Annotated in this window: 34 protein-coding genes, 1 tRNA gene, 1 pseudogene and 1 riboswitch; of the genes and pseudogenes, 14 read left to right on the top strand and 22 right to left on the bottom strand. The window is 71.5% G+C overall.

Features of this window, described 5'->3' with window-relative positions; genetic code table 11:
* Nucleotides 1-315 precede the first annotated feature (315 nt).
* The 3 genes from orn to QL987_RS10685 all read left to right on the top strand — a co-directional run bounded on the left by orn (nucleotide 316) and on the right by QL987_RS10685 (nucleotide 1,694).
* On the top strand, nucleotides 316-1,020 hold the full coding sequence (gene orn, locus QL987_RS10695) for an oligoribonuclease (RefSeq protein ID WP_290157637.1): 705 nt from the start codon (nucleotides 316-318) through the stop codon (nucleotides 1,018-1,020).
* A 73-nt stretch (nucleotides 1,021-1,093) separates the two neighbouring features.
* Nucleotides 1,094-1,169 (top strand) — tRNA-His (locus tag QL987_RS10690).
* Between the two features lie 180 nt (nucleotides 1,170-1,349).
* Nucleotides 1,350-1,694, top strand: coding sequence for a metallopeptidase family protein (locus QL987_RS10685; RefSeq protein WP_111075930.1), 345 nt, complete (start codon nucleotides 1,350-1,352; stop codon nucleotides 1,692-1,694).
* A 5-nt stretch (nucleotides 1,695-1,699) separates the two neighbouring features.
* Here QL987_RS10685 and QL987_RS10680 read toward each other — a convergent pair whose 3' ends face one another.
* The 5 genes from QL987_RS10680 to QL987_RS10660 form a co-directional block, all read right to left on the bottom strand.
* Nucleotides 1,700-2,284 (bottom strand): ATP-binding protein, encoded by a 585-nt coding sequence (locus QL987_RS10680; protein ID WP_290157635.1) that lies wholly within the window; start codon nucleotides 2,282-2,284, stop codon nucleotides 1,700-1,702.
* The gene (locus tag QL987_RS10675; RefSeq protein ID WP_290157633.1) at nucleotides 2,277-3,083 is read right to left on the bottom strand and encodes an energy-coupling factor transporter transmembrane component T; all 807 of its coding nucleotides are present in this window, start codon (nucleotides 3,081-3,083) and stop codon (nucleotides 2,277-2,279) included. Before QL987_RS10675 ends, QL987_RS10680 begins: the two co-directional genes overlap by 8 nt.
* The gene (locus QL987_RS10670; RefSeq protein ID WP_290157631.1) at nucleotides 3,080-4,912 is read right to left on the bottom strand and encodes an ABC transporter ATP-binding protein; all 1,833 of its coding nucleotides are present in this window, start codon (nucleotides 4,910-4,912) and stop codon (nucleotides 3,080-3,082) included. Before QL987_RS10670 ends, QL987_RS10675 begins: the two co-directional genes overlap by 4 nt.
* On the bottom strand, nucleotides 4,909-5,556 hold the full coding sequence (locus QL987_RS10665) for an ECF transporter S component (protein WP_290157629.1): 648 nt from the start codon (nucleotides 5,554-5,556) through the stop codon (nucleotides 4,909-4,911). The genes QL987_RS10670 and QL987_RS10665 overlap by 4 nt, the downstream gene beginning before the upstream one ends.
* Nucleotides 5,551-5,661: riboswitch (TPP riboswitch) on the bottom strand. It overlaps the preceding gene by 6 nt.
* 65 nt (nucleotides 5,662-5,726) lie before the next feature.
* Entirely contained in the window at nucleotides 5,727-6,056 is a 330-nt protein-coding gene (locus QL987_RS10660) for a hypothetical protein (RefSeq protein ID WP_111075928.1), read from the bottom strand.
* A gap of 212 nt (nucleotides 6,057-6,268) precedes the next feature.
* On the opposite strand from QL987_RS10660, the gene glgX reads away from it, so the two are divergent.
* The 3 genes from glgX to treZ are packed head-to-tail and all read left to right on the top strand — an operon-like array spanning nucleotide 6,269 to nucleotide 12,944.
* Entirely contained in the window at nucleotides 6,269-8,683 is a 2,415-nt protein-coding gene (glgX, locus tag QL987_RS10655) for a glycogen debranching protein GlgX (protein ID WP_290157627.1), read from the top strand.
* Nucleotides 8,680-11,193, top strand: a complete 2,514-nt coding sequence (treY, locus tag QL987_RS10650) for a malto-oligosyltrehalose synthase (protein ID WP_290157626.1) — start codon at nucleotides 8,680-8,682, stop codon at nucleotides 11,191-11,193. Before glgX ends, treY begins: the two co-directional genes overlap by 4 nt.
* On the top strand, nucleotides 11,190-12,944 hold the full coding sequence (treZ, locus tag QL987_RS10645; RefSeq protein ID WP_290157625.1) for a malto-oligosyltrehalose trehalohydrolase: 1,755 nt from the start codon (nucleotides 11,190-11,192) through the stop codon (nucleotides 12,942-12,944). The genes treY and treZ overlap by 4 nt, the downstream gene beginning before the upstream one ends.
* 79 nt (nucleotides 12,945-13,023) lie before the next feature.
* Here treZ and QL987_RS10640 read toward each other — a convergent pair whose 3' ends face one another.
* Complete coding sequence (locus QL987_RS10640) at nucleotides 13,024-14,028, bottom strand: aldo/keto reductase family protein (protein ID WP_253461898.1); 1,005 nt, start codon at nucleotides 14,026-14,028, stop codon at nucleotides 13,024-13,026.
* 695 nt (nucleotides 14,029-14,723) lie between these two features.
* On the opposite strand from QL987_RS10640, the gene QL987_RS10635 reads away from it, so the two are divergent.
* The 4 genes and pseudogenes from QL987_RS10635 to QL987_RS10620 form a co-directional block, all read left to right on the top strand.
* Nucleotides 14,724-15,413 (top strand): hypothetical protein, encoded by a 690-nt coding sequence (locus QL987_RS10635; RefSeq protein WP_290157623.1) that lies wholly within the window; start codon nucleotides 14,724-14,726, stop codon nucleotides 15,411-15,413.
* A 129-nt stretch (nucleotides 15,414-15,542) separates the two neighbouring features.
* A complete protein-coding gene (locus tag QL987_RS10630) occupies nucleotides 15,543-16,103 on the top strand; it encodes a YceI family protein (RefSeq protein ID WP_111076481.1) in 561 nt (186 codons plus the stop codon).
* A 436-nt stretch (nucleotides 16,104-16,539) separates the two neighbouring features.
* On the top strand, nucleotides 16,540-17,106 hold the full coding sequence (locus tag QL987_RS10625) for a TIGR03086 family metal-binding protein (protein ID WP_290157622.1): 567 nt from the start codon (nucleotides 16,540-16,542) through the stop codon (nucleotides 17,104-17,106).
* A 233-nt stretch (nucleotides 17,107-17,339) separates the two neighbouring features.
* Nucleotides 17,340-18,257: pseudogene (locus tag QL987_RS10620) on the top strand (aldo/keto reductase); the annotation flags it as partial.
* Nucleotides 18,258-18,867: 610 nt separating this feature from the next.
* Here the strand turns inward: QL987_RS10620 and QL987_RS10615 are convergent.
* Complete coding sequence (locus QL987_RS10615; RefSeq protein WP_290157621.1) at nucleotides 18,868-19,863, bottom strand: oxygenase MpaB family protein; 996 nt, start codon at nucleotides 19,861-19,863, stop codon at nucleotides 18,868-18,870.
* A gap of 177 nt (nucleotides 19,864-20,040) precedes the next feature.
* Here QL987_RS10615 and QL987_RS10610 point away from each other — a divergent pair, with 177 nt between their 5' ends.
* Nucleotides 20,041-21,726 carry a long-chain-fatty-acid--CoA ligase gene (locus tag QL987_RS10610; protein ID WP_253461887.1) on the top strand — a complete coding sequence of 562 codons (1,686 nt, stop codon included), beginning with the start codon at nucleotides 20,041-20,043 and terminating at the stop codon, nucleotides 21,724-21,726.
* Between the two features lie 68 nt (nucleotides 21,727-21,794).
* Here QL987_RS10610 and QL987_RS10605 read toward each other — a convergent pair whose 3' ends face one another.
* The 8 genes from QL987_RS10605 to QL987_RS10570 form a co-directional block, all read right to left on the bottom strand.
* Nucleotides 21,795-22,661, bottom strand: coding sequence for an ABC transporter permease (locus QL987_RS10605; protein WP_260497572.1), 867 nt, complete (start codon nucleotides 22,659-22,661; stop codon nucleotides 21,795-21,797).
* Nucleotides 22,658-23,710 (bottom strand): ATP-binding cassette domain-containing protein, encoded by a 1,053-nt coding sequence (locus QL987_RS10600; protein WP_290157617.1) that lies wholly within the window; start codon nucleotides 23,708-23,710, stop codon nucleotides 22,658-22,660. The genes QL987_RS10605 and QL987_RS10600 overlap by 4 nt, the downstream gene beginning before the upstream one ends.
* Nucleotides 23,711-23,802: 92 nt before the next feature.
* Entirely contained in the window at nucleotides 23,803-24,558 is a 756-nt protein-coding gene (locus tag QL987_RS10595; RefSeq protein WP_290157615.1) for a hypothetical protein, read from the bottom strand.
* A 124-nt stretch (nucleotides 24,559-24,682) separates the two neighbouring features.
* Nucleotides 24,683-26,299, bottom strand: a complete 1,617-nt coding sequence (locus QL987_RS10590) for an inositol monophosphatase family protein (RefSeq protein WP_290157613.1) — start codon at nucleotides 26,297-26,299, stop codon at nucleotides 24,683-24,685.
* Nucleotides 26,296-27,372 carry an ABC transporter ATP-binding protein gene (locus QL987_RS10585; RefSeq protein WP_290157611.1) on the bottom strand — a complete coding sequence of 359 codons (1,077 nt, stop codon included), beginning with the start codon at nucleotides 27,370-27,372 and terminating at the stop codon, nucleotides 26,296-26,298. Before QL987_RS10585 ends, QL987_RS10590 begins: the two co-directional genes overlap by 4 nt.
* A gap of 26 nt (nucleotides 27,373-27,398) precedes the next feature.
* Nucleotides 27,399-28,211 carry an ABC transporter permease subunit gene (locus tag QL987_RS10580; RefSeq protein WP_111076245.1) on the bottom strand — a complete coding sequence of 271 codons (813 nt, stop codon included), beginning with the start codon at nucleotides 28,209-28,211 and terminating at the stop codon, nucleotides 27,399-27,401.
* A complete protein-coding gene (locus tag QL987_RS10575; protein ID WP_111076246.1) occupies nucleotides 28,208-29,233 on the bottom strand; it encodes an ABC transporter permease subunit in 1,026 nt (341 codons plus the stop codon). The genes QL987_RS10580 and QL987_RS10575 overlap by 4 nt, the downstream gene beginning before the upstream one ends.
* Nucleotides 29,230-30,387: an extracellular solute-binding protein gene (locus QL987_RS10570; protein WP_111076247.1), complete on the bottom strand. Its 1,158-nt coding sequence runs from the start codon at nucleotides 30,385-30,387 to the stop codon at nucleotides 29,230-29,232. Before QL987_RS10570 ends, QL987_RS10575 begins: the two co-directional genes overlap by 4 nt.
* Before the next feature lie 243 nt (nucleotides 30,388-30,630).
* Between QL987_RS10570 and QL987_RS10565 the strand changes: the two genes are divergently transcribed.
* A complete protein-coding gene (locus QL987_RS10565; protein ID WP_290157608.1) occupies nucleotides 30,631-31,644 on the top strand; it encodes a LacI family DNA-binding transcriptional regulator in 1,014 nt (337 codons plus the stop codon).
* Between the two features lie 38 nt (nucleotides 31,645-31,682).
* Entirely contained in the window at nucleotides 31,683-32,120 is a 438-nt protein-coding gene (locus tag QL987_RS10560; protein WP_290157607.1) for a DUF3054 domain-containing protein, read from the top strand.
* A gap of 13 nt (nucleotides 32,121-32,133) precedes the next feature.
* Here QL987_RS10560 and QL987_RS10555 read toward each other — a convergent pair whose 3' ends face one another.
* Both QL987_RS10555 and QL987_RS10550 read right to left on the bottom strand, forming a co-directional pair.
* Complete coding sequence (locus QL987_RS10555) at nucleotides 32,134-32,787, bottom strand: spermidine/putrescine ABC transporter substrate-binding protein (protein WP_111076251.1); 654 nt, start codon at nucleotides 32,785-32,787, stop codon at nucleotides 32,134-32,136.
* A 173-nt stretch (nucleotides 32,788-32,960) separates the two neighbouring features.
* Complete coding sequence (locus tag QL987_RS10550; protein ID WP_290157605.1) at nucleotides 32,961-33,890, bottom strand: DUF3097 domain-containing protein; 930 nt, start codon at nucleotides 33,888-33,890, stop codon at nucleotides 32,961-32,963.
* Nucleotides 33,891-33,970: 80 nt separating this feature from the next.
* Between QL987_RS10550 and QL987_RS10545 the strand changes: the two genes are divergently transcribed.
* Nucleotides 33,971-35,023: an alcohol dehydrogenase catalytic domain-containing protein gene (locus QL987_RS10545; RefSeq protein ID WP_290157603.1), complete on the top strand. Its 1,053-nt coding sequence runs from the start codon at nucleotides 33,971-33,973 to the stop codon at nucleotides 35,021-35,023.
* 129 nt (nucleotides 35,024-35,152) lie between these two features.
* On the opposite strand, the gene QL987_RS10540 is transcribed toward QL987_RS10545, so the two are convergent.
* From QL987_RS10540 to gatC, 5 genes are all read right to left on the bottom strand, one after another.
* Nucleotides 35,153-35,845: a methyltransferase domain-containing protein gene (locus QL987_RS10540; RefSeq protein ID WP_290157602.1), complete on the bottom strand. Its 693-nt coding sequence runs from the start codon at nucleotides 35,843-35,845 to the stop codon at nucleotides 35,153-35,155.
* Nucleotides 35,842-37,011: a 3-oxoacyl-[acyl-carrier-protein] synthase III C-terminal domain-containing protein gene (locus QL987_RS10535; RefSeq protein WP_290157600.1), complete on the bottom strand. Its 1,170-nt coding sequence runs from the start codon at nucleotides 37,009-37,011 to the stop codon at nucleotides 35,842-35,844. Before QL987_RS10535 ends, QL987_RS10540 begins: the two co-directional genes overlap by 4 nt.
* 122 nt (nucleotides 37,012-37,133) lie before the next feature.
* The gene (gene gatB / locus QL987_RS10530) at nucleotides 37,134-38,636 is read right to left on the bottom strand and encodes an Asp-tRNA(Asn)/Glu-tRNA(Gln) amidotransferase subunit GatB (RefSeq protein WP_290157598.1); all 1,503 of its coding nucleotides are present in this window, start codon (nucleotides 38,634-38,636) and stop codon (nucleotides 37,134-37,136) included.
* On the bottom strand, nucleotides 38,636-40,183 hold the full coding sequence (gene gatA / locus QL987_RS10525) for an Asp-tRNA(Asn)/Glu-tRNA(Gln) amidotransferase subunit GatA (protein WP_290157597.1): 1,548 nt from the start codon (nucleotides 40,181-40,183) through the stop codon (nucleotides 38,636-38,638). The genes gatB and gatA overlap by 1 nt, the downstream gene beginning before the upstream one ends.
* A gap of 11 nt (nucleotides 40,184-40,194) precedes the next feature.
* The gene (gene gatC / locus QL987_RS10520) at nucleotides 40,195-40,494 is read right to left on the bottom strand and encodes an Asp-tRNA(Asn)/Glu-tRNA(Gln) amidotransferase subunit GatC (protein ID WP_111076257.1); all 300 of its coding nucleotides are present in this window, start codon (nucleotides 40,492-40,494) and stop codon (nucleotides 40,195-40,197) included.
* Nucleotides 40,495-40,649 lie beyond the last annotated feature (155 nt).

Here is a 40,649-nt window from a genome sequence, read left to right as displayed (position 1 = left end):
GTGTTCCGCCCGCTCGCGCGCCGGGACGGACTGGAGGCCCGACGACCGCCCGCAGGACCGGCTGCGGGCCTCCCGTGCGGGCGCTCGAACCTGCACCCACCGCGAGCGGGCGGAAGAGCAGCGGCACACGTGGGTGTCCCCTGGTGTTCCGCCCTCTCGCGCGCCGACGGCGCCCGGACCCGACGCCGACCCGGGTCCGGACCCGGACCCGGACCCGGACCCGGGGCAGCGGGCACCGCGCGCCGGCCCCGGAGCACCAGCGCTGCTGATCCACGGGAGCCGCGGGCTGTCGGTGCGCGGAAGTAGGATCGCCGTATGTCTGCCGCGAACGACCGCCTCGTCTGGATCGACTGTGAGATGACGGGGCTCGACGTCGACGTCGATGAACTCGTCGAGGTCGCGGTGGTCATCACCGACTTCGACCTCAACCCGGTCCACCCCGGGTTCGACATCGTGATCAAGCCGGACCAGTCGGCGCTCGACAACATGAACGACTTCGTCACGAAGATGCACACGACGTCGGGCCTCATCGACGAGATCCCGAACGGCGTCAGCCTGGCCGACGCGGAGTACCAGGTCCTCGAGTACATCCTCGCCCACGTCCCCGCCGAGGGCACCGCTCCCCTGGCCGGCAACACGATCGGCACCGACCGCGCGTTCCTGGCGAAGTACATGCCGCGCATCGACAACCACCTGCACTACCGCAGCGTCGACGTCTCGAGCATCAAGGAACTCTGCCGCCGCTGGTTCCCGCGCGTGTACTTCCACTCCCCCGAGAAGCACGGCGGCCACCGCGCGCTCGCCGACATCCTCGAGTCGATCCGCGAGCTCGAGTACTACCGCCGCGCCGGGTTCACCCCGGAGCCCGGGCCCGCCAGCGACGACGTCAAGGCGGTCGCCGCCGAGGTCGTGGCGAAGTGGGAGTCCCGCCTGGCGCCGCAGTCAGGCCTGGCGCCGCAGTCCGGCCCGGAGCCGGTGTCCGCTGCGACCCCTCAAACCACCGCCCAGGTCACCGAGTAGCGATGGTGGTCCGGGCCGGCGTCCGGATGTACTACAATCGAGTGGTTGCTCCGGCTCGCCGGACTGACACATGGTGGGTATAGCTCAGCTGGTAGAGCGCCTGGTTGTGGTCCAGGAGGTCGCGGGTTCAAGCCCCGTTACTCACCCCATCCACGAAGGCCCCCGTCCGATGGGCGGGGGCCTTCGTCATGTGCGGAACATCGGCCCAGCGCATCCGCGCGGGGCGACCGCGGGGCGTCTGCGGAGAGCAGCTGCCAGCCGAGGCGACATCTGCGGTGCCATCTGCCCACCAGGACACGTCCGGTCAGCTGTGCCACGATCCTCCCGTGATGGAGATGTCGACCGAGGACTTCGAGCAGCTCGTGACCGACGAACTCGACCTCCTGCCGGACGACATGGTCGACGGGCTCGACAACGTCGTGTTCGTGGTCGAGGACGAGCCCGAGGACGGCTCGGACCTGTTCGGCATCTACGACGGCGTCGCCCAGACCGAGCGTGGCCAGTACGGCTTCGGGGAACTACCGGACCGGATCGTCGTCTTCCGGAAACAGCATCTGCTCGAATGCGACACGCTGGAGGAGCTCAAGGACGAGGTGCACACGACCCTCGTGCACGAGATCGGGCACTTCTACGGCATCGACGACGAACGGCTGCACGAGCTCGGCTGGGCGTAGTCCTCCTACGACCGCAGCACCTCGTCGGCGAGGGTCTGCGGCGCTTCGGCGGCGATGAACGCCTCCTCCTGCCGTGCCCACCGCTCCCACTGCCTCGCGAAAGCCTCTCCGTCGCGGTCGAGTGCGCGACGACGCCGTTCCCCCTCGTCCGCGGTGAGCCACACCCGGAAGGTCGCCAGCGGTGCCGACGCGCGGGACAACGCGCCGCAGCCCTCGATAACGAGCGGAGCAGAGGCGTCCACCGGCACCCACTCAGCAGGCTCGGACCTCGTCCAGTCCCAGCGCCGGTAGCCGGCGGGGACCCCGAGCACGTCCCGCACCACGGCGTCGGCGGCTTCCTGGAGGCCGTCCCATCCCGGGTAGATGTCGTCCAGGTGCACCAGGGTCGCGTCGAGTTCCCCCGCGAGCGCGTTCCCGAGCGTCGTCTTGCCGGTCCCGGAGCGACCATCGACGAGGACGATGAGACGGCTGTTCCGAGCGGTTCGGAACGCGGACCGCGCGCGGGAGGCGAGCGTGCGGGCGGAGGCGATGCGCGCCTCCAGTCCGTCACAGGTGGTCTCGGACCTGGCCGATGCGTCCGTCTCAGGCACGCCAGGTCCCTGCGGCGACTGCGGCGAGGACCGCCGCCGCGCCGATGCCGAGCAGGACGCCACACATCGCCCACTCCGGTCCGGCGAATCGGACGCGACGCGCCCACGTGCGCCGGCCGGGCGCGCCGAAGCCGCGGGACTCCATCGCGACAGCGAGGGTGGTCGCTCGACGCAGCGCGACGACGAGCAGGCCGAAGGCCATCGACAGGCCGCGACGGAGGCGCCCGCTGTCCGCCACGCCCCGGGCGCGCCGTGCCATCGCGAGCTGACGCCAGTCGTCGCCGAGCAGGGTCATCATGCGGATCGCGGCGAGGGCGCCGAGGACGAAACGCGCCGGCAGTCGCAGGATCTGCGCGAGCCCGTCCGCCAGGTCCGTGACGTCCGACCGGACGAACAGGACGATGCCCGGGATGCCGACGGCGAGCACGCGCAGCATCGTCGCGAGTGCCAGCTGCAACGATCCGTCAGTCACGTGCGCGAAGGCGAAGTCGAACCAGACACGCCCGGACGGCTGCCCGTACAGGGCAATGCTCACCCCGGTCAGCGGGACGACGACGAGGACCGGCGACGTCCGGAGGAGCAGCGTCCGGACAGGGATCCGGAGCACCGGCAACAGCGCCAGTTCCAGCAGCAGCGCCGTCGCGGCCGACACCAGGTCGAGACTGAGGACCAGGACGACGCCGAGGGCGATCACTCCGAGCAACGACGCCACCGGCTGCACACTCCCCGCGCCACGCCCGAGCTGGACGGGAGGCTCGGTGCCGTTCCGTCCGCTCGCTGCGGTGACCGGGGCGGTCACCGTGACTCCCCGCTGGACCGGGCGACGGGCACGGCCGGTGTCAGGCCGTCCGCGTGGAGGACGACCTCGTCGGCGTCGAGCGCTCGGACCAGATCGCGGTCGTGCGTCACCACGACGACGGCTGTCCCGGCGTCGGCCAGTGCCCCGAGCTGCTCGACGACGGCACTCCAGGTGGCCCGGTCCTGCCCCGATGTCGGTTCGTCGAGGACGAGGACGGGCGGGCGTGTCGCGATGACCGCTGCGATCGCGAGCCGGCGCTGCTCGCCACCGGAGAGCGTGAACGGGTTGGCGTCCACGAGGTGGTCGAGCCGGAAGGTGTCGAGCAGTTCCGTGACCCGTTCGTCGATCGCGGCGGCGGGCATCCCGAGCGCGGCGGGCCCGGCGGCCAGTTCCTCGCGGACCGAGGCGGCGATGAACTGGTGTTCGGGGTCTTGGAAGACGGTGCCGATGCGGGCGGCGAGCTCCCGACTGGACCAGGAGTGCGGAGCGGGATCGGTCGGAGCGCCCTTCGTTCCGTGGAGGTCCGAGCTGGCTTCGAGCGTTCCACCAGCGGGACGGAGGAGTCCCGCCAGGGTGAGGCCGAGCGTGCTCTTGCCCACGCCGTTCGGCCCGGTGACGGCGAGCACCTCGCCGCTCCGGACCTCGAGGTCGATGTCGTGTCCGATGTGTTGCATCCGGTCGCTGCCGCGCCGTTTCCCGGTTCGGCCGGCGCTCCGGCTCGTCTCGAGGCCCATCGCCCGGAGCAGCAGCGTTCCCCCGGGGGCGGGCGGGGCCTGCCGTTCGCCCTCACCCGCGCCGAGCGGGCGAGATGCCGGGGTCGCGCGGGCGGTCGGTCCTGGTGTTCCGCCCGCTCGCGACGGGCGAGCATCGTCGGGGTCGACGCCGGCGCCGACTGGGCGGAACTCCCCCGCGCCCGTTGTCTGCAGCCATGGTGTTCCGCCCGCTCGCGCAGCGCCGGGCAGGGCCCGACCACGGGGGTCAGCGCCGCGCAGGGCAGCGCCACGGAGTGCAGCAGCGCGGAGGGCGTCGCGGCCCGCGCTCCGAGCCGAACCGCGGGTGGGCTCAGATCCCGGGACCCACACGCCGCCACGCTCGAGCGCGTCGGAGTGCTCGGCGAGCACGACGTCGGGTGCCCCGTCGGCGACGACTCCGCCACCTTGCTCGAGGAGCACCAGTCGGTCGACCAGGTCGAGCCAGGTGCCGACGCGGTGCTCGACGACCAGGAGCGTGGCCCCCGTGTCGTCGAGGAGGGCTCGGACGGCGTCGTGGACCTGCACGACACCGTTCGGGTCGAGGTTCGCGCACGGCTCGTCGAGCACCAGCGCACCCGGCCGCATCGCGAGGACACCCGCGAGCGCCAACCGCTGTCGCTGACCGCCGGACAGCCTCGTGGTGGAGCGGTCGAGCGGCAGGTCGAGTCCGACGACGTCGAGCGCATGGCGCACCCGGAGCCAGATGTCGCTGCGCTCGACACCCAGGTTCTCGCACCCGAAGGCCACGTCGTCGCCGATCCGGGACATCACGGTGTGGGCCTCGGGATCTTGCATGACGAGGCCGACCCGCCCGCGGACGGACACAGGTGCGACTCCGTCGACGAGGACCGTCCCCTCGACTGCTGCTGCCGTGTCGTCCGCGTCGTCCGGATCATCGGCGAGCACACCTGCCGCGGCGCGGAGGAGCGTCGACTTCCCCGCACCGGACGGCCCGACGACGGCGACGCGCTCACCGGGTTCGATGACCAGGTCGACGCAGCGGACTGCCCAGGTGCGCCGCTCGGGATAGCGCCAGCCCCAGCCGGAGAAGGTGATCCGAGCGGGGACGGTCGTCACGCTGCGGAGGCTCGAGGTCGCCGCCCGTGCTCCCGTCCGGCCGCGAAGGACGACAGCACGCCGGTGCGGGCGAGGGCGCGGACGAGCAGCCAGGACCCGAGACCGGAGATGACGACGCCCGAGATGATCGCGCAGATGACGTACGTCACCTGGAACGCGGCCGTCGCACCGGCGTAGTAACGGAATGCGTCGTTCAGCCCGAGTGCGAGCCCGGTCGCAGCTCCGGCGAGCATGACCACCGGCAGCTTCCACACGCGGTAGAGGAACAGCGCGAGGACGATCTCGGCGCCGATGCCCTGCACCAGACCGGAGACCAGGGTCCCCCATCCCCACTGCGTGCCGAGCATCGCTTCGACGGAGGCCGCGACGATCTCACCGAAGAGTGCGGCGCCGGGCTTCCGCACGACGATGGCGACGAGGGGCCCTGCGAGGAGCCAGACGCCGCCGACCAGGGCCTGCGATCCCGGGAGCACCAGGCCGAGCCCGGCTCCGATCGGCTCGTAGGCGACGTCCCAGAGCTTGAAGACGACGCCGACGGCCACCGCGAGGACCGCGGCGACGACGATGTCGACGACCCGCCAGCGCAGCGAGCGCTTCGCGACCGGACGTTCGGTGGACGTTGTGGTGGGTGCACCAGTGGACATCGCGATGGCTCCTCCCTGCGCCGGCATGATCCGGATCAGGTTCGACGGTCGGAGCGCGGTTCGCTCCCTCTCAGCCCGCTCTGGCGGACTCCCGTGTGTGTCCCAGCAGTGTACCCACCGGACAGGAGGCCCGTGGTCACGTGACCACGGGCCTCCTGTCCGTCAGGCGGTCACTTCTTGAGCGCGCGGATGAGCTTGACGAGCACCTTGCCGGCGACCCAGATGACCGGGATGCTGACCGTGAGGAGCGAGATGACGTTCGGCTCGAACGCGAGGTCCTGGCCTGGACGGCGGACGTAGGCACCGACCGGGAGCGAGACGGCCCCACCGCCACCACCGCCCGCACCGTCTTCGTCGGAGTCGGAGCCCCCACCGAAGCCGTACCAGTTGACGGAGACGGGGATCAGCGTGCTGTCGCCGACCTCCACCGGGTCGCCGTAGTTCGAGGCGACGCCGACGGGCCGCACCTTGTCTGCGATCTGCGTGACGATGTTGGTCATGGCGGCGACGCTACTCCGCCAGCACTGCCTGACGGACGGGCGGGGATGAACTGTGGAGGGACCCGCTCGTCGTCCAGCCTGTGGAGGGATGAGCCGACCTGTCCGACGAGGGGCTGTGGAGAGTGGGAACGCTCCACAGTGCGCCCCTGAACGGCGGACATCACAGGGGTGCGCCGATACGTTGGCCCAGTTCATCTCTCCTGGAGGCACGTTTGCACACCTGGCCCGGCAACCCCTACCCGCTCGGCGCGACCTACGACGGCAGCGGCACGAACTTCGCCGTGTTCAGCGAGGTCGCCGAAGGGGTCGAGCTCTGCCTGTTCGATGCCGACGGGACCGAAGAGCGCGTCCGCCTCGTCGAGGTCGACGCGCACGTCTGGCACGCCTACCTCCCGACGGTCGGCCCGGGGCAGGAGTACGGCTTCCGCGTCCACGCGCCGTACGACCCGGCGAACGGCGTCCGGTCGAACCCGGCGAAGCTCCTGCTCGACCCGTACGCCAAGGCGACGAGCGGCGACATCGACTGGGACCAGTCGCTCTTCTCGTACACGTTCGGCGACCCGGACTCCACGAACGACGAGGACTCCGCGTCCCACATGGTGAAGGGCGTGGTGATCAACCCGTTCTTCGACTGGCAGGGTGACCGGGCTCCCCGGATCCCCTACGGCGAGACCGTCATCTACGAGGCACACGTCAAGGGCCTCACCGAGACACACCCGGACGTGCCGGAGGACCAGCGCGGCACCTACGCCGGCGTCTCGCACCCGGCGGTCATCGAGCACCTCCAGCGTCTGGGCGTGACGACGCTCGAGCTGATGCCGGTGCACCAGTTCGTGAACGACTCGACGCTGCAGGACAAGGGGCTGTCGAACTACTGGGGCTACAACACCATCGGGTTCTTCGCGCCGCACTCGCACTACTCGTCCTCGGGCGACGGCGGGCAGCAGGTGCAGGAGTTCAAGACGATGGTGCGGGAGCTGCACCGCGCCGGCATCGAGGTCGTCATCGACGTCGTCTACAACCACACCGCCGAGGGCAACCACCTCGGTCCCACGCTGTCCTTCCGCGGCCTCGACAACGCCGCCTACTACCGGCTGATGGACGACGACAAGCGGTACTACATGGACGTGACGGGGACCGGCAACTCGCTCAACGTCGGGCACCCGCACTCGCTGCAGCTCATCATGGACTCGCTCCGCTACTGGGTGACCGAGATGCACGTCGACGGCTTCCGCTTCGACCTGGCCGCCGCCCTCGCCCGGGAGTTCTACGAGGTCGACCGACTCTCCGCCTTCTTCGAACTGGTCCAGCAGGACCCGATCGTCTCGCAGGTGAAGCTCATCGCCGAGCCGTGGGACGTCGGCCCCGGCGGCTACCAGGTCGGCAACTTCCCGCCGCAGTGGTCCGAGTGGAACGGCAAGTACCGCGACACCGTCCGCGACTTCTGGCGGGGCGAGCCCTCGACCCTCGGTGAGTTCGCGTCACGCATCTCCGGGTCCGCCGACCTGTACGAGCACGACGGCCGCACGCCCAAGGCGAGCATCAACTTCATCACCGCCCACGACGGCTTCACGCTGTACGACCTGGTCGCCTACAACGAGAAGCACAACGACGCCAACGGTGAGGACAACAACGACGGCGAGAGCCACAACCGCTCGTGGAACTCGGGTGCCGAAGGCCCCACCGACGACCCCGAGGTCAACGCGCTCCGCCTGCAGCGCCGCCGGAACTTCATCGCCACCCTGCTGCTGAGCCAGGGCGTCCCGATGATCGCCCACGGTGACGAACTCGGCCGCACCCAGCAGGGCAACAACAACGTCTACGCGCAGGACTCCGAACTGAGCTGGATCGACTGGGCGACCGCCGACGACGACCTCATCCAGTTCACCGCCGACGTCGTCAAGCTCCGCCACGACCACCCCACGTTCCGACGGACCCGCTACTTCAACGGTCGCCCGGTCCGCCGCGGCGAGGGCGAGCCGCTGCCCGACGTGGTGTGGCTGACCCCGGCCGGAGACGCGATGCAGCCCGAAGAGTGGGACTCCGGGTTCGGCAAGAGCGTCGGCATGTACCTGAACGGCGAGGGCATCCGCGGACGCGACGCCCGCGGCGAGCGCGTCACCGACGTGGCCTTCCTGACGTACTTCAACGCCCACGACGGCGTCGTGACGTTCACGCTGCCTCCCGAGGAGTACTCCCCCGGGTGGACGGTCCGCATCGACACGGCCGAGCCCGGAGCGCGTGACGAGGTCCTCGAAGCCGGGGACGCACTCGACGTCCCGGCCCGCTCGATGATCGTCCTCCGAGCGGAGCCCGAGCACGAGATCCAGCGGACGCCCGTCGACACGACGACACACACCGCCGCCGACCCGTCCTCCGACGCGGCCGAGCAGTCCGATCCGGACCACCCGGCCGCGACTCCGGCGAACCCCGCCGCCTCGGCGACCCCGAGCGCAGCCGGGACGCCCGGAGCCTCCGGTGTCCCGAGCACGACGGGCATCCCGAACACGACGAGCCCCGCCAGCACCACCGGTCCCGACAGCGCCACCGCGACGACCGGAACCACCGCACCCGAGACGTCCGACCCCGGGACGCCCGACTCTGACACCCCTGGGAGTGCCGCATGACCCGCCGGAACCCGACCTCGACGTACCGTCTCCAGGTCACCGCCGACTTCGACCTGAGCGCCGCGCAGGACGTCGTCGACTACGTCCGTGACCTCGGAGCCGACTGGCTGTACCTGTCGCCCGTCCTGCAGGCGGAGCCCGGCTCCGGTCACGGGTACGACGTCGTCGACCACACACACGTGGACACCGACCGTGGCGGTGACGACGCGCTCCGAGCCCTCGCCGAAGCAGCGCACGCGGCCGGGCTCGGTGTCCTCGTCGACGTCGTCCCGAACCACGTGGGCGTCGCGACCCCGGCGGTGAACCCGTGGTGGTGGTCGCTCCTCGAGCACGGCCAGGAGTCTCCCGTGGCCTGGGCGTTCGACATCGACTGGGCCGCAGGCGACGGCCGCGTGCGCATCCCGGTGCTCGACGACCGGCTGCTCGACGCCGTCACCCTCGACGCGGGCACTCCGGACGGCAAGCCCCCGCGTCTGCTCGTCGGTGAGACGGAGTACCCGACCGCGCCCGGCACCGTGCGCGACGGCGACGACGTCGAGACCGTGCACGCCCGACAGCACTACGAGTTCGTGCACTGGAAGCGTGCCGACTCGGAGCTGAACTACCGCCGCTTCTTCGCGGTGAACACCCTCGCCGCGATCCGCGTCGAGGAGCCCGAGGTGTTCGCCGCCTCGCACAGCGTCATCGGTTCCTGGTTCCGCGACGGTCTCGTCGACGGCCTGCGCATCGACCACCCGGACGGGCTCTACGACCCGGCCGGCTACCTCGACGACCTCGCCGACCTGACCGGCGGCGCCTACACCCTGGTCGAGAAGATCCTCGAGCCCGGTGAACTGCTGCCGTCGTCCTGGCCGGTGGACGGCACCACCGGCTACGACGCGCTCGGGTTCATCGACCGGGTGTTCGTCGACCCCGTCGGCGAAGGACCCCTCACCGCCCTGGAGGACCGGCTCCGCGGCGGACACGTCGCCTGGCAGGACCTCACCCACGGGACCCGTCGTGGCATCGCCGACGGCATCCTGAACAGTGAAGTCCGACGGCTGGCGCGCCTCCTGGTCGTCGATCCGACCGTCCAGGCCGACGGCGCCCCGGTGTCCGAGGACCGGATCGTCGACGCCGTGGCGGAGATCGTGGCGAGCTTCGAGGTGTACCGGACCTACCTGCCGGAGGGCATCCACCACCTCGTCGACGCACTCGAGGTCGCGGCGGAGTCCCGCCCCGACCTGGCCGACGTCATCGACCGGATCGCGCCGGCGCTCTCCGACGCGGACAACGCGGCCGCCATCCGCCTGCAGCAGACCAGCGGCATGGTGATGGCGAAGGGTGTCGAGGACACCGCGTTCTACCGGACCTCCCGTCTGTCGTCGCTCAGCGAGGTCGGCGGCGACCCGAGCGTGTTCTCGGTCACCCTCGACGAGTTCCACGCCGCCCAGCGCGAGCGACTCGCCAGCTGGCCGCACGCCATGACGACGCTGACGACGCACGACACGAAGCGCAGCGAGGACACCCGTGCCCGCATCGCCGTCCTCGCCGAACTCGGCGAGGAGTGGACGGCGGCCTTCGACCGGCTGAACGCACTGGCCCCGCTGGCAGACGGCGTCTTCGCGAACCTGCTCTGGCAGGCGATCGTCGGAGCGCGTCCCGCCTCCCGCGAGCGTCTGCACGCCTACGCCGAGAAGGCGTCACGTGAAGCCGGTGACAGCACGACGTGGACCGAGCCGAACGAGTCCTTCGAGCAGCAGATGCACGCCCTCGTCGACGCCGCGTTCGACGACCCCGCCGTGGTCGCCGAACTCGATGCGTTGGACGAGCGGATCGACGCTGCCGGTTGGTCGAACGGCCTCGGCGCGAAGATCCTGCAGCTCACCGCTCCCGGAGTCCCGGACGTCTACCAGGGCACCGAGGCGTGGGACCGTTCACTCGTCGACCCGGACAACCGTCGACCCGTGGACTACACCGAACGCCGACACGTCCTCGCCTCGCTCGACGGCGCCGACGACGACGGCCCGGACACCCTGCCCGGCATCGACCTCGGTGCCGCCGCGAAGACACTCGTCACGAGCCGCGCGCTCCGCCTCCGTCGGGACCACGCGGAGCTGTTCACGCGGTACGTCCCGCTCGACGCGACCGGTCCGGCCGCGGACCACGTGGTCGCCTTCGACCGCGGCGGATCCGTGACGGTCGCCACGCGGCTGCCCGTCGGCCTCGACGCGGTCGGCGGCTGGGCGGACACGCTCCTGCACGTCGTTCCGGTGGAGCGCGTGGACCTGCTGACCGGGAGGCGCTTCCCGGCTGACCGGGACCTCCTGCTCGACGAGGTCCTCACCGACTTCCCCGTTGCACTGCTCGTTCCGGCCGACGTCGTCGACGGAGCCGGACACGACGCGGCGGAGGGCACGGCATCGGGCACCAGCACCACGAGCAGCACCAGCACCAGCACCAGCACCAGCACTGAAGACACCGAGACCGACGCCCAGGCCGAGGTCGAGATCCTGGAGGGTCACGCATGACCAGTCCCGACCGCTACGGCGTCTGGGCCCCCGAACCCGAGAACGTCCGACTCGTCGTCGACGGCACCGAGCACCCGCTCACCCGCGGGGACGACGGCTGGTGGACGACGGACGACGTCCTGCCCGTCGTCGGAGCGCGCTACGGCTTCCGCGTCGACGGGGACGACGCCGTCCGACCCGACCCGCGCAGCCGCTTCCAGCCCGAGGGCGTGCACGGCCCGTCCGAGGTCGTGGACCCGGAGCGCTTCCGCTGGACCGACGATGCCTGGACCGGTCGTCCGGCCCGCGGCGGCGTCATCTACGAGATGCACATCGGCACGTACACCCCCGAGGGCACCTTGGACGCCGCGGCCGCCAAACTCGAGCACCTGGTCGAGCTCGGTGTCGAGTTCGTCGAGCTCCTGCCCGTCAACGGCGTCAACGGCGAGTGGAACTGGGGCTACGACGGTGTCGCGTGGTACGCGGTGCACGCGCCCTACGGCGGCCCCGACGCCTACGACCGCTTCGTCGACCGCGCCCACGCGCTCGGCCTCGGTGTCATCCAGGACGTCGTCTACAACCACCTCGGTCCGAGCGGCAACTACCTGCCGCTCTACGGGCCGTACCTGGTGCAGGGTCTGGCCAACACGTGGGGCGACTCGGTCAACGTCGAAGAGCCCGAGGTCCGCCGCTACGTCCTGGACAACGTCCGGATGTGGTTCCGCGACCACCACGTCGACGGACTGCGACTCGACGCCGTGCACGCCATCCGAGACACGACGCGGCCGCACATCCTCGCCGAGATGGCCAGCGAGACCGACGCGTTCTCGTCCTTCACCGGCAAGCCGCTGTCGCTGATCGCCGAGTCCGACCTCAACGACCCGGTCATGTTCCGGCCGCGTGAAGCCGCCGGCTACGGGCTGGCCGGTCAGTGGTCGGACGACTTCCACCACGCCGTGCACGTCGCGGTCACCGGCGAGACGAACGGCTACTACGCCGACTTCGCTCCGCTGACCGCGCTGGCCAAGGTCCTCGACCAGGGCTTCTTCCACGACGGCACCTGGTCGTCGTTCCGTGGCAAGCGTCACGGCCGACCGATCGATCGCGGCACCTCGCCGACGACCGCTCTCGTCGTGGCGAACCAGAACCACGACCAGATCGGCAACCGCGCCGCCGGGGACCGCCTGGCGGCGACCGTGTCCGACGAGGGCCTGGTCATCGCCGCAGCGCTCACCCTGCTCGGCCCATTCACCCCGATGCTCTTCATGGGCGAGGAGTTCGCCGCCACCACCCCGTGGCAGTTCTTCACCTCGCACCCGGAGCCGGAGCTCGGCAAGGTCACCGCCGAGGGTCGGATCAAGGAGTTCGCCGAACACGGCTGGGACGAGTCGACCGTGCCGGACCCGCAGGACCCGACGACGTTCACCAATTCGAAGCTCGACTGGTCCGACGTCGACTCCGAGCGTGGCGCCCGGATCCTCAACGCGTACCGGGTTCTCGTTGCCCTCCGGCGGACCGACGAGGCCTTCGTGGACCACCGGTACGAGGCGAACGCGGTCCGTTTCAGCGAGGACGAGCGGTGGCTCGTGCTGACCCGCGGTCTGCTCGGCCCGACGGCAGCACCGGTGCACGTCGTCGTGAACCTGTCCGACGACCCGGCGGAGGTCCCGCTCGTCGGCGCCACCGGCGAGGTGCTGTTCAGCTTCGGCGATGCCGACTTCGACACCGACGGCGTCCGCTTCGCCGGCCGCGGGCTCGTGGTGGTGCGCTGACCTGCGCAACCCCGTGACGGACGGGAGGCCCGGTACCAGCTGGTACCGGGCCTCCCGTCCGTCAGGCGGTGGGTTCCGCTCAGGCGGGACGCTTGGCCGGCGACACGTTCTTCGACGCGTCGCGCTCCGGGATGTCCCCGAGCGCCTCGTCGATGCGCGCCATCGTGTCGGCGTCGAGCGTGACGCCCGCTGCCTTCACGTTGTCGGTGACCTGCGACGGACGCGAAGCACCGACGATGGCCGACGCGACGTTCTCGTTCTGCAGGGTCCAGGCGATGGCGAGCTGCGCGAGCGTGAGCCCGGACTCGTCGGCGACCGGCTGGAGACGCTGGACGGCCTCGAGGACCTCGTCGCGCATGAACCGCTTGATCATGTCCGCGCCGCCCTTCTCGTCCGTGGCGCGCGACCCCTCGGGGAGCGGCTGTCCCGGCTTGTACTTGCCGGTGAGGACGCCCTGGGCGATCGGCGACCAGACGATCTGCGACAGGCCGAGCTGCTTCGAGGCGGGGACGACCTCTCCCTCGATGACGCGCCACAGCATCGAGTACTGCGGCTGGTTCGAGATGAGCTGGAAGCCGAGCTCCTTCGCGAGGGCGGCGCCGGCACGGATCTGCTCGGCGGACCACTCGCTGACGCCGATGTAGAGCGCCTTGCCCTGGCGGACGACGTCCGCGAAGGCCTGCATGGTCTCTTCGAGCGGGGTCTCGTAGTCGAAGCGGTGTGCCTGGTAGAGGTCGACGTAGTCGGTCTGCAGACGCTCGAGCGAGCCGTTGATCGACTCCATGATGTGCTTGCGGCTGAGGCCGACGTCGTTGTGCCCCATCGGGCCGGTCGGCCAGTAGACCTTCGTGAAGACCTCGAGGGACTGACGGCGCTCGCCCTTGAGTGCTTCGCCGAGGACCGTCTCGGCTGCCGTGTTCGCGTAGGTGTCCGCGGTGTCGAACGTCGTGATTCCGGCGTCGAGCGCAGCCCGCACGCACTGGGTGGCGACGTCGTTCTCGACCTGCGAGCCGTGCGTCAGCCAGTTGCCGTAGGTGATCTCCGAGATCTTGAGACCGGAGTTGCCGAGGTACCTGAATTCCATGGTGTCGACGCTACTGGAGTGAGCGCGCACGCGGGAGGCCGTCGCAGTACCTGTGGACAGCCGACCGCGGAGCCGGCGTTGTGTGGTCCGGGGCAGGGCCGCTCGGGTCGGGACGCTCGGGCCGAGCGGGCGAGCCCAACCCGGCGAGCGGGCGAGATGCCAGGGCGAACCAGCCGCAACGACGACTTTCTCGCCCGCTCGCCCCGTCGCCCGCATACGCCCCGTTGCCGACCGCCGACAGACCGCCGCGGGCCACCGGCCCGACCAGACAGCGATCGGGCGAACCGCACTCCTCTTGACCACACCTCCGCCGAGCGGGTGGAAAGCGGACTGGATCAGGCATGCTCGCCCACGATTGCGCCCGCTCGTGTTCCGCGGCCTTTCCTGCACATCTCGCCGCCCTCCACATGAATCCACACTGGAGGCCCGCCCCGCCCCCGCCGTGCTGGTGCGGTTCCAGCATGGACGGCATGTCTCCGAAGACCCCGCTTCCCCCGGCTCTGCGCCGGACGCCGTTCCGTGTGCGCCGCGCGCTCCACATGGGTGTGCCGCGCGGCCGACTCGATGCCCGAGACCTCCGCCGGCCTTTCCACGGCATCCGATGCGCGACCCAGCCCCGGACACCGGACGAACTCGCCCGGGCACTCGCTCCGAGGCTGCGCGGCGATCAGGTCTTCAGCCACACCACTGCCGCCATGCTGCTCGGCGTCCCCCTGCCCCGTCGACTCGAGCGCGACCCACGCCTCCACGTGACGACGATCGGGACGGACCAGGCGCTCCGGGTCCGCGGGTCGGTCGGCCATCGTGCACGCGCCGGATCCGTCCGCGTCGTCCACAGCCGGGGTGTGCGGCTGACGCACCCTGCCGACACCTTCACCGCTCTTGCTTCGTCGCTCTCGCTGGACGAACTCATCGTCGCCGGAGACGCCCTCGTGGGGTGGCTCGGATGGGTGACGGTCCCTGAGCTCGTGGCAGCGGTCCGCCGACGTCGAGGGTGCCGCGGCGTCGTGAAGCTCCGCGCAGCGATCGCTGAGATCCGGACCGGCTCCCGCTCCCCCGGCGAGACACGGACGCGCCTCGTGCTGACCCGGGCGGGGCTTCCACAACCTGCGTTGAACCACGACGTCGTGGTGGACGGGCGGTGGGTGGCATGCGTCGACCTCGCGTACCCGGACGCTCGCGTCGCGATCGAGTACGAGAGCGATCTGCACCGGTCCGACCCAGCGACGTTCCGCAAGGACCTGACTCGGGGTGAACTGCTCAAGGACGGCGACTGGTGGTTGGTGCGAGCGACGGCGGACGACGTCGGGCCTGCTGTCGACCGTTTCGTCGCCAGGATCCACCGCCTGCTCGCCGTCGGAAGAGCGGGTCCACACCGTCCATGAGCGACGCTTCAGTGAACAATGGTTGACGCTTCAACCAAAGCGATGCAGAATGGGCTACGATCAGGTTCGATGCAGGCGCATGCAATGCCGCGCCCGCCCCATGACTCATCGCTCGAAGAAGGACACACCATGGCTCTCAACGCCTCCGCCATCCCCGGCTACGTCACCGGCACCTGGAAGCTCGACCCGACCCACTCCGAGGTCAGCTTCTCGGTCCGCCACCTCGCGATCAGCAAGGTCAAGGGCAAGTTCGAGCAGTTCGACGCGACCCTCGTGACCGCCGAGAACCCCCTCGACACCAAGCTCGAGGCATCCATCGACGTCTCCAGCATCAACACCAACCAGGCCCAGCGCGACCAGCACCTCGCCACCGGCGACTTCTTCCTCACCGAAGAGCACCCGCACATGGTCTTCCGTTCGACCGGCATCCGCGAAGATGGCGACGACATGCTGATCGACGGCGAGCTCTCGCTCCGCGGCGTCACCAAGCCCGTCACCCTGAAGACCGAGTTCGGTGGCGTCACCACCGACGGCTACGGCCAGACCAAGCTCGGCGCCGAGGCCACCACCAAGATCGACCGCACCGAGTTCGGCGTGAACTGGAACGCGGCCCTCGAGGCCGGTGGCTTCACCCTCGGCAACGACGTCACGATCAACCTCGACGTCCAGTTCGTCCTCCAGGCGGCCTGACCTCTCCCCCACACGAAGCCCCGGCGCCCTCGGCGTCGGGGCTTCGTGCTGTCCGGGCAGCACTGACCCGACCAGGACCCGCGGCTGCCTTTCAGGAGTCGCGCACCGTGTCCCGAGCGTCCGCCGCTCCCTCGCGCGCGCTGGCTCTCGCAGAGCCGAGCGGGCGGAACACCAGGGTGATCGCAACCGTCCCCGCGGTATGTCGCCCACTCGCCCACACCACCGGGCCCACGCGCGACCGCACCACCTCGGAACTGGACCTCAGCGCGGTCCGTCACCAGCGCCTCCCGTCACGCCGAGCGGTACCGTGATGAACGCTCCGGCGCACCCGAGGGAATCCGCCCCCTGGCCGCGGAGTTGCACGCATCACCGCTGCACACGAGCACGTCCGACCCTGAGGTCGAGACGTCGCCCGCCGACGAACAGGAGCACCCCGATGTCCACCGACTGGATCACGTTGCAGACCCTCGCCGTGGCCGAGTTCGGCCGCCGTGTCGCCGCGGTGACCGACTGGGACGCGCCGACCCCGGACTCCGAATGGACCACGCGCGACCTCGTCGCACATGTGGTCGACGAGCAGCGCTGGATCCCGAAGCTCCTCACCGGCTGCGACCACGAACAGGCCGCAGCCGACCTCGATCCGATCGGGGACGACCTCCTTGCCGAGTGGCAACGGCACTCCAGCGCCGCCATCGAAGCGTGGCAGCGCGCTCCGAAGGACACGCCGGTGCACCTGTCGACGGACGTGGTGCAGGCCGGCGAGTACCTCGCGGAGCAGACGAGCGACATCACGATCCACACGTGGGACCTGGCCCGTGCGACCGGAAGCGACGAACACCTGCCGGACGAGCTCGTCGACGCGGTGTGGACGCACTTCGAGCCGCAGATCCAGTCCCTCGCGGCGACCGGGCTGTACGCGGCTCCAGTGCAGGTGGACGACGATGCTCCGCTGCAGGTCCGTCTGCTCGCGGTGACCGGGCGAGATGCCCGGGTCCCCGCCTGACGCACCCCGCAGAAACACCCACTCACGCACCCGCCCACGCCACACACCCGCTCAACACCGCGCAGGAACGCCCGCTCACGCCCGCCCCGCAGGAAGGCCCTCTGACGCACCAGTCAGCAAGGCCCGCACCCCGCACCACCCGCCACGGAAGGACCCGCTTGTCCGACACCCCCACCGTCCCGACAGTCCGCCTCGGCAACACCGGCCTCGAGATCTCGAGCGTCATCCTCGGCATGATGTCCTACGGCGACCCGACCATGGGCTCGCACGCCTGGAGCGTCGGCATCGACGAAGCGCGCCCCTTCGTCCGCCGCGCGTTCGACGCCGGCATCACCACCTTCGACACCGCGAACGTCTACTCGGCGGGCAGCAGTGAGGAGATCACGGGCGAACTCCTCAAGGAACTCGCTCCGCGCGAGGAGGTCCAGGTCTTCACGAAGGTCTTCAACCGCATGCGACCGGCCCGGAACGGCGCCGGGTTGTCCCGCGCGGCGATCATGCACGAGATCGACGCCTCCCTGACTCGCCTCGGTACCGACTACGTCGACCTCTACCAGATCCACCGTTTCGACCCGCTCACCCCGGTCGAGGAGACGATGGAGGCCCTGCACGACGTCGTCAAGTCCGGCAAGGCCCGCTACATCGGCGCGAGCAGCATGTGGGCGTGGCAGTTCGCGGAGATGCAGCACGTCGCCGAGCGGCACGGCTGGACGAAGTTCGTCGCGATGCAGGACCAGTACAACCTCCTCGAACGGGAGGAAGAGCGCGAGATGCACCCCTTCTGCGCCCACACCGGCGTCGGCGTGATCCCGTGGAGCCCTCTCGCCCGCGGCAAGGTCACACGTCCGTGGGATGCGCAGGGCTCCGGCTCCCGTTCCGACACGGACGAGTTCGGCAAGACGCTGTACCGCCAGGACGAGGATGCGAACCGCGCGATCGTCGAGGCGGTCGGACAGGTCGCGGAGGCGCGTGGCGCGAGCATGGCGCAGATCGCCCTCGCGTGGGTCGCCGGCAAGCCCGCCGTCTCCGCGCCGATCATCGGCGCGACGAAGGAGCACCACATCGACGACGCGGTCGCTGCGACGGCGATCGAGCTAACGTCCGATGAGGTCGCGCGACTCGAGCAGGCGTACACCCCGCGGGTGCCGTCCGACCCGTACCCGCTGGCTCCCGCAGCGAGCCGCGAGTGCCACGCTCGGCGAGCGGGCGGAATACCGCAGTCCCTCGGCGCAGACGGCCACGCATTCGCCCGCTCGCTGACGAGGGCGGCGCGGCAAGCGTCGACCGGCCGCCGTCCCTCGCACCGTGGCCCCACTGAAGGCGAGCGGGCGGAACACCAGGCTGAGCGTGCCGGGACTCGCTCGTTTCCGCCCGCTCGCTGACGAGGGCTTCGGCGGGGTCCTCGAACGATCGCGTTGCTGACCGGTCAGGGGTCCAGCGGGCGGAACACCGCGGTGCCCGGGCGTGGGACCGGTCAGATCCGCCCGCTCGACGCAGCGGGGATGTCGGGTCGGAGTCGGACGGGTCGGGACTGGGTTGCGGCGTGAGCGGGCGGAATGCCCGGGGCGACGACGGAGACCGGGGACGAATTCGCCCGCTCGCGCTCGGCGATGCGAGATGACGGCGGCCGGTCGAGCGCCAGCGCAGCGCCGCGCAGCGCCTGCGCCAGCGCCGCGCCTGCGCCTGCGCCAGCGCAGCGCAGCGCAGCAGCCGCACGCGCGCGCGTCGCGCGTCGGACAGCGCGCGCCGACGCAGTGTGCCTCAGACCGCGCCGAGACCCCGCTCCGAAGCGCCCGCAGCGCCCGCGCCGCCGTCCGCTCCGACCGCACCCGCCGCGCGCGCCTCGGCGGCCTCGCGCTCGAGCCGCTCGAGCCGCCGCAACGCCGCCCGCTCGCTGCCCGACTGACTGCCGAGCACCCCGGTGATGCCGTCGAGGACCAACCCGGTCGCGCGGTCCACGGGCAGCTCGATCGGGCCGAGCATCGGCGCTCGGATGCCGAGCAGCGCCCGGTGCCGCGAGTCGAGGGTCGACACGGCGCCCTGGTAGAGCGCGCGGTACCCGGGTCGGAGCATCGCGGCGAGGGGCGGGTTCTTGATGAAGCGCAGGACCTCCCGGGTCCGCGGCGTCACCGCGAGTTCGCCGCGGTCGAGGTAGCCGTCCATCTGCGCGCGGAGTTCGGCCTCGGTCTCCGGGGCGTCGTGCACGTGCATCAGGCGGCCGGCGATCGCCCACTCGCGGACGTAGGCGTCGGCGCCGCCGGGGATGGGCTCGCCCCAACGCTGGGCGGTGCGGAGGAACGCGTCCGTGAACGCGAGGTGCACCCAGCGCGCCAGATCGGGGTCGTTCGCGGTGTAGGGCCGTCCGATGCCGTGGCCGTCGACGTACTGGCCGCGCACGCGTTCGTGGAGCCGCAGCACCCAGTCGCTGCCGGAGGTCGCGGTCGCGGTGTCGCCGTGGGTGACGGTGTAGATCCAGCGGATGGTGCCCGCGAGGCGTCCGAACGGGTCCTCCTTGTACCGCGAGTGGTCGGCGACCCCGGCGAGCGCCCCGGGGTGCAGGGCCTGGACGAGGAGGGCGCGGACACCGGCGACGATGGTCTGGTTGCCGCCGTGCACGGACCAGGTGGCGGAGCCGGGGCCGAAGAAGCCGGCGTCGGTGCCCTGCTCGAGCGCGTCCACCCACTCCGGGCTGCCCTGGTTGCTCCCGGTGAAGGTGGCCTGGAGACGGGTGCGGAACGCATCGGTGACGAACGACATGTCCTCATGCTCCGTCGGTCCCCTGACAGCGCGCCCGGCCGTACTCCGGAAACCGCGCCCGCCGCACGCACCACCCGCGCACCAGCACCGGCTCCCAGCACCAGCACCAGCACCAGCACCAGCACCCAGTCCCCCCCGCCTGACAACCCCTCGGATCCGCCCGCTAGGTTGGACCACGTGAGCACCGACACGCCTCGTCCCTGGCTTGCCTCCTACGCGTCAGGGGTGCCGCACGACATCGAACCGATGACGGGGTCCCTCCCGGACCTGGTCGAGCAGTCCGCCCGGCGTTTCCCGAAGGCGGTGGCGCTCGAGTTCTTCACGCGCGAGACCACCTACGCCGAGCTCGAGGACCAGATCGCCCGCGCGGCGAACGGCCTGCGGAAGCTCGGCGTGACGAAGGGCGACCGGGTGGCACTGGTGCTGCCGAACTGCCCGCAGCACGTGGTGGCGTTCTACGCGGTCCTCCGCCTGGGCGGCATCGTCGTCGAGCACAACCCGCTCTACACGCCGCGTGAGCTGCGCCACCAGTTCGAGGACCACGGTGCGACGGTCGCGATCGCGTGGGACAAGTCGGTCGCGACACTGCAGGACTTCCCGGCGGACGTCGCCCTCCGCGCGATCGTGTCGGTGGACCTCACGCGCGCGATGCCCCGGACCACCCGTCTGGCGCTGTCGCTGCCGGTGGCGAAGGCCCGCGAGTCGCGGGCGAAGCTGACGACCTCGGTGTCCGGCACGACCCGCTGGGACGACCTGGTGTCGACCCGGAAGCTGTCGAAGCGGCACCCGCGCCCGGAGACGGACGACGTCGCGCTCATCCAGTACACCTCCGGCACGACCGGCACCCCGAAGGGCGCCGTCCTGACGCACCGGAACCTGCTGGCGAACGCCGCGCAGGCGCGTGCCTGGATCCCGCAGATCAGCGCGGGCGACGGCAGCGTCGTGCACGCGGTGCTGCCGATGTTCCACGCGTACGGGTTGACGCTGTGCCTCACCTTCGCGATGAGCATCGCCGGGAGGCTCGTCCTGTTCCCGGCGTTCGACCCCGCGTTGGTCCTCAAGGCGATCAAGAAGCGTCCGCCGACGTTCCTGCCGGCGGTGCCGCCCATCTACGCCCGGCTGCAGCACGCCGCCGACTCGGCGAAGGTCTCGCTGGCGGGCATCGACATCGGCATCTCGGGCGCGATGCCGCTGTCGCAGGACGTCATCGAGCCGTGGGAGGCGCGCACCGGCGGCTTCCTGGTGGAGGGCTACGGCCTGTCCGAGTGCTCCCCCGTGCTGATGGCGAACCCGGTGTCGGACGCCCGACGTCTGGGTGCGATCGGCCTGCCGCTGCCGTCGACCGAGTGCCGTGTGGTGGACCCGGACGACGAGTCGCGGGTGCTGGGCACGGACGAGTCCGGCGAACTGCAGGTCCGCGGCCCGCAGGTCTTCGGCGGGTACTGGGGCAAGGCCGAGGCCACCGACGAGGTCTTCACCTCGGACGGCTGGTTCCGCACCGGCGACATCGTGGCGATCGACGCGGACGGCTTCGTGCGGATCGTCGACCGGCTCAAGGAGCTCATCATCACGGGTGGGTTCAACGTGGCGCCGTCCGAGGTGGAGGACACGCTCCTCAAGCACCCGAGCGTCAAGGAGGTCGCGGTCGTCGGCGTCGTGCAGAGCGGCAACGAGCAGGTCGTGGCCGCCGTGATCCCGACCGATCCGGCGACGTTCGACGCGGAGGCGCTCCGGGCGTGGTCCCGCGACCACCTGGCCGCCTACAAGGTGCCGCGTCGTGTCGTGGTGGTCGAGGACCTGCCCCGGTCGATGATCGGCAAGGTCCTGCGCCGCAAGGTGCGCGACGCGATCCTGCACCGCTAGCCGCCCACCCCAGCACCACGAGCACAAGCACCAGCACCAGCACCAGCAGCCGGCACCAGCACAAGCTCCTACTTGCTGCTGATCCGCGTGTACTTGTTCACCGCCCACGGCACGAACACCGCGAGCATCACCGCGATCCCGATCAGCACGGTCGCGATCGGGTGCTGCATGGTCCAGATGTCCGGCACCGGCGCCGACCCGGCGTTGCCGAACAACTCCCGCGCGGCCTGCACGAGCGAGGACACCGGGTTCCACTCCGCGAACACCCGGAGCACGAGCGGCATGGTCTCGCTGGGCACGAAGGCGTTCGAGATGAACGTCAGCGGGAACAGGATCATGAACGAGGCGTTGTTGATCACCTCGGGTGTCTTGACGCTCATGCCGAGCAGCGCCATCACCCAGCTGAACGCGTAGCTGAACAGCAGGAGCAGCGCGATCCCGCCGACGAACTCGACCGGGGACGAGTTCACACGCCAACCGACGGCGAGACCGGTGGCCATCATGATCACCATCGAGATGCCGTTGAGCACGAGGTCGGAGTTCGTCCGCCCGACCAGGACCGCCGACGCCGACATCGGCAGGGTCCGGAACCGGTCGATGAGCCCCTCCTTGAGGTCCTGTGCCATCGCCGACCCGGAGAACGTGGCCCCGAAGACGACGGTCTGCGCGAAGATCCCCGCCATCAGGAACTGCGTGTAGTCGGTGCCCTGCACGCTGATCGCGCCGCCGTAGACCTGGCTGAACAGCAGGACGAACATGATCGGCTGCAGGACGGCGAAGACGAGCAGGTCCGGCGACCGCTTGATCTTGACGAGGTTCCGCTTCGTGACGGTCCAACCGTCCTCGAACCAGACCGCGAGTGGTGCGGTGACGACGACGGGCAGCTGCCGGCCGAGTGCGCCGTCGGTGCCGGTCGTCGTGCTGGTGACGGTCATCGGACCAGCTCCTGCCGGGAGGCCCGCCCCGCGCCCGACGGTCCGCCCGCGCCCTTCCCGTCGCCGCCTCCACCCCGGCGGCCGTCCCCGCCGGCGTCGTCCGTCGCGGCGTGCCCGGTGAGGCGGAGGAACACGTCGTCGAGGGTCGGCCGCCGCATCCCGGCGTCGTGGAGTGCGACGCCCGCGGTGCCGAGGTCGGCGAGGACCCGCTGCAGCGCCGCGGGTCCGGCGTCGACGGCGACCGCCCGGGTGCGTCCGTCGCCGCTCGTCTCGACGTCCCCGGTGCCGTGACGCCGGAGGACGGTGGTGGCGGTGTCCCCGTCGGCCGCGTCGACCAGGGTGACGACGACCCGGTGGCCGCCGACCTGCGCCTTGAGCTCGTCGGAGGTGCCCTCGGCGATGACCCGTCCGTCGTCGATGACGGCGATGTCGTCGGCGAGCTGGTCGGCCTCCTCGAGGTACTGCGTGGTGAGGAGCACCGTGGCCCCGCTGGCGACGAGGTCCTCGATGATGCCCCAGAGTGCCAGGCGGCTGCGCGGGTCGAGGCCGGTCGTCGGTTCGTCGAGGAACAGCACGCGCGGGTTCATCACGAGTGCCCCGGCGAGGTCGATCCGCCGCCGCATGCCGCCGGAGAACCCCTTGACGGGGCGGTCGCCGGCCTCGGAGAGCCCGAACACGTCGATGAGTTCGCGCGCCCGGTCGCGGGCGGCCCGTCGACCCAGGTGGTACAGCCGCCCGATCATCTCGAGGTTCTCGAACCCGGTGAGGTTCTCGTCGACGGCGGCGTACTGCCCGGAGACGCCGATCGCTCGTCGGGTGCCCTGCGGGTCGCGGACGACGTCCATGCCGGCGACCGTCGCGGACCCGGAGTCCGGTTCGACGAGGGTGGTGAGGACCTTCACGGTCGTGGTCTTGCCGGCGCCGTTCGGGCCGAGCAGTGCGGTGACGGTGCCCTCGGGCACCGCGAGGTCGAGACCCGCCAGTGCGTGCACGGGCCCCGACTTCGAACGGTACGTCTTGGTGAGGCCGGAGGCCTCGATGATGGCCATGTCGCTCCTTCGTGACCGGCTGCGTCCCTCGGGGGGGGTCGACCGGACACGTGCACCGGCCGACCGGGGTCGGCGGGAGCGACGGACGTCACTCAGACGTCGAAGCCACCGCCGAAGTCGCTGGAGCCCTGGTCGAACCCGCCGTCGGACATGCCGCCGAAGTCGGAACCACCGTCGCCCCACGAGGCGTTGTCGTACCCGCCACCGTCGGCCACGCCGCCGTCGCCGGATCCGTTCCCAGTGTCCCCCGATCCACCGTCATCCGCACCACTCGCATCGGTTCCACCGTCGAACGACCCGGGGTCCGGCAGGAAGGCGCTCATCAGGGCGGAGCCGATCACGTAGCCGCCGACGGTGCCGAGCAGCGAGGCACCGAGCATGCTCCCGAACCCGGGCCCCTGCCGATCGCCGAAGCCACCGCCGCCACCGAGACCACCGAGCGAGCGCTCCATGTACCCGGGCTGCCGGAGCTCGGACCGGGTCGCGCTCTGGGCGAGCGACCGCGGGTCGTCGCCACGCGGGGCCTCGCCGGCCGGGGCGGAGCGGGTGAACTCGTCGTAGACCATCCGACGCTGCTCGGGCGTCAGGGTGGCGAACGCCTCGGCGTGCACCTCCTCGATCCGCTCGGGCGGCGCGGTCCGGAGCAGGTAGCGGTACCGCTCGACGGCGCGCTGGTCCTCGGCCCCGGCCTGCTGGCCGGGCTGCGCGGGAGCACCGTACGGCGCGGCCGGTGCCTGCTGGTACGACTGCTGCCCGTACTGGTACCCCGGCTGCGGTGCCCCACCGGTCCCGTTGCGTGGCTGCTCCGGACGCTCCTCGCGGCCGAGCAGACGGTCGAGGAATCCCATGGTGTGCTCCTTCGTCGCGGGCACCGTGCCCGCTGCCGCCCACGGTAGGCACCGGTGGCCGAGACTGACTGTGCGTGCGCTCAGAAGCCGCCGTGGGCCTCCCGGCTAGGAGGCCCGTCCCCCGTCAGGACGCCGACCCGCCCCCGGTGACCGCCGCGGTCCACACCTGGAACAGCTCGTCCGCCGCACCCGGGTGCGCGACCAGGAACGGTGCGCCGACCGGCGGGAAGTCCTGCACCGGCCCGTCGAGGGTCAGCACGACCCCGCCGGCCTCGTGCACGAGCAGCACCGCGGCACCGTGGTCGATCGGGTTGAAGGCGGAGACGCACCCGCCGATCCCCCGACCGGCGGCGACCTGCGCGATGGTGAGCGTGCCGGACCCCTGGACCCGCAGCGTGCACGAGCGGTCGGCCAGGGCGTCGAGGAACGTGCCGAACCCGGGCCACGGCCGGTGTCCGTCGAGCTCGGTCCCCACGACGGCTCCGGCGAGCGCCCGGGGGACGTCGTCGAGTCGCAGTGCGCGGTCGCGGACGGTGGCCCCGCGGCCGCGTCGGGCTTCGAACACCTCACCGCGCCAGGGGTCGGCGACCACTCCGACCAGCGGACGCCCGCCGCGGGTGAGGCACAGCGACATCGACGTCCAGGGCACCCCGTTGACCAGGTTCGTCGTGCCGTCGACGGGGTCGAGGTACCAGCGGTGCCGGTCGCCCGGTGCGTCGCCGTACTCCTCACCGGTGAAGCCGTGCGTCGGGAAGACCGTCCGCACCCGGGAGCGGACGTGCTGTTCGACGAGCCGGTCCACGTCGGTGACGAGGTCGGCCGGGTCGGCCTTGGTGCTGACCTCGCTGACCGGGTGCTCGCGGGTGAACGCGATCACCTCGTGGGCGATCCGGTGGGCGAGGGCCTGCGCGCGCGAGGCGACCTCGGTCTCGGTGGGTTCGCGGTCCCGCTCGGGCCAGCCGTCCCGTTCGGCGGCGGCGAGGGCGGCCTGGACCCCGGCGACGTCGTTCGTCGTGATCGAGTCGACGCCGAGGCGTGCTGCCCAGAGCGCGGGTTCGACGTCGTCCACGGTCCAGACGGCGACGCGCAGCCCCAGCGCGTGCGCAGCCGTGACGGTGCGCGGGGTGAGGAACGCGACGTCCAGGTTGAGCGTCGACGGCGTCAGCGCCAGCAGGTCGTCGGCCGTCGGCGGCTCGAGCGACTGCCAGGCGAGCCAGACGTCGGCGTCCGGCAGCTCCGTCCGGACGGCCGCCATCGCCGCGGGCGCCCCGCACCACGCGACGCTGGTGGTCCCGGTGGCGCCGGCGACGGTGCGTGCGGCGACGACCGCGTCGGCCGCGTCCGTCAGGTCCACGAGCAGGGTGGCGCCGCAGCCGTCGAGTCGTTCGAGCGCGGCGTCCAGGCGCGGGATCCGGTCCAGGCCGTTGCCGAGCCGGGCGACGTCGCACCAGCGGACCTCGGACACCGGTCGGGCGTCGCCCCACATCCGGCCGAGGGTCTCGTCGTGGAGCAGGACCGCGACGCCGTCCGCGGTGCGTCGGACGTCGACCTCGATGGTGTCCGCGCCGAGCGCCTCGGCGACCGCGATGGCCGGCAGGGTGTTCTCCCGCCGGACCCGCGGGGCACCGCGGTGCGCGACGAGGCGTGGGATGCGGACCGTGGCGACGGTGTCCGTCGCCGCCGAGGGGACGGGCGTGCTCACGGACCCCGGCGTGGCCACGGCGACCTCCGAGGCGCTCATCGTGCGACCTCCGTCAGGACGCCGTCGCGGTACACGAGCACCGCACCGATCCGGACGCCGGTCTCGGTGCCGAGCGTCGGTGGTGGGCCGGTGACGTAGGCACGCAGCTCCGCGTCGCCGGACCGGAGGACGAGCTCGGCGAAGTGCCCGCGCATGAGCACGCGGGACACCGTTGCCCGGACCGGGCCGTCGTCGGTGAGCACGACCTCCTCGGGGCGGACGAGGACCTCGTCGCCGGCCGGGACCGGGGTGCGGACGGCGGCCAGGAACGCGCCCGTGACACTGCTCGTGGCACCGATGAACGACGCGACGAACCGGGTCGACGGGCGGGCGTAGAGGTCGGTGGGCGACGCGACCTGCTCGATCCGCCCGTCGTGCATCACCGCGATCCGGTCCGAGATGCTCAGCGCCTCGTCCTGGTCGTGGGTGACGATCACGGTCGTGATGCCGAGGCGCTGCTGGATGCGCCGGATCTCGTCGCGGACGCTGACGCGGAGCTTCGCGTCGAGGTTCGACAGCGGTTCGTCGAGGAGCAGCACGTCGGGCTCCTGGACGATCGCGCGGGCCAGGGCGACGCGCTGCTGCTCGCCGCCGGAGATCGCGGTCGGCTTCGAGGTCGCGTGGTGGGTCAGGCCGACGAGGTCGAGCGCCTCGTGGACGCGCCGGGTCGTCTCGGCTTTCGACACCCGCCGGGTCCGCAGCGGGAACGCCACGTTCTGCGTCACCGTCATGTGCGGCCAGAGCGCGTAGTTCTGGAAGACCATCGCGCTCGGTCGGCGCTCGGGTCCCAGGTCGGTGACGTCCGCACCGCCCATCGTCACCGTGCCGCCGTCGACGGGCAGGAAGCCGGCCACCATGCGGAGCGTGGTGGTCTTGCCGCAGCCGGACGGGCCGAGCAGCGAGACGAGCTCGCCCTTCGCCACGTCGAGGTCGATGCCGGCGACGACGTCGCGTCCGCCGAGGGACTTGGTCAGTCCCCGCAGGACGAGACCGCCGGACGGGCGGCCGTCGGTGGGCCGGTCGACGGTCTGGAGGCCCGGTGCAGGGTCCGCGAGGAGCGTTGCGTCCGACATGTGGTCGCCTTTCGTGCTGCGTGTGGTCATCGGATCTGGAACCCGTCCGCCAGACGGCCGCCCATGATGTGCTTCCGGGCGAGGGTCATCAGCACCACGGACGGGATGCTCAGCGCGATCGCGAAGACCGCCGACACCTGGCGTGGTGAGTTGAGGACGAGCGAGTACATCGCGGTCGGCATCGTCATGTACGCCGGAGCGCCGACCAGGTACGTGCCCTGGGCCTCGTCGAAGGACGCCAGGAAGCTCATCACCATCGCGACGAGGATCCCCGGCCAGGCGATCGGGAACGTCACCGACCAGAACGTCCGCCAGCGTCCGGCACCGGCGTCGCGTGCGGCTTCCTCGAGGGAGCGCGGCACCGCCGAGAACGCCGCCGCGGGCAACCACGTCATGAACACGACGCAGCCGAGCACGTGCACGATGAGGATGCCCGTGACCGTGTTCATCAGGTTCAACGCCGTGAACATCGCGGACATCGTGACGAACAGCCCCATCTTCGGGAAGGCGTTCGTGGCGAACAGGCCGACCAGCACCACCCGACGCCCGGGGAACTCGATGCGGCTGATCGCCCACGCGGCCGGCAGGCAGACGACCGCGGCGATGAGGACCGTCAGCGGGGCGAGCACGAGCGAGTTCTGCACGGCGACGGCCAGCGACGGGTCCTGGAACACGGTCCCCCACCACTTGAGGGTCCACCCGTCGGGCAGCAGGTTCGGGTAGGTCCAGCTCGTGGCGAAGGCCCGGACGGCCAACCACAGCAGGGGTCCGGCGATGAACACGGCCAGGACGACGGCGGTCGCCCAGACCAGGGCGGTGCCGGTGAGGCGCTTGATCATCGCTGTCCCTTCCCGAGTTCGCGGGCGTTCGAGCGCACGGTCGACCGCAGGTACAGCACACTGGCGGCCGCGGCGAACGCGAACACGATGAACGCCATCGCGGTGGACTGCTGCGGACGGTTGTACGACTGGAAGTACTTGGAGATGTCGACGCCGAGCATCGTCGGGGCGTTCGGGCCGGTGAAGTACGGCACGGTGAACGACCCGAGCACGCCGATCACGGTGAACGTCGTCGCGATGACCATCGGAGTCGCGGCCATCGGCAGCAGCACCTGCCAGACGACGCGCCACGTGCTGGCACCGGCGTCCCGAGCGGCCTCGATCAGGGCGTCGGGGGTGCCCTGCAGCGCCCCGGCGATCATCAGCACGGCGAACGGCAGGCTCGTCCAGACGCTGCCGAACACGACCGCGACGAGCGTGTAGCCCCACACCGGCACGTCGATGCCGACCTGGGCACCGGCGCTCCGCAGGAACCCCTGCGCGTCGGTGAACGTCAGGATCGACCAGCTGGCGATCACCACCGGCACGAAGATCGGGACGACGGCGAGCACGCTGAGCGTCCGGCCGAGGAACCCGCCGCGCAGCCGCAGGATCACGGCGACGACCACCGCGAGTGCGATCGTCAGCCCGGTCGACGCGAGCGTGACCCCGATCGTGGCCGCGAGGTCGCGGAGGAACGTCGGGTTGCCGAGCAGCGTGCCGTAGACCGCGAACGAGAACCCGCTGACGGTGTCCTGGCCGATGTCGGCGAGTGCCTGGTTCAGGCCGCCGGTGAACCCGAGGCTGAACAGCGCCGCGTTGACCACCGGCACGCCGACGAACAGGACGACGACCAGCACCGGTGCGGTGACGAGCGCGAGGCCCTGGACGCGTCGGCGGCGCGCCAGACGCTCCTGGGTGGTGCGGCGGCCGGTCGGCCGACGGGGGCCCTGGGCTGGAGACGGGACGGCCGGGAGGCCCGTGGCGGTGTCGCCACGGGCCTCCCGGTCGAGCGCCGGGCCGTTCGGGACGGTCTGGGTCACTGCGGGACCTTCGCGTCCCACGCCGCGTTCATGTCGGCCTGGAACGCGCTCTGGAAGCCGAGGCGGAGCTTCGACGGGTCGGCCTTCGAGAACTGCTCGGCGACGCTCGACGGCAGCGAGCTGAGCGGGACGACCGGGTAGCCGGACACGGCCTTCGCGACGAGCTGCTGCCCCTGGGACGACAGGACGAAGTCGGCGAGTTCGTCGGCGGCCTGCTTCTTGGCCTTCGGCTCGGTCGCCGGGATGCCGAGGTAGCTCGCGCTGCCCGTGAACGACGGGTCGGAGATCTGCGTGAACGCGACGTCCTTGCCGATGGTGCCGGCCTTCTGCGCGGTGATGAACTGGTCGCTCCAGACCGGGGCCATCTGGATCTGGCCCGAGCCGAGCATCTGCAGCACCTGGTCGTTGCCGTTCGGGTAGACGCCCTTCTGGTACGTCGACGGGCCGAGGTCCTTGAGCGCGGCGAAGCCCGCGTCCCACTTCGACTCGAGCGACTTGTCGTACGTCGTCTGCATCTGGGTCTGCTCGGACTTCGACAGGTACTTGGCCAGCACCGTCATCACGAACGCGCCGCCCGAGCCACCGGAGGACGGCGAGTTGTAGGCGAACTGGCCCGGGTTGGACGTGATCCAGGCGAGCAGGTCGTCCAGGGTCTTCGGCGGGTTCGTGACCTTCTTCGTGTCGTAGGCGAGCAGCACGCTGGAGGCGCGGTACGGGATCGCCCGGTCGCCGCCCTGCTCCCGGGTGGCTGCGGGGACGTGGGCCAGGTTCGGGATCGCACGGGCGTCGGTCTTCGCCATCAGGCCGGCCTTGCCCGCCGTGGTGACGAAGCCCGCGTCGACCAGGTCGTAGGGCAGCGTCTTGTGCGCCTTGACCGCCGTGGCGAGGTTCGCCTGGGTCTGTGCGTCGTGCTCCCCGTGCAGGTCGATGCTGGTGTGGACGGTGATCTTCGGGTGCATCCGCTCGAAGGCGGGGATGAGCGACTTGTCCCAGAGGTCCTGGACGTTCGTGTCGCCGCTGATGAACACGTTCAGGCTCGTCGAGCCCGGGGTGGCTTCGGCGCCGTTCGAGGCGTTCGCGCTCTGGACGCAGCCGGAGAGGGCGATGGATGCGGCGGCCGCGATGGCGACGCCGGCGAGGACTCGGGTCTTCACGTCGGAGGTCTCCCTGGTTCGTGGGGGCAGTACTTCGGGGGAAGGAGGTGTGGGAACGTTCCCGCACCGGGGTCGAGTGTGGTGCGGTCGGGTGAACTCCAGGTACCGCGCTCGTCGCCGGGAGGTGAACTCCGGGCAGCGGGCTGCCGAGTCGTGGCCGAGCGGTCGGTGGGCCTCCGGCTCGGGCTGCTGCGAGGATGGCCAGATGGTCCTCCTCTCCCTGCCGACGTCGGTGGCGGCGGCGTGAACGGCGGCCGTGGCGCACAGCCGACGATCCTCGACGTCGCCGCCCGCGCCGGCGTCTCGAAGTCGGCCGTCAGCCGGGTCCTCTCCGGCACCGGACGGTTCTCCGACGAGACCCGCGAACGGGTCGAGCGGGCCGCCGCCGAACTCGGCTACGTCGCCAACGCCATGGCACGAGGACTGGTCAGCGGTCGGACGCACACGATCGGCATGCTCATGCGCGACGCGTCGTCGATGGTCTACACCGCACTGCACGCCGTGATGGAGCGCCGGGCCTCCGAGCTCGGGTACCGCGTCGTCACGACCACCGGCGTCGGCCGGGTCGAGGACGAGAAGTCCGCACTCGCCGCCCTGGTCTCGATGCGGGTCGACGGACTCGTGGTCTGCAGCGGCCTGATGCCCGCGGCCGAGATCGCCGACTTCGCGCCGCGCATCGCCACCGTGGTCGCCGGCCGTCCGGAGCTGCACCCGGCACTGTCCAGCGTCTACTGCGACGAGGTCGACGGCGGGGCGGTCATCGCGGACACCGTCGCCGACGCCGGGCACACCGCGGTCGTCGTGCTCACCGTGCCGATCGGCGACGCGATCACCCAGCACGCCCGGTCGCGAGCGATGGTCGAGCGACTCCGAGCACGCGGCATCCGGGTCATCGACATCGACGCGAGCTTCGTGCGTCCGCCCGAGGACCTGGCCGCCGACGTCGTCGACGTCATGCGCGAGTCGGGGGCCACCGCGGTGATGTGCCCGACCGACCGGCTCATGCTCGACCTGTGCGGGGCCCTCGCCCGTCGGGAGGTCCGCGTGCCGCAGGACGTCTCGGTGACCGGGTTCGACGGGGTCCGTCCGCTCGCCGACGACTGGATCGGGTTCACGACGTTCGCGCAGCCCATCGAGCGCATCGGCCGCGAGGCCATCGACCTCGTCGTCGCCCGCATCGACGACCCGGCCAGCGCCGTCGAACACCGGTCGCTGCGGGGCACGGTCGTCTCCGGCCGGACGCTCCTGCGGCGGTGACCAGGGGCACCACCGCCGGAGCCTGCGAGGATGGGGCCGTGGAGACTCGTACCTGGGGTTGGCTCGCGGCCGTCATCGACGTCGTGCTCATCGTGGCGTTCGCCGTCATCGGACGCTCGTCGCACGGCGAGGCGTTCGCGCCGCTCGGACTCTGGACGACCGCGTACCCGTTCCTGGCCGGCTGGGCCATCGCGTACGTGACCTCCGGGGCCTGGGCACGGCCGCTCGCGATCTGGCCGACCGGCGTCGTGGCGTGGATCCTGACCGTGTTCGTCGGCATGGCGATCCGGGTCGCGACCGGGCAGGGCGTCGTCGACGGCAACCCGCTGCCGATCTCGTTCCTCATCGTGGCGACGATCGTGCTCGGCGTGTTCCTGGTCGGCTGGCGGCTCCTCGCGCGACTGGTGCTGCGGGTCCGGTCAGGTCGGCGTGCGGCAGACGCTCCGGGTGCCGGCGACGCCAGGTCGGTCGGCTAGGAGCCAGCGTCCGCTAGAAGAGGCCGCCGCGCGGACCCTCGTCGGGACCGTCGAGCCCGCGGAACATGTCCGACACCAGCGCGGCGATCTGGGGTTCGACGAGCCGCTCGACCGCTTCGGCGATGCGCTCCCGGTGGTCGAGCAGCGCCAGGCACACCGCCGTGCCGGTCGACCGCGCAGCCTCGTCGGACAGTTCGATCTCGTGGCGGAGCGCGGCCTTCGCCTCGTCCGACAACGGCTCGCGGGGCTCCTGGGCGTCCGCCCCGGTACCCGCGAGCTCACCGAGGGTGAACAGGAACGGCTCCCCCGGCTCCGGCTGCGGATCGATGTCCAGGCCCTGGAACTCCGGCGACAGCCCCTCGGCCGGCTGGTACCCCGAGCGTCGCTTGCGTGCCGCGGCCCGCTCGAGCTCCCGCTGCAGCAGCGGCAGGTTCTTGGCGGTGTAGTCGTCGACGGCGTCCTCGACGATGGCGGACATCCGACCGATCAGCGCGTGCTGCACCGGGTGCGGCACGTCCGGTCCGAACCCGGCCGCCGCGGCGATCGGGGAACCGGTGCAGCGCCGGCAGATCCGGGTGCGAGGGCGTGCGGTGCCGATCTGCCAGCGGGGCAACCAGCGCAGCCAGACGTCGACGGCGTTCCGCACGCGTCCGTCGATGCCGTCCATCCTGCAAGCGTAGGCGGCGCGCCCGGGATCCAGCCCGAGGCTCGGGGCAGCGGACAGAACTCGGCGGATGCAGGACGGATCCTGTCCGCCTGGCCGAGGCTCGGCTCGGCGCGGAACGGGCGGTACGGGCGGTACGGGCGGGCAGGGCGGCCGGGAGGCGCGGGGCGCGGCCGTCAGGCCGGCTCGGTCACGAAGTCGATCAGCTCCTCGACACGACCGAGCAGCTGAGGCTCGAGGTCGGCGAAGGTCCGCACCTGGCCGAGGATCCGCTGCCACGCCCGGGCGATGTCGGCCTGCTCGGCGTGCGGCCACCCGAGCGCCTGACAGATGCCGGCCTTCCACTCGATCGACCGCGGGATCGTCGGCCACGCCTGCAGTCCGACGCGCGCCGGCTTCACCGACTGCCAGACGTCGACGAACGGGTGCCCGACGACGAGGACGTGCGCGCCCCACTTCCCGCGCATCACGGCGTCGGCGAAACGGGACTCCTTCGAGCCCGGCACGAGGTGGTCCACCAGGACGCCGACGCGGCGCTCCCGGGTCGGCCGGAAGTCGTCGAGCACGTCGGCCAGGTTGTCGACGCCGGACAGCTCCTCGACGACGACGCCCTCCACTCGGAGGTCGGCACCCCACACCTTCTCGACGAGTTCGGCGTCGTGCTTGCCCTCGACCATGATCCGGCTCGGGAGGGCCACCCGGGCACGCTGCTGCTCGACGGCGAACGACCCGGACGCGGTGCGGAGGCGACCACCGTCGGACGTGTGCCGGACCGCCGGGGCGGCACCGGGCCTCCCGGCCGTGGCGGTGGACCGAGCCGGCGGGGCGGCCGCGGCGGACCGACCGACCGGAGCGTGCGGGCGGCTCAGGGTGACGAGTTCACCCTCGAGCAGGAACTGGCCGACGAAGGGGAAGGCGCGGACGCGGCCCTTCCAGTCCTCCAGCGAGACGTTGCCGGCCTCGAGCCCGACCACGGCGCCGGCCCAGCCGGAGTCCGGGTCCTCGAGCACCATGTCGCGCTCGAGCGGCACCTGCCGCACCTTCTGCACACCCCGCGAGCGCCAGTCGCCCGAGAGCACGTCACTGCCGTACCGGTCCTCGTCCACCCGCACGAGCGTACTGTCGACGGGCGTCCGGACAACGTCGACCGGCCGGTCCCCCCTCATCCCGACGGAAGGCACACCCCGTGCGCGCAACAGTCATCCACGCCCCCCGCGACATCCGTGTCGAGGAGCGCGACGCCCCCACGATCCTCACCCCGTCCGACGCCGTCGTCCGTGTCGTCGCCGCCTGCGTCTGCGGCTCGGACCTCTGGCCCTACCGCGGCGTCCGCGACACGGCGGAACCGCGTGCGATCGGCCACGAGTTCGTCGGTGTCGTCGACCAGGTCGGCGACGACGTGACCGACCTGCACGTCGGCGACTTCGTCATCGCCCCCTTCACCACCAACGACGGCACCTGCCAGGCCTGCGCCCACGGCATGACGAGCGGCTGCGACCACGGCTCCACGTTCGGCGTCACGCCGGACGCGTACGGCCACCCGCTCGGCGGCGCCCAGGCCGAGTACGTCCGCGTGCCGGACGCCGCCGCCAGCCTGGTGGTCGTGCCGGGTCCGGTCGACGACGACCTGGTGCCGTCGCTCCTGACCCTGTCGGACGTGTTCTCCACCGGACACCACGCGGCCGTCTCGGCCGAGGTCGGCCCGGGCAAGACCGTCGTCGTGGTCGGCGACGGAGCGGTCGGGCTGTCCGCGGTCCTGGCGGCGAAGCGCCTCGGTGCCGAGCGGATCATCGCGATGAGCCGGCACGCCGACCGGCAGGCCCTCGCGCGCGAGTTCGGCGCGACCGACATCGTCGAGGCCCGTGGTGACGAAGGCGTCGCGGCCGTGCGGGAGCTGCTCGGCGGGGACCTCGCCGACTGTGCGCTCGAGGCCGTCGGCACAGCGGAGAGCATGGACCAGGCGCTCCGCGTCGTCCGCGCCGGCGGTGCGGTCGGCTACGTCGGCGTCCCCGCGGGCGACCCGGAGCTGCCGATGCCGTTCCTGTTCGCGAAGAACATCACGGTCGGCGGCGGCATGGCCCCGGCACGTGCGTACATCGAGGAGCTGCTGCCCGACGTGCTGTCGCGGGCGATCGACCCGGGCAAGGTGTTCGACCTCGAGCTGCCCCTCGACGAGGCCCCGGAGGCGTACGCCGCGATGGACGAGCGCCGCGCCATCAAGGTGCTCCTGCGCCCCTAGCCCCTCTCCCTCGCAACACGCAACGTGGGCGGTCCGGCGCAGCGGTACTCCGTTGCGCAGGACCGCCCACGTTGCGTTCCGCGGACGCGCCGCGGACGCACCGCGCCGCGGAAGCGCCGCCGCGGAGGGTCAGCCGCGGACGGCGAGGACGCGGTGCGGGGACGCGGGCTCGGCGCGCCAGCCGGCGGGCAGGGCCGCGGCGAGCTCGGGGACCGTGAAGCTCCGGCGGATGGAGCGGAGGCCGTCCTCGCGGATGAAGGTGCCGGCCGACACGAACGACGCCCCGATCGCGTACAACCGGTAGGCGGACACCGAACGTCGGATGTCGGAGTGCACACTGCGGCCGACGGCGAGCTCCGCCGAGTCCCGGAGGAACGCGCCACGCTCGGTGTCGTCGAGGTGGTGCAGCACGTGGTTCGACACGACGACGTCGAACCGCTCCCCCGCCGCGACCAGGTCGCCGCTGGACTGCGTCCGGAAGGTCACACCGGCCGTCGTCTGCCGCTCCGCCGCCGCGATCGCGCGCGGGTCCGGGTCGACGCCGACGACCTCGAGGTCGAACCCGTCGCTCCGCGCCCACCGCACCAACGACCGGGCGAGGTCACCGCCACCGCAGCCGAGGTCGAGCACGCGGGCGCGTCCGGCCGCTGGCAGTGCCGGCACGACGTGGGTGCGCCACACCGACCGCCAGCCGGACACCGCGGCGTTCACCAGCGCGAAGCGTCGGAACGTCCGGTCGAGCGTCGCGGGGTCGCAGTCCGGGTCGTCCATCAGCTCGCGCAGGTCGACGGCGCGGGTGGACAGGTCGATCGGCCCGGTCACGCCCCGACCCCGACGGGGAGGACCGCGCCTTCTGCGTCGACCACTGCCGGCGCACCGCTAGCGTCCGCCGCGGCGACTGGACTCCCGACGACCGTCAGGGACGCCGCCTCGACCGTCAGCCCCGGCCCGAAGGCCAGCGCGACGACGGGCGTGCCGTCCGCGGGACCGGCCTCGAGGGCCGCCCGGAGGACGAACAGCACCGTCGCACTCGACATGTTGCCGTGGTCGCGGAGGACCGCTCGGCTCGCCGTCAACGCACTGTCCGGCAGGTGCAGAGCGTCCTGGGTCCGATCCAGGATCGCCCGGCCACCCGGGTGCACAGCCCACACCGGCACGTCGTCCGGCGTCCACCCGCGCGGGTCGAGGAGCGGCGCGACGGCCTCGGCCGCGTGCACGCCGATGAGCTTCGGCACCTGCGTGCTCAGCACCATCTCGAAGCCCGCGTCGCCGATGTTCCACGCCATCTCGCTCGCGCCCTCGGGCAGGACCATGGTGGTGAAGGCATCGAGGCGGAGGCCGGGGCCGTCCGCCGTCACGACCGCCGCTGCGGCACCGTCGCCGAAGACGCTGTTCGCGACGATCTGGTCCGGGTCCTCGGAGTTCCGCACGTGCAGCGTGCAGAGTTCGGCGCAGACGACCAGGACGACCGCGCTCGGGTCGGCGCCGACGAACGCGTCGGCGATCCGGAGCGCCGGGAACGCGGCGAAGCACCCCATGAACCCGACGTGCTGGCGGAAGACGTTCCGGGGCAGGCCGAGCTCCTCGACGATCGCCAGGTCCGGGCCCGGCTGGGTGAAGCCGGTGCAGGACACGGTCACGACGTGGGTGACGGTCGCGGGGTCGACGGCGGCGCGCTGCAGGGCGTCCCGCGCGGCTCCGACGAACAGGGGCGGGGCGAGCTCACGGAACCGGTCGTTCCGGGTGCCGGTGCTCGGCGAGGTGAGGACACCGTCGGCGTCGCGGAACGTGCCGGGTCCGGCAGCGGAGTCGAGCTCCGGCAGGACACTGTGGCGGTGCTCGACCTCGGAGGCGTTGAAGGCAGCGGGGACGAGCCGCGAGGCGAGCCTCCCGAGGCCGGGCTGGGCGGCGAACAGGTCGCGGACCGACGCCTGCCCGAGGGTGGTCCGCGGGACGGCGGTACCGATGGCTCGGATCGTTGCTGACACGCTCCATCCTGTCACCGGATCGCTGACGTGTCCCCAGGATGGACGGGAGGCCCGTGGCGATCTCGCCACGGGCCTCCGGTCATGCACGTCCAGCGCTGGGTCGCGCAGGGTCGTGCTCGGTCCTACTGCTGCTGCGCGCGCTCCAGCACGAGCTCGCGCACACGTGCCGCGTCCGCCTGGCCCTTCATCGCCTTCATGACCGAGCCGATGATCGCGCCAGCCGCCTGGACCTTGCCGTCGCGGATCTTCTGCAGCACGTCCGGCTGCCCGGCGAGGGCTTCGTCGACGGCCGCGGTCAGGGCGGAGTCGTCCGAGACGACCTTGAGCCCACGGGACTCGACGACCTGCGCCGGCGAGCCCTCACCGGCGATGACGCCTTCGAGGACCTGGCGTGCGAGTCGGTCGGTCAGGTCGCCGGACTCGACGAGCGCGATGACCTCAGCCACGTGCTGCGGCGACACGAGGTCACCGGGCGCGGCGTCCTGCGCGTTCGCGACACGGCTGATCTCGCCGGTCCACCACTTGCGGGCGGCCTGCGGGCCGGCACCGGCGTCGATGGTCGCCTGGACCTCGTCGAGGAGGCCGCCGTTGACGACGTCCTGGAACTCGAGGTCCGCGAAGCCCCACTCGCCCTTCAGGCGACGGCGGCGGGCCACCGGTGCCTCGGGCAGGCTCGCACGGAGCTCTTCGATGAGTGCCGGGTCGGGCACGACGGGCAGCAGGTCCGGCTCCGGGAAGTACCGGTAGTCGTCGGCGTCCGACTTGGGACGGCCGGCCGAGGTGCGGCCGGTGTCCTCGTGCCAGTGCCGGGTCTCCTGCGTGATCGTCCCGCCGGCGGCGAGGATCGCGGCCTGGCGCTGGATCTCGTACCGGATGGCACGCTCGACGGCGCGGAACGAGTTGACGTTCTTCGTCTCGGTGCGGGTGCCGAGCTTCTCCTGGCCCCACGGGCGCAGCGAGATGTTCGCGTCGCAGCGCAGGTTGCCACGCTCCATGCGGGCCTCGGAGACGCCGAGCGCGCGGACGAGGTCACGGATGACCTGCACGTAGGCGGCCCCGAGCTCGGGTGCGCGCTCCTTGGCGCCGACGATCGGCTTCGTGACGATCTCGACCAGCGGGACACCGGCACGGTTGTAGTCGACGAGCGAGTACTCGGCGCCCTGGATGCGGCCGGTGGCACCGCCGACGTGGGTCAGCTTGCCCGCGTCCTCTTCCATGTGGGCACGCTCGATCGGCACCTGGAAGATCGTGCCGTCGGCGAGCTCGACCTCGACCTCGCCCTCGAAGGCGATCGGCTCGTCGAACTGCGAGATCTGGTAGTTCTTCGGGTTGTCCGGGTAGAAGTAGTTCTTCCGCGCGAACCGCGAGCTCTCGGCGATCGAGCAGCCGAGCGCGAGCCCGAGCTGGATCGAGTAGCGCACGGCCTGCTCGTTGACGACCGGCAGAGACCCGGGCAGCCCGAGGTCGACCGGCGTCACGTTGGTGTTGGGCTCGCCGCCGAAGAAGTTCGGCGCGTCCGAGAACATCTTCGTGGCCGTCGCGAGTTCGACGTGCACCTCGAAGCCGAGGACCGGCTCGAACCGCTCGATCGCCTCGTCGAAGTCCATGAGTGCGTCCTTGGCCATCAGATGACACCTTCCTCTGCGGCGGACTGCTGTGCGGCGTCCAGGTTCGGGATCCGTGAGATCAGCGGGGCACCCCACTGCTGCTCGAGCAGACGCTCGAGTGCGGCGCCGACCCGGTAGAGCCGGGCGTCCTCACGCTGCGGGGCCATCAGCTGCACACCGGTCGGCAGGGAGTCCTCGGGCGCCAGGCCGTTCGGGATGCTCATGCCGGGCACACCCGCCAGGTTCGCGGGGATCGTGGTGAGGTCGTTGAGGTACATCGCGAGCGGGTCGTCGATGCGCTCACCGATCTTGAACGCGGTGGTCGGCGCCGACGGGCTGATGAGCAGGTCGACCTGCTCGAACGCGGCGGTGAAGTCGCGCTGCACGAGCGTGCGGACCTTCTGCGCGCTGCCGTAGTAGGCGTCGTAGTACCCGGCGCTCAGGGCGTAGGTGCCGAGGATGATGCGTCGCTTGACCTCGGGACCGAAGCCGGCTTCACGTGTGGCCGCCATGACGTCCTCGACCGTGGCACCGTTCTCCGGCGTGACACGCAGGCCGAATCGGACCGAGTCGAACTTCGCGAGGTTCGACGACGCTTCCGCCGGCAGGATCAGGTAGTAGGCGCTGATCGCGTAGGCGAACGACGGGGCGTCGATCTCGACGACGACCGCTCCGGCGGACTCGAGCAGCGCGACCGTCTCCTGGAACCGCTGGGTGACGCCGGCCTGGAAGCCCTCGCCCCCGGCGAGCTCCTTGACGACGCCGATCCGGACGCCCTTGAGGGAGTCGGCCTGCAGACCGTCACGCGCGGCAGCGGCGAACGAGGGCCACTCCTGTCGCAGCGAGGTGGAGTCCTTCGGGTCGTGCCCGCCGATGACGTCGTGCAGGAGCGCGGCGTCGAGGACGGTCCGGGACACCGGTCCGATCTGGTCGAGGCTCGACGCCAGGGCGATCGCCCCGTAGCGGCTGACGCCACCGTAGGTGGGCTTCACGCCGACGGTGCCCGTGACGGCACCCGGCTGGCGGATCGACCCACCGGTGTCCGAGCCGAGCGCGAGCGGGGCTTCGAACGCGGCGACCGCGGCGGCCGAGCCACCGCCGGACCCGCCGGGGATACGGTCGAGGTCCCACGGGTTGTGCGTCGGACCGTACGCCGAGAACTCGGTCGACGAGCCCATCGCGAACTCGTCCATGTTGGTCTTGCCGAGCGGCACCAGGCCGGCACGGCGGAGCTTGGCGACCGGGGTGGCGTCGTACGGCGGCACCCAGCCTTCGAGGATCTTCGAGCCCGAGGTGGTCGGCATGTCCTGCGTGCACAGGACGTCCTTGACGGCGATCGGCACACCGGCGAGCGGCCCGAGGTCGTCCCCGGCCGCACGGCGGGAGTCGATGGCCTTCGCGGCGGCGATCGCGTTCTGGTTGACGTGCAGGAACGCGTGCACGTCCCCGTCGACGGCGGCGATCCGGTCGAGGTGGGCCTGCGTGGCCTCGACGCTCGAGACGTCGCGGGCCACCAGGGCGTCGGCGAGCGCGGCAGCGCTCAGCGTGGTGATGTCGTGGGTCACTGTTCTTCCGCCTACTGTTCTTCGCCGAGGATCGCGGTCACCCGGAAGCGTTCGCCGTCCGAGTCGGGGGCGCCGGAGAGCGCCTGCTCCTGGGTCAGCGTCTCGCCGACCACATCGGGGCGGGACACGTTCTCGAGCGGGACCGGGTGGCTCGTCGCGGGGACGTCCGGGGTCGCGACCTCGGTGACCTTGGCGACGCTGTCGACGATGAGTGACAGCTCCTCGGTCATCTTCTCGATCTCGTCGGGCGTGAGTGCGATACGTGCGAGGTTCGCCAGGTGTGCGACCTGCTCGCTCGTGATGTCAGGCATGGTGCTCCGTCGATCGGTTCGTGGAATGCGCACCAGTCTATTGGGCGGGCCGCGCGGGGGTCGGACGGCTGTGGACGGTCGGCGCCGGGCACTCCGCTGTGCAGGACGGTCTGGAGGCCCGGTGCCGGCCCGTCGGACCGGCACCGGGCCTCCAG

The organism is Curtobacterium sp. APC 4022 (assembly GCF_030407555.1).
Lineage (GTDB): Bacteria > Actinomycetota > Actinomycetes > Actinomycetales > Microbacteriaceae > Curtobacterium.
The sequence above is the reverse complement of the archived record's forward strand: the minus strand, read 5'-3'. Positions and strand labels throughout refer to the sequence as shown.

Bases quoted from the DNA above. Each gene is read 5' to 3' on its own strand.
- orn (WP_290157637.1), top strand. From the start codon at position 316: ATGTCTGCCGCGAACGACCGCCTCGTCTGGATCGACTGTGAGATGACG.
- QL987_RS10625 (WP_290157622.1), top strand. From the start codon at position 16,540: ATGTCCACCGACTGGATCACGTTGCAGACCCTCGCCGTGGCCGAGTTC.
- QL987_RS10630 (WP_111076481.1), top strand. From the start codon at position 15,543: ATGGCTCTCAACGCCTCCGCCATCCCCGGCTACGTCACCGGCACCTGG.
- gatB (WP_290157598.1), bottom strand. From the start codon at position 38,636: ATGGCCAAGGACGCACTCATGGACTTCGACGAGGCGATCGAGCGGTTC.
- QL987_RS10665 (WP_290157629.1), bottom strand. From the start codon at position 5,556: ATGTCCACTGGTGCACCCACCACAACGTCCACCGAACGTCCGGTCGCG.
- QL987_RS10555 (WP_111076251.1), bottom strand. From the start codon at position 32,787: ATGGACGGCATCGACGGACGCGTGCGGAACGCCGTCGACGTCTGGCTG.
- QL987_RS10590 (WP_290157613.1), bottom strand. From the start codon at position 26,299: ATGAGCGCCTCGGAGGTCGCCGTGGCCACGCCGGGGTCCGTGAGCACG.
- QL987_RS10580 (WP_111076245.1), bottom strand. From the start codon at position 28,211: ATGATCAAGCGCCTCACCGGCACCGCCCTGGTCTGGGCGACCGCCGTC.
- gatC (WP_111076257.1), bottom strand. From the start codon at position 40,494: ATGCCTGACATCACGAGCGAGCAGGTCGCACACCTGGCGAACCTCGCA.
- treY (WP_290157626.1), top strand. From the start codon at position 8,680: ATGACCCGCCGGAACCCGACCTCGACGTACCGTCTCCAGGTCACCGCC.
- QL987_RS10660 (WP_111075928.1), bottom strand. From the start codon at position 6,056: ATGACCAACATCGTCACGCAGATCGCAGACAAGGTGCGGCCCGTCGGC.
- QL987_RS10585 (WP_290157611.1), bottom strand. From the start codon at position 27,372: ATGTCGGACGCAACGCTCCTCGCGGACCCTGCACCGGGCCTCCAGACC.
- QL987_RS10605 (WP_260497572.1), bottom strand. From the start codon at position 22,661: ATGACCGTCACCAGCACGACGACCGGCACCGACGGCGCACTCGGCCGG.
- QL987_RS10635 (WP_290157623.1), top strand. From the start codon at position 14,724: ATGCTGCTCGGCGTCCCCCTGCCCCGTCGACTCGAGCGCGACCCACGC.
- QL987_RS10615 (WP_290157621.1), bottom strand. From the start codon at position 19,863: ATGTCGTTCGTCACCGATGCGTTCCGCACCCGTCTCCAGGCCACCTTC.
- QL987_RS10600 (WP_290157617.1), bottom strand. From the start codon at position 23,710: ATGGCCATCATCGAGGCCTCCGGCCTCACCAAGACGTACCGTTCGAAG.
- treZ (WP_290157625.1), top strand. From the start codon at position 11,190: ATGACCAGTCCCGACCGCTACGGCGTCTGGGCCCCCGAACCCGAGAAC.
- QL987_RS10685 (WP_111075930.1), top strand. From the start codon at position 1,350: ATGGAGATGTCGACCGAGGACTTCGAGCAGCTCGTGACCGACGAACTC.
- QL987_RS10640 (WP_253461898.1), bottom strand. From the start codon at position 14,028: ATGGAATTCAGGTACCTCGGCAACTCCGGTCTCAAGATCTCGGAGATC.
- QL987_RS10595 (WP_290157615.1), bottom strand. From the start codon at position 24,558: ATGGGATTCCTCGACCGTCTGCTCGGCCGCGAGGAGCGTCCGGAGCAG.